Origin of the sequence: Terrabacter sp. Soil811, from assembly GCF_001429655.1 — a bacterium.
Classification (GTDB): domain Bacteria; phylum Actinomycetota; class Actinomycetes; order Actinomycetales; family Dermatophilaceae; genus Terrabacter.
Genome location: NZ_LMSX01000008.1, coordinates 976,041 through 1,032,886, shown reverse-complemented (window position 1 = coordinate 1,032,886; position 56,846 = coordinate 976,041). Strand labels below are relative to the sequence as shown.

53 protein-coding genes and 2 tRNA genes (1 of these 55 only partly in view) are annotated in these 56,846 nt (G+C 71.5%); 39 read left to right on the top strand and 16 right to left on the bottom strand.

Annotated elements, in window-relative coordinates; all coding sequences use genetic code 11:
• Positions 1 to 10: 10 nt before the first annotated feature.
• Positions 11 to 1,399 (top strand): threonine/serine ThrE exporter family protein, encoded by a 1,389-nt coding sequence (locus ASH01_RS15195; protein WP_235509621.1) that lies wholly within the window; start codon positions 11 to 13, stop codon positions 1,397 to 1,399.
• 25 nt (positions 1,400 to 1,424) lie between these two features.
• Here ASH01_RS15195 and ASH01_RS15190 read toward each other — a convergent pair whose 3' ends face one another.
• The 8 genes from ASH01_RS15190 to ASH01_RS15155 form a co-directional block, all read right to left on the bottom strand.
• Entirely contained in the window at positions 1,425 to 2,720 is a 1,296-nt protein-coding gene (locus ASH01_RS15190; RefSeq protein WP_056777335.1) for a cation:proton antiporter, read from the bottom strand.
• 17 nt (positions 2,721 to 2,737) lie between these two features.
• Complete coding sequence (locus ASH01_RS15185) at positions 2,738 to 4,099, bottom strand: M20/M25/M40 family metallo-hydrolase (RefSeq protein ID WP_056777333.1); 1,362 nt, start codon at positions 4,097 to 4,099, stop codon at positions 2,738 to 2,740.
• A gap of 42 nt (positions 4,100 to 4,141) precedes the next feature.
• Complete coding sequence (locus ASH01_RS15180) at positions 4,142 to 5,497, bottom strand: anaerobic C4-dicarboxylate transporter family protein (RefSeq protein WP_056777330.1); 1,356 nt, start codon at positions 5,495 to 5,497, stop codon at positions 4,142 to 4,144.
• Positions 5,498 to 5,529: 32 nt separating this feature from the next.
• A complete protein-coding gene (locus ASH01_RS15175) occupies positions 5,530 to 5,952 on the bottom strand; it encodes a hypothetical protein (protein ID WP_156415584.1) in 423 nt (140 codons plus the stop codon).
• Between the two features lie 5 nt (positions 5,953 to 5,957).
• Complete coding sequence (locus tag ASH01_RS15170) at positions 5,958 to 7,094, bottom strand: M20/M25/M40 family metallo-hydrolase (RefSeq protein ID WP_056777325.1); 1,137 nt, start codon at positions 7,092 to 7,094, stop codon at positions 5,958 to 5,960.
• A complete protein-coding gene (locus ASH01_RS15165) occupies positions 7,091 to 7,549 on the bottom strand; it encodes an SHOCT domain-containing protein (RefSeq protein ID WP_327191921.1) in 459 nt (152 codons plus the stop codon). Before ASH01_RS15165 ends, ASH01_RS15170 begins: the two co-directional genes overlap by 4 nt.
• Before the next feature lie 47 nt (positions 7,550 to 7,596).
• Positions 7,597 to 7,824, bottom strand: a complete 228-nt coding sequence (locus ASH01_RS15160; RefSeq protein WP_056825321.1) for a hypothetical protein — start codon at positions 7,822 to 7,824, stop codon at positions 7,597 to 7,599.
• A 140-nt stretch (positions 7,825 to 7,964) separates the two neighbouring features.
• Positions 7,965 to 10,562 carry a helix-turn-helix transcriptional regulator gene (locus ASH01_RS15155; RefSeq protein WP_156415583.1) on the bottom strand — a complete coding sequence of 866 codons (2,598 nt, stop codon included), beginning with the start codon at positions 10,560 to 10,562 and terminating at the stop codon, positions 7,965 to 7,967.
• 151 nt (positions 10,563 to 10,713) lie between these two features.
• On the opposite strand from ASH01_RS15155, the gene ASH01_RS15150 reads away from it, so the two are divergent.
• The 3 genes from ASH01_RS15150 (at position 10,714) to ASH01_RS15140 (ending at position 11,876) form a co-directional block, all read left to right on the top strand.
• Positions 10,714 to 10,941: a hypothetical protein gene (locus ASH01_RS15150; RefSeq protein WP_056777314.1), complete on the top strand. Its 228-nt coding sequence runs from the start codon at positions 10,714 to 10,716 to the stop codon at positions 10,939 to 10,941.
• A 109-nt stretch (positions 10,942 to 11,050) separates the two neighbouring features.
• A complete protein-coding gene (locus tag ASH01_RS15145; RefSeq protein ID WP_056777311.1) occupies positions 11,051 to 11,503 on the top strand; it encodes a DUF6325 family protein in 453 nt (150 codons plus the stop codon).
• An 88-nt stretch (positions 11,504 to 11,591) separates the two neighbouring features.
• Complete coding sequence (locus ASH01_RS15140) at positions 11,592 to 11,876, top strand: SHOCT domain-containing protein (RefSeq protein ID WP_056777308.1); 285 nt, start codon at positions 11,592 to 11,594, stop codon at positions 11,874 to 11,876.
• A gap of 68 nt (positions 11,877 to 11,944) precedes the next feature.
• Here the strand turns inward: ASH01_RS15140 and ASH01_RS15135 are convergent, their stop codons facing one another.
• Complete coding sequence (locus tag ASH01_RS15135; RefSeq protein ID WP_056777305.1) at positions 11,945 to 12,775, bottom strand: class II glutamine amidotransferase; 831 nt, start codon at positions 12,773 to 12,775, stop codon at positions 11,945 to 11,947.
• Between the two features lie 188 nt (positions 12,776 to 12,963).
• Here ASH01_RS15135 and ASH01_RS15130 point away from each other — a divergent pair, with 188 nt between their 5' ends.
• From ASH01_RS15130 to ASH01_RS15080, 11 genes are all read left to right on the top strand, one after another.
• Entirely contained in the window at positions 12,964 to 13,290 is a 327-nt protein-coding gene (locus ASH01_RS15130; RefSeq protein ID WP_056777302.1) for a putative quinol monooxygenase, read from the top strand.
• 108 nt (positions 13,291 to 13,398) lie between these two features.
• Positions 13,399 to 13,471: transfer RNA gene (locus tag ASH01_RS15125), tRNA-Gly, on the top strand.
• A gap of 110 nt (positions 13,472 to 13,581) precedes the next feature.
• A complete protein-coding gene (gene ligD / locus ASH01_RS15120) occupies positions 13,582 to 14,559 on the top strand; it encodes a non-homologous end-joining DNA ligase (protein ID WP_056777299.1) in 978 nt (325 codons plus the stop codon).
• Between the two features lie 153 nt (positions 14,560 to 14,712).
• Positions 14,713 to 15,195, top strand: coding sequence for a glutathione peroxidase (locus ASH01_RS15115; protein WP_056777297.1), 483 nt, complete (start codon positions 14,713 to 14,715; stop codon positions 15,193 to 15,195).
• 16 nt (positions 15,196 to 15,211) lie between these two features.
• A complete protein-coding gene (locus ASH01_RS15110; protein ID WP_082619863.1) occupies positions 15,212 to 16,264 on the top strand; it encodes a chorismate-binding protein in 1,053 nt (350 codons plus the stop codon).
• Positions 16,265 to 16,316: 52 nt separating this feature from the next.
• Entirely contained in the window at positions 16,317 to 17,162 is an 846-nt protein-coding gene (locus tag ASH01_RS15105) for an aminotransferase class IV (protein ID WP_056777290.1), read from the top strand.
• Positions 17,159 to 17,638: a TIGR02611 family protein gene (locus tag ASH01_RS15100; protein WP_056777288.1), complete on the top strand. Its 480-nt coding sequence runs from the start codon at positions 17,159 to 17,161 to the stop codon at positions 17,636 to 17,638. The genes ASH01_RS15105 and ASH01_RS15100 overlap by 4 nt, the downstream gene beginning before the upstream one ends.
• A 105-nt stretch (positions 17,639 to 17,743) precedes the next feature.
• Positions 17,744 to 17,817: transfer RNA gene (locus ASH01_RS15095), tRNA-Val, on the top strand.
• A gap of 184 nt (positions 17,818 to 18,001) precedes the next feature.
• Positions 18,002 to 19,753 carry a SulP family inorganic anion transporter gene (locus tag ASH01_RS15090; RefSeq protein WP_056777284.1) on the top strand — a complete coding sequence of 584 codons (1,752 nt, stop codon included), beginning with the start codon at positions 18,002 to 18,004 and terminating at the stop codon, positions 19,751 to 19,753.
• Complete coding sequence (locus ASH01_RS15085; protein WP_056777279.1) at positions 19,750 to 21,105, top strand: diacylglycerol/lipid kinase family protein; 1,356 nt, start codon at positions 19,750 to 19,752, stop codon at positions 21,103 to 21,105. The genes ASH01_RS15090 and ASH01_RS15085 overlap by 4 nt, the downstream gene beginning before the upstream one ends.
• Entirely contained in the window at positions 21,102 to 21,734 is a 633-nt protein-coding gene (locus ASH01_RS15080; protein WP_056777278.1) for a phosphatase PAP2 family protein, read from the top strand. Before ASH01_RS15085 ends, ASH01_RS15080 begins: the two co-directional genes overlap by 4 nt.
• Before the next feature lie 76 nt (positions 21,735 to 21,810).
• Here ASH01_RS15080 and ASH01_RS15075 read toward each other — a convergent pair whose 3' ends face one another.
• On the bottom strand, positions 21,811 to 22,551 hold the full coding sequence (locus tag ASH01_RS15075; protein WP_056777274.1) for a phosphatase PAP2 family protein: 741 nt from the start codon (positions 22,549 to 22,551) through the stop codon (positions 21,811 to 21,813).
• Between the two features lie 85 nt (positions 22,552 to 22,636).
• A complete protein-coding gene (gene ppk2 / locus ASH01_RS15070; RefSeq protein ID WP_082619861.1) occupies positions 22,637 to 23,497 on the bottom strand; it encodes a polyphosphate kinase 2 in 861 nt (286 codons plus the stop codon).
• Between the two features lie 227 nt (positions 23,498 to 23,724).
• Here ppk2 and ASH01_RS15065 point away from each other — a divergent pair, with 227 nt between their 5' ends.
• Genes ASH01_RS15065 through ASH01_RS15055 form a run of 3 tightly spaced genes read left to right on the top strand, consistent with a single transcriptional unit; the run spans position 23,725 to position 26,384 of the window.
• Positions 23,725 to 25,452 (top strand): SulP family inorganic anion transporter, encoded by a 1,728-nt coding sequence (locus tag ASH01_RS15065; protein ID WP_162263885.1) that lies wholly within the window; start codon positions 23,725 to 23,727, stop codon positions 25,450 to 25,452.
• 10 nt (positions 25,453 to 25,462) lie between these two features.
• Positions 25,463 to 25,813 (top strand): MOSC domain-containing protein, encoded by a 351-nt coding sequence (locus ASH01_RS15060; RefSeq protein ID WP_056777270.1) that lies wholly within the window; start codon positions 25,463 to 25,465, stop codon positions 25,811 to 25,813.
• Positions 25,814 to 25,862: 49 nt separating this feature from the next.
• The gene (locus ASH01_RS15055) at positions 25,863 to 26,384 is read left to right on the top strand and encodes a flavin reductase family protein (protein ID WP_056777267.1); all 522 of its coding nucleotides are present in this window, start codon (positions 25,863 to 25,865) and stop codon (positions 26,382 to 26,384) included.
• A gap of 108 nt (positions 26,385 to 26,492) precedes the next feature.
• On the opposite strand, the gene ASH01_RS15050 is transcribed toward ASH01_RS15055, so the two are convergent.
• Both ASH01_RS15050 and ASH01_RS15045 read right to left on the bottom strand, forming a co-directional pair.
• Positions 26,493 to 28,532: an acyl-CoA dehydrogenase family protein gene (locus ASH01_RS15050; RefSeq protein ID WP_200961799.1), complete on the bottom strand. Its 2,040-nt coding sequence runs from the start codon at positions 28,530 to 28,532 to the stop codon at positions 26,493 to 26,495.
• 23 nt (positions 28,533 to 28,555) lie between these two features.
• Entirely contained in the window at positions 28,556 to 29,275 is a 720-nt protein-coding gene (locus tag ASH01_RS15045) for a TetR/AcrR family transcriptional regulator (protein WP_056777261.1), read from the bottom strand.
• A gap of 98 nt (positions 29,276 to 29,373) precedes the next feature.
• Here ASH01_RS15045 and ASH01_RS15040 point away from each other — a divergent pair, with 98 nt between their 5' ends.
• From ASH01_RS15040 to ASH01_RS15030, 3 genes are read left to right on the top strand one after another with little or no spacing between them, the layout of a single operon-like run.
• Positions 29,374 to 30,669, top strand: coding sequence for an acetyl-CoA C-acetyltransferase (locus ASH01_RS15040; protein ID WP_056777258.1), 1,296 nt, complete (start codon positions 29,374 to 29,376; stop codon positions 30,667 to 30,669).
• A 2-nt stretch (positions 30,670 to 30,671) separates the two neighbouring features.
• The gene (locus ASH01_RS15035) at positions 30,672 to 31,991 is read left to right on the top strand and encodes a 3-oxoacyl-ACP reductase (RefSeq protein WP_056777254.1); all 1,320 of its coding nucleotides are present in this window, start codon (positions 30,672 to 30,674) and stop codon (positions 31,989 to 31,991) included.
• Between the two features lie 7 nt (positions 31,992 to 31,998).
• On the top strand, positions 31,999 to 32,856 hold the full coding sequence (locus ASH01_RS15030; RefSeq protein ID WP_056777251.1) for a MaoC family dehydratase: 858 nt from the start codon (positions 31,999 to 32,001) through the stop codon (positions 32,854 to 32,856).
• Between the two features lie 28 nt (positions 32,857 to 32,884).
• On the opposite strand, the gene ASH01_RS15025 is transcribed toward ASH01_RS15030, so the two are convergent.
• Positions 32,885 to 33,706, bottom strand: coding sequence for a hypothetical protein (locus tag ASH01_RS15025; RefSeq protein WP_056777248.1), 822 nt, complete (start codon positions 33,704 to 33,706; stop codon positions 32,885 to 32,887).
• A 99-nt stretch (positions 33,707 to 33,805) separates the two neighbouring features.
• Entirely contained in the window at positions 33,806 to 34,735 is a 930-nt protein-coding gene (locus tag ASH01_RS15020; RefSeq protein WP_056777246.1) for a GCN5 family acetyltransferase, read from the bottom strand.
• Between the two features lie 229 nt (positions 34,736 to 34,964).
• On the opposite strand from ASH01_RS15020, the gene thrS reads away from it, so the two are divergent.
• The 9 genes from thrS to ASH01_RS14975 all read left to right on the top strand — a co-directional run bounded on the left by thrS (position 34,965) and on the right by ASH01_RS14975 (position 47,223).
• The gene (gene thrS / locus ASH01_RS15015; protein WP_056777244.1) at positions 34,965 to 36,950 is read left to right on the top strand and encodes a threonine--tRNA ligase; all 1,986 of its coding nucleotides are present in this window, start codon (positions 34,965 to 34,967) and stop codon (positions 36,948 to 36,950) included.
• 196 nt (positions 36,951 to 37,146) lie between these two features.
• The gene (locus tag ASH01_RS15010; protein ID WP_056777812.1) at positions 37,147 to 40,431 is read left to right on the top strand and encodes a GH92 family glycosyl hydrolase; all 3,285 of its coding nucleotides are present in this window, start codon (positions 37,147 to 37,149) and stop codon (positions 40,429 to 40,431) included.
• A 466-nt stretch (positions 40,432 to 40,897) separates the two neighbouring features.
• On the top strand, positions 40,898 to 41,491 hold the full coding sequence (locus ASH01_RS15005) for an HIT family protein (protein ID WP_056777241.1): 594 nt from the start codon (positions 40,898 to 40,900) through the stop codon (positions 41,489 to 41,491).
• Positions 41,492 to 41,584: 93 nt separating this feature from the next.
• Positions 41,585 to 42,208, top strand: coding sequence for a phosphatidylinositol phosphate synthase (pgsA, locus tag ASH01_RS15000; RefSeq protein ID WP_020144318.1), 624 nt, complete (start codon positions 41,585 to 41,587; stop codon positions 42,206 to 42,208).
• Positions 42,205 to 43,224 carry a phosphatidylinositol mannoside acyltransferase gene (locus ASH01_RS14995; RefSeq protein ID WP_056777238.1) on the top strand — a complete coding sequence of 340 codons (1,020 nt, stop codon included), beginning with the start codon at positions 42,205 to 42,207 and terminating at the stop codon, positions 43,222 to 43,224. The genes pgsA and ASH01_RS14995 overlap by 4 nt, the downstream gene beginning before the upstream one ends.
• On the top strand, positions 43,221 to 44,393 hold the full coding sequence (locus ASH01_RS14990; RefSeq protein WP_056777233.1) for a glycosyltransferase family 4 protein: 1,173 nt from the start codon (positions 43,221 to 43,223) through the stop codon (positions 44,391 to 44,393). Before ASH01_RS14995 ends, ASH01_RS14990 begins: the two co-directional genes overlap by 4 nt.
• Entirely contained in the window at positions 44,390 to 44,941 is a 552-nt protein-coding gene (locus tag ASH01_RS14985; RefSeq protein ID WP_056777231.1) for a hypothetical protein, read from the top strand. The genes ASH01_RS14990 and ASH01_RS14985 overlap by 4 nt, the downstream gene beginning before the upstream one ends.
• 101 nt (positions 44,942 to 45,042) lie before the next feature.
• Positions 45,043 to 45,981 carry a pyridoxal 5'-phosphate synthase lyase subunit PdxS gene (gene pdxS, locus ASH01_RS14980; protein WP_056777228.1) on the top strand — a complete coding sequence of 313 codons (939 nt, stop codon included), beginning with the start codon at positions 45,043 to 45,045 and terminating at the stop codon, positions 45,979 to 45,981.
• A 222-nt stretch (positions 45,982 to 46,203) separates the two neighbouring features.
• Positions 46,204 to 47,223 carry a DUF4037 domain-containing protein gene (locus ASH01_RS14975; protein ID WP_056777226.1) on the top strand — a complete coding sequence of 340 codons (1,020 nt, stop codon included), beginning with the start codon at positions 46,204 to 46,206 and terminating at the stop codon, positions 47,221 to 47,223.
• Positions 47,224 to 47,253: 30 nt separating this feature from the next.
• Here the strand turns inward: ASH01_RS14975 and kynU are convergent, their stop codons facing one another.
• A complete protein-coding gene (gene kynU, locus ASH01_RS14970; RefSeq protein ID WP_056777222.1) occupies positions 47,254 to 48,507 on the bottom strand; it encodes a kynureninase in 1,254 nt (417 codons plus the stop codon).
• Between the two features lie 184 nt (positions 48,508 to 48,691).
• Here kynU and pdxT point away from each other — a divergent pair, with 184 nt between their 5' ends.
• From pdxT to ASH01_RS14925, 9 genes are all read left to right on the top strand, one after another.
• Complete coding sequence (gene pdxT / locus ASH01_RS14965; protein WP_156415611.1) at positions 48,692 to 49,387, top strand: pyridoxal 5'-phosphate synthase glutaminase subunit PdxT; 696 nt, start codon at positions 48,692 to 48,694, stop codon at positions 49,385 to 49,387.
• Entirely contained in the window at positions 49,384 to 50,145 is a 762-nt protein-coding gene (locus ASH01_RS14960; RefSeq protein WP_056756635.1) for a YebC/PmpR family DNA-binding transcriptional regulator, read from the top strand. Before pdxT ends, ASH01_RS14960 begins: the two co-directional genes overlap by 4 nt.
• A gap of 146 nt (positions 50,146 to 50,291) precedes the next feature.
• Positions 50,292 to 50,948 (top strand): crossover junction endodeoxyribonuclease RuvC, encoded by a 657-nt coding sequence (ruvC, locus tag ASH01_RS14955; protein WP_056777220.1) that lies wholly within the window; start codon positions 50,292 to 50,294, stop codon positions 50,946 to 50,948.
• Positions 50,945 to 51,547: a Holliday junction branch migration protein RuvA gene (gene ruvA / locus ASH01_RS14950; protein ID WP_056777218.1), complete on the top strand. Its 603-nt coding sequence runs from the start codon at positions 50,945 to 50,947 to the stop codon at positions 51,545 to 51,547. Before ruvC ends, ruvA begins: the two co-directional genes overlap by 4 nt.
• A complete protein-coding gene (ruvB, locus tag ASH01_RS14945) occupies positions 51,544 to 52,680 on the top strand; it encodes a Holliday junction branch migration DNA helicase RuvB (RefSeq protein ID WP_056777215.1) in 1,137 nt (378 codons plus the stop codon). Before ruvA ends, ruvB begins: the two co-directional genes overlap by 4 nt.
• A gap of 245 nt (positions 52,681 to 52,925) precedes the next feature.
• Entirely contained in the window at positions 52,926 to 53,288 is a 363-nt protein-coding gene (yajC, locus tag ASH01_RS14940) for a preprotein translocase subunit YajC (protein WP_056777213.1), read from the top strand.
• Positions 53,289 to 53,295: 7 nt separating this feature from the next.
• Positions 53,296 to 55,206 (top strand): protein translocase subunit SecD, encoded by a 1,911-nt coding sequence (gene secD / locus ASH01_RS14935; protein WP_056777210.1) that lies wholly within the window; start codon positions 53,296 to 53,298, stop codon positions 55,204 to 55,206.
• Positions 55,203 to 56,357: a protein translocase subunit SecF gene (gene secF / locus ASH01_RS14930; protein WP_056777207.1), complete on the top strand. Its 1,155-nt coding sequence runs from the start codon at positions 55,203 to 55,205 to the stop codon at positions 56,355 to 56,357. The genes secD and secF overlap by 4 nt, the downstream gene beginning before the upstream one ends.
• Before the next feature lie 75 nt (positions 56,358 to 56,432).
• A protein-coding gene (locus ASH01_RS14925) for an adenine phosphoribosyltransferase (RefSeq protein WP_082619858.1) crosses the window boundary here: on the top strand, positions 56,433 to 56,846 show its 5' portion. 111 nt of this gene lie beyond the right edge of the window; only the first 414 of its 525 coding nucleotides appear in the window; it begins with the start codon at positions 56,433 to 56,435; its stop codon lies off the right edge, out of view.

Genomic DNA, 56,846 nt, shown 5'->3' with positions numbered 1-56,846 from the left:
CGCTGGTGTCGTGTCCAGCGCATCGGACCCGGTACCCGGGGGGCTCGTCACACCGGGTGCACGCGTGCGGTCGGTGAGCCGTCGCTGGTGGTCGCGCGTCGCGGAGGTCGCCCAGTCCCACCTCGCGCCTCTCGGCCCTGCGGCGGACCCCGAGCCCGAGGACTTCGACGCACCGCCCCCCGAGGCCGTCCTCGACCTGCTCCGCCATCTCGGCGTCGTCATGTCCCGTGCCGGCGACGCGACGGAGCGCGTGACCCAGATCCTCGAACAGGTCGCGGACGTCTATGCGGCCACCGGCGTGACGTTCTTCGTCGTGCCCACCGGGGTGTTCGTGCGCATCAACACGGGTGACTCCAGCCGAATGGACTTCGAGGCCGGCAGCAGCGTGCCTCTGCGGCTCGACCAGGTCGACGCGCTGTACCGGCTCATCGACGACATCCGCCACGGCTCGGTGGAGGCCGGCGTCGCGCGCGAGCGCCTCGATGCGCTGGTGGCCTCACGGCCACGCTTCGGCGGGGGCGTGTCCGTCCTCGCCAGCGGAGTCCTCACCGTCGGGCTGGGACTCATGCTCGACCCCACGGCCAGCGCCCTGCCGGCGTTCCTGCTCATCGGCTTCCTCGTCGGCGGCCTCCGGTGGTGGGCCGACCGCGAGCCCATGCTCTCGCTCGTGCTCCCCGTCGTGACCGCGACGGTGGTCACGGCCATCGTGTTCCAGTGGGTGGCCCCGGCGCTCGACTCGCCGCCGCTGGAGATCGTCATCCCCGCCCTCGTCACCTTCCTGCCGGGTGCGGCCCTCACGATGGCGACCGTGGAGCTGTCGACGGGAGACATGCTGGCGGGCTCCGCGCGCCTGGTCTACGGGCTCGAACGCCTGCTCGTGCTGACCTTCGGCATTGCTATGGGGGCCGAGCTGGCCGGCCTGCCGCCGGCCGTGGGACAGGCGCCCGTGACCCTCGGAGCGTGGGCGCCCTGGGTGGGCGTGCTCGTCTTCGGGGTCGGGCAGTTCGTCGCCTCGTCCGCGCCGCGCCGGACCCTCGGATGGCTCCTCGTGGTGCTCTACGTCGCCTACGGTGTCCAGGCGCTGTCAGGACGCGTCCTCGGCACCCTCGGCGCGAGCTTTCTCGCCGCGGCCGTCGTCCTGCCCGTGTGCTACGCGATCCAGAGCCGTCGAAGCGGACCTCCTGTGCCGGTGACCTTCCTGCCCACGTTCTGGATGCTCGTGCCCGGCGCGCTCGGACTCCAGGGCGTGGCGCGCATCGTCGGTGTCGACCAGGCCGCCGGCCTCGGCGACTTCGTCAACGCCCTGCTGAGCATCGTGGCCATCGCCGTCGGGGTGGTCGTCGGCTCCGGGCTCTCCGAGCGCATCGGCCGCGCGACGTCGACCTGGCGCGGGATCTAGAGGGCGTGCCCTGCCGGACGGAGTGTCACCGGGGCGGCGTCCCTGCTTCGTCACGCGGCCCGTACGTGGTGTGCCCGCCCACCGACCGGCGCACGGCCAGCGGCTCTGCCGCGGGCTGGGTCTCGATCGCGGGACCGGTGCGCTGTGCCCACTCCCCGTACCGCTGCGCCCAGGGCCCCGCGGAGAGGCCGTGCAGAACAACACTGAGGAGCACGGTCGTGGCGACGGCGCCGATGACGGTCTGGACAGCGGGGTCGGCTGCGCCGAGGGTCTCGTAGGTGATGAGCGCGAAGACGACGGAGGCGAGCCCGCGCGGCCCGAACCAGCCCACGAAGAGGACGGTGCGGCGTTGCAGTCCCGTGCCCAGCAGACACAGCGCGACGGGAAGCATCCGCAGGGCGGTGAGGGAGAGCGCCGCGTAGAGCAGGCTCTGCCACCGCACCATCCAGTCGAGATGGTGGGCGACCGTGATCCCGAAGAGCAGCCACACGCCGAACCCGAGGAGTGCAGAGAGCCGATCAGTCATCTCCAGGCCAGCGTGCGTGTGCCTCGAGTCCGTCTGAGCAGCTGCGTATGCCGTCCCGGCCACGAAGGCTGAGACGAACCCGTTGCCGCCGACCTCGACGGCGCCGTAGTACGCGAGCACCGGCACCGAGAGCGTTGCGATGGGCAGCAGCCCCGACTCCGCCCAACCGGCTCTGCGCGACCGCTCGATCAGCCGGCCGGACGCGTACCCCGCCGCGATGCCGACGAGCGCTCCGATCGCGAGCTCGCGCAGGGCGTCGACGAGGGCGTCCTCGGGCGCGACCCCAGCGGCCGCTGCGATGGCGAACAGCACCACCGGAGTGGCCATCCCGTCGTTGAGACCGCTCTCGACGTTGAGGATGCGCCGCACCCGGACCGGCACGACCGGGTTGAGCACGGTGGCCGCGCCGAGTCCGGCGTCGGTGGGAGCCAGGGTCGCCGCGAGGAGCAGGGCCAGCCACGCGCTGGAGCCGGGGAAGATGCCGCGCGCCAGCAGGTACCCGGCCCCGATCGTGAGGGGGAGACCGATGAGGAGGAGTCGTCCGGTGAAGACCGAGTCACCACGCACCTCGCGGGGCTGCAGCTGTGCCGCGTCGTGGAAGAGCGTCAGGGCCAGCGTCACCTCGGCGATGGTGCGGCTCGTCCTCGTGTCGGCCCCGCCCGACACGAGGACGCCGAGCACGATGCCGGCCACGACGAAGACGATGGGACCAGTCAGGTGCGCCCGGCCGACGCGGGCCGACTGGGTCACGAAGACGATGACCAGCAGCGCGAAGACTGCGACGACCCACGTCATGCGCCGGCCGCCGCGGCCTACCCGGACCCGGACCCGGCGCTGTCGGCGAGGCGCTGGAGGAGGAGGGCCTGGGCCACGATCATCTTCTCGATCTCGCTCGGGTCGACGCTCTCGTCGGACGCGTGGATCCGAGCGGCCGCGACGTCCTCCGGCCCCCACAGCACGAACTCCGCGCCGGGAGCAGCCGTCTCGAGCGTGCGGAGCAACGGGATGGAGCCGCCGCAGCCCGCCTCGCCGGCCGGTCGGCCGTAGGCCTCGGCCAAGGCGTCGCGCGCCGCGGCATACCCCGGGCCGTCCGTCTTGCAGAGGAACGGGGGAGCGGCCTTGGTGCGCTGCACCTCGACCTTCGCCCCCCACGGTGCATGCGTCTCGAGGTGCGTCACGAGGGCGTCGAGCTCCGCCTCCGGCTCGGACCCCGGGACGATGCGCATCGAGATCTTGGCCCTGGCCTCGGGGATGAGCACGTTCGATGAGGTCGCGATGTTCGTCATGTCGATGCCGATCGCGTTGACGGACGGCCGGGCCCACAGCAGGTCACCGATGCGACCGGTGCCGGTGAGCTGGACTCCGTCGAGCACGTCGGCGCTCGACCGGAGGTCGTCCTCCGTGAGGTCGGCGCCGTCCCACACGCTGGTGGAGGCACCGGCGATCGACACGTTGCCCTCGTCGTCGTGCAGGGTCGAGAGCAGTCGCGCGAGGGCCATCATGGCGTCCGGCGCCGGGCCGCCGAAGACACCCGAGTGCAGGGGGTGCTCGAGGGTGCGGACCGTCACGACACAGGCGACGTCTCCGCGCAGGGCCGTCGTCAGCGCCGGCTCGCCGACGCGGAGGTTGCCCATGTCGCAGATGACGAAGAGGTCGCAGGCGAAGAGCTCGGGGTGCGCCTCGACGAAGGCCTCGAGGTTGCTCTCCGTCTCCTCCATCCCCTCGAGGATCAGCTTGACCGTGCAGGGCGGCTTGCCGTCGAAGACCCGCAGCGTGCCGAGGTGGCTGACGAGCCCGCTGATGTCGTCGGCCGCACCCCGGCCGTAGATGCGGCCGTCGTCCTTGTGGGTCGGCGTCCACGGGTCGCTCGTCCACCCCTGCTCGGGCGGAGCGGGCTGGACGTCGTAGTGGGCGTAGAGCACCACGACCGGCGAGCCCGCCGGCCCCTCGATCTCGGCATAGATCGGCGGGTACCCCGAGGGCACCTCCATGAGCTCGGCGTTGGTGAAGCCGACGTCACGGAACATCTGCAACGTCGTGGCCCCCATCTGCTCCATCGGCTCCGAGGGATACCCGGGGAAGGCGATCGACGGGATCGCCACCAGCTTCTCGAGGTCCTCGATGACCCCGGGCATCAGTGCCCGAGCCTTGTCGGCAATCTCCTTGGCCTGCATGGTCTCTCCTCCGTGGTTGTCTGATGGCGCGGTCAGGCGGGGTCAGAAGAAGACCCCGCCGATCAGCGCGCCGACGGCGATGGTGACCACGGACATCACGAGCATGGGGACGAAGAAGCTGTGGTCGAGCAGCTTCGTGCCGAGCTTGGTCGTGCCCGTCAGGTCGAAGTTGGCCGCGGCGATCTGCGTGCCGTTCGCCGGCAGGGTGTAGACGCCGCTCAGGGCACCGGCCCACATGCCCGTGACGACTCCCACCGGGAGTCCCGCGGCGAGGCCGATGGGGACGATGGTCCGCGTCGCCGTCGACTGGCTCGTCGTCAGTGCGGCGACGAGGAAGACCGCGAGGGCGAAGATGAACTGCCAGCTCGTGACCCATCCGCCGATGGTGCTGACGATGTAGTCCTCGTGGGCCGAGATGAACGTGGCGGTGAGCCAGGCGATCCCGAAGAGGGCGATCGCCGAGATCATGCCGGCCTTGAACACGGACTGGTCGGGGACGGTCTTCACGTCCGGGCGACCGAGGAAGAGGATCGCGACGCCGACGACGAACATCACCAGGACGATGGTCGTCGTCATGTCGATGGGCACGGCGGCCTCGCCCTCGGCGGCGAACGCCGGCCGCAGCTGGGGGAAGAGTCCGAAGACGACGATGAGGATGACGCCGGCCAGGAACGCGAGCGCGGAGTTGCGCCCCTCCTTGGTGTAGGTCAGCCTCGAGGAGGCCGACTCGCCCTCGATCGCGTGCTGGGGTGCGGCGAGCTCGCCCGAGGCGATCTTGGCCTGCACCTCGGGGTCGTCGTCGAGGTTCTTCCACATCCGGTTGACCACGAGCGAGGTGACGACGATGCCGATGACGCACGACGGGATGGTGATCGCGAGGATCTGCGTCAGTCCGAGGTTGTAGGGCGCGACCTCCGTGAGCGTCAGCATCGCCGCCATGGCCGCCGAGACGGGCGAGGCGGCCAGCGCCATGCCTGACTGGACGACGGTCACCGTCAGGGGCCGCGCGGGGCGGATGTGGTTCTTGTACGACACGTCGTAGATGACCGGGAGCAGCGGGTAGATGATGTTGCTCGTCCCCGCGCCGATCGAGAAGAGGAACGCCGTGAGGGGTGCGATGAGCGTGATCTGCTTGGGACGCTTCTCGATGACACCTGCTGCGACGTAGACCATCCAGTCGATCCCGCCGGCAGCCTGCATCATGGCGGCCGAGGTGACGACGGCGAGGATGATCGCGAGGGCCGCTGCGGGCGGCTCGCCGGGCGGCTCGCGGAAGACGAAGACGAGCACGAAGGTGCCGAGGCCGCCCCACAGGCCGACCCCGACGCCGCCTGCGCGGGTTCCCATGACGATCGCCCCGAGCACCACGAGTGCCTCGAGCACGAAGCTGACGCTCATGTCGTTTCCTTCCTAGCGAGATGCCCGGCCGGTCAACCGGTCGGGCACTGGGTGGCGAGGGACTCGTTGAGTGCCGCGTACGCCGAGCTGACGTCCTTGAGAGACGACGTGAGCTGCGGTGCGGCGGCGGTGAAGGCCTCGTTGCTGGCGGCTGCCAGGGTCTGCCGGAAGGCGTCGAGGTTCGCGCGCAGCGTGGAGACGGCGGAGTCGAACCGTCCTTCGGTCACGGCCTGGAACGTGTCGAGCTTGGCGAGGGCGGCATCGACCTTGGCGGTGAGGGCATCGACCTTCGTACCGTCCGGTTTGAGGGCGCGCATCTCCTCGACCGCGGTCGTGAGGTTCTTGGCGTTGCTGCACAGGTCCTGCGTCGCCGGGGCGGTGGCGCAGCCTCCGAGGACGAGCGATGCCGATACGGCCACGGTGGCGGCTGTCCGACTCAGGGTCCGGTGTCTCATGGCGCTCACTCCTGAGCTGGTTGGGTGACGATCGCGACGAGGGTCTGGCAGGCCAGCACCATGTCGTCGATGGCGATGTGCTCACTGGTTGCGTGCTCGTCGACCATGCCGGTCGGCAAGGCCACGCACGGGATTCCCTTGGCGTTGAAGTAGTTTCCGTCCGTGCCGCCACCCGACTTGCGTGGAGAGACCTCGAGGCCGAGGGACCGGATCGCCGTGGCTGCCTCTCGGTAGGGGAGGGCGTCCTCGGCGATCTTGTACGTCTTGTAGATCTCCTCCGCCGCGAAGTCCACCGTCGCCCCGGCCTCGTCGGCCGCGCGCTGGCACGCGCTCCGCATCGCCGCCAGCTGGTGGTCGAGCTTGTCCTGGTCGTGGCTGCGCGCCATCCCTTCGAGCTCGACCGTGTCGGGGATGATGTTGCGGGCCTCGCCGCCCCGGATGGTGCCGATGTTGGCGACCGTCTCCTCGTCGATGCGCCCCAGGGGCATCGAGGCGATGGCCTGTGCGGCCACCCGCACGGCGCTGATGCCCTTCTCGGGCTCGACGCCGGCGTGGGCCTTGCGGCCGCGGACGGTGATGGTGAGGTAGACCGAGGTCGGTGACCAGTAGGTGATCGACCCCATGACGCCCGCGGTGTCGAGGACGAAGCCGTGCGTCGCGTCGAGCCGGCTCACGTCGAGATGACGTGAGCCGACCAGACCTCGCTCCTCGCCGACGGTCGACACGAACTCGATCGTCGGGAAGGTCCATCCGCGGTTGGACTGGAGCAGCCGGAGCAGCTCCAGGCAACCGGCGAGCCCGGACTTGTCGTCGGCCCCGAGGATCGTCGAGCCGTCGGTCCGGATGACCCCGTCGTCCCCGATGATGGGGACGATCCCGCGGTCGGTGCCGGCCGTGTCCATGTGCATCGACACGAGGATCGTTCCCGGCCGCGTGCCCGGGTAGACCGCGACGATGTTGCCGATGTCGTCCATGGTGGTCGAGCAGCCCAGCTCGCGGTAGCGAGCCTCGAGGACCGTGCCGATCGAGCCTTCGTGGCCCGTCGGGCTGTCCACGGCCACGAGCCCGAGAAACGTGGCCAGCAGGCGGTCACGGTCGACGGCCCCGGCCGGCCGAAGCGCACCCGGGGCGGTCGGGGTCATGCCAGGGCCCGGGACTTGATCTGTGCGAACTCCTCGGGCGAGATGGCGCCGGCGTCGAGCAGCGCCTTGGCCTGCGTCAGCTCCTCGATGGACGACGACTTGGGCGCGGCGACGGTGCGGATGTAGTCCTCCTGTGCCGCCATCTGCTCCGAGGTGCGCTTCATCGTGCGCTCGGCCATGCCGCGGCCGCGGACGATGACGTAGACCAGCGCCGAGATCAGCGGGAAGAAGATGAGCACGATGACCCAGATGGCCTTCGCGACGCCGCCCAGCGACTCGTCACGGAAGAGGTCACCGAAGATCTGGAAGAGCATCATCAGGTAGGCGACGAAGAAGAAGGACCAGACGAGCAGCCAGAAGAAGCTCCAGAAGTCCATGGTGAAGACCGACCTTTCAGTGCCGCCGCGTGCTGCGACGGTCGAGTGGATTGACCTGTTGTCGAGCCCTACATTCATCCCGCCGAGGGGAGTGCGGCATCGCTCTCCCAGAGCGAGATCGGGTGTCAGCGACGGGGGTCGGAGGGAGCGGGGCCACCCGGCTCGTCGACGAGCCGGGTCGAGATGACCTCGAGCCCCAGCGCGGTCAGCGCGGCGAGCACGCCGACGAGCTCCTGGCTGTCGTGCACGGTCACGGTCAACGTCGTGCTCGTGCCGTCGCCGTCGGACCACACGGCATACGGCCACACGTCGCGCTCGTCGACGTCACCGGCCACGACCACGATCGCTCGCATGCTGGCCCCTCTCGTGACGGGGGTGTCCACGTCTCTGTCGCAGGATGTCGCGAGGTCCTGGCACCGTGCGTCATCCGCCGAGGGGGAGATGGAGGCCGAACGCGCGGGAACGGCCGGTCGAGCGAGGTGCGGGGTCGGGCCTAGTAGAGCTCGAGGTCGGCGGCCCGACGGATCGCTGCCCGGCGGCTGCCCACCCCGAGCTTCTGGTAGATGTGCGCGATGTGCGTCTTCGTCGTGTGGAGCGAGATGAACTCGGCCTCGGCGATCTCGGCGTTGGTGAGGTTGGTCGCCAGGTACTGGAGGATCACCCGCTCACGGTCGGTGAGGCGCTCACCCCACCCGGGCACGTGGTGCTCGTGCTGCCTCGAGAGGCGCGCGAGCACCTGCGTCAGCGCAGCGGGGTGGCTGGTCCCGTGACGCAGGTGCGCCTTGAGCAGCTGGGCCATCGTCTTGCCGCCGGCGAGGAACGGCCCGTAGAGCTGGTCGGGCTCGGCCGCCGCGAGGGCGAGCTCCAGGGAGGCATGGGCGTCGGCTCGCCCGAGCTTGGACCTGGCCTCTGCCTCGATGCACCGGCCGAGGCAGGTGAGGTGGACGAACCCCCCGCCCATCGGCACGCGGGAGATCTCTGCCAGCGCAGCCTCGGGGTCACCTGCCAGCAGCAGGACCCTGGCACGGTGAGCCGGCGCGAGGCGGTAGTCGGTCTCCAGCGGGGCCGAGGATGCGAGGGCGACGGCTTCGGGCTTCCGACCCTCGGCCATGAGGGCCAACCCCTCCAGGCCGTCGAGCATGGAGGGCCACCACGGGATCTGGGGATGGGAGCTGATCATGGCGCCGATCTCGGACATGCTGGCCCTGGCGGCCTTGGTGTCACCGAGCGCCAGGCACGTCTTCGCGTGGAAGTTCAGCGTGAGCCCCCGCAGCTCCAGGTCGAAGGGGAGCACCATCGACAGGCTGCGTTCGAGCTGGTCCCTCGCCTGGGTCAGGTTGCCCCGCCAGTAGTCCAGCCAGCCGAGGTAGGCGACGGCAGGGGCGAGCGTCACGAGACCGACCCAGCCGCGGTCCGCGGCCCGGGCCAACACGTCGACGGCGAGGTCGTGCACCTCGGTCAGCCGGCCCTCGGCGATCGCGGGGATGCAGGACTCGGCCAGGGCGGTGAGCTCGAGCGCGAGCAGGCCGCTGTCGTGAGCGGTGGCCGCCGAGGCCCGCAGCATCTCGAGGGGCAGCTCGTCGTGGGTCTGGAGGCGCGCCTCGCCCATCCCGACGAAGACCTGCAGGGACGCCTGGACCGCCGGGTCCGGGGCGCGGCCGCCCCGGGCGAGCCGCTCCAGCATCGCCTCCCCGGACTCCACCGCGGCGCCCAGCCCCTGGTCGTAGCCGGTGAGGAAGAGCTCGACGATCGCCGTGCGCTCCTCGATCCCGTCCTGGTCCTGCTGCGGCAGCCGCTCCACGGCGCGTCGAGCAGAGGCGATCTCGGCGCGGGCGGCGTCGAGCCGGCCCCGGCGCACGAGGACGAGCGCTTGGGCCAGGTGCACGTCGGCACTGTCCGCGACGGCGTGCGGGAGGTGCTGCACGGCGTCCGTGACGGCGTCGACCCGACCCTCGAGGAACAGCTCCAGCCAGTGCTCGGAGAAGATGCGCGACGCCATGTCACCGTCGCCCGCGGCCACGGCGTGCCTGATCGCCGTCGGCGCGTCGACGCGGACCCACCAGGCTGCCGCTGCGGAGTGCAGCTGGACGGCCCGCTCGGGCCGATCCGTCGCCAGACGGCGCTGGATGTGGCTGGCGAAGAGCGGGTGCCACTGGTACCAGGGCTCGTCCGTGGGAGCCGCTCCCCGCGACAGGAAGATCCCGTCGGACAGGCACTGCTCGAGGAGCGCCTCGGCGGTGGTCGTGCCACGGATGCCGTCGATGAGGGATGGGCACACCAGCTCGTCGAGGCAGCTGTCGAGGACGAAGTCGCGCATCTCGTCACTCAGGGCCGCGAGCACCTCCGTCGCGAGGTAGTCGGCCAGCGCCCGGTCGCGGCGCAGCTCGACCGGCACGTTGCGGGGTCGGTCGTCGTGGCGGGCCGCGAGGATGGCCATGCGGACCCCGGCGGGCCACCCGCCCGTGGCCTCGTGGATGGAGGCCACGGTGTCGCCGTCCAGCTCGAGACCGGACGCCTTGACCGCCTCGGCCGTCTCGTCGGCGCTGAAGGCGAGCTCGCTGTGGGCGAGGTAGGTGAGGTGGTCGTCGAGCCGCAGTCTCTGCAGCCGCAGCGGCGGCACCACCCGCGCGCCGATCACGACGCGCATGTTGGCAGGGGCCCATCTGAGCAGGTGGTTGACCAGCTCTGCCGAGGCCTTGGCCCCTGCGAGGTGCTGTGCGTCGTCGAGGGCCAGGACGAGGGGCTCAGCGGTGTCGTAGAGCGCCTCGAGCAGCGCGTCGACGAGGGCCACGGGCTCGGCACGCAGCGACGAGGCACGAAGCGGAGCCAGGGCCGCGGTGAGCTGCTCGATGCCGGCGAGGCTGGCCGCGGCCAGCAGATCCGACACCAGACGCACCGGGTCCCGGTCCGAGTCGTCGACGGTCAGCCAGAATCCCGCTCCGCGGACCTGCTGGCGTCGCACCGTCTCGGACAGCAGCGTCGACTTGCCGAACCCCGCCATGCCGGAGAGCACCGTCACCGGACGCCGCTCGAGCAGTGGGGTCAGCCGCAACCGGTCGATGGCGCCGGCCGATGGGAGGGGCACAGACATCCGGGCGTGGCGTGGACCGACCATGGGTGCCCCTGCTTCCCAAGAGGTCACCCCCGCTGAGGGATGCGGGGATGTCTGGATCCCCTCCAGAGTAACCACGTGGGCGAATGCCGCGGAAGGGCATCGCCGAGATCGGGATGTGGGGCGCAGCATGCAGGTGTACGAGGTCGTCGTCGACGGGCAGCTGTCAGCGGACCTCGCCGACGCCCTCGGCACGATCCCGCGACGTGACGTCGGCGGCGCGACGGTCCTCAGTCTGCCGACGGCCGACCCCGAGGCCTTGCCGCGCGTCCTGGCCCTGCTGGAGACGCTCGGGATCGGCGTCACCGCGGTGCACCAGGTCGGCGACCCGACGCCGGGTCACGACCCCGTGAGCTGAGCAACGCGGTCGACAGGTCACGGTCAACTCATCCTCGTGGAGCGATGCACGGGGACCAGCCCCGGGACGAGTGTCGGGGTGTCAGTCGAGAGTCGCCAAGGAGGCAGACATGAGTGTCAACGTCGATGTCGGACCGATCGACTACCTTGCGCTGGAGTTTCCCGGCGCCCGGCTCACGGGCGAAGGTCTGGCCGAGCTGGTCAGGCTCGTCGACGCCGGCACCATCCGGGTGCTCGACATGCGAGGCCTCGTCCGGGACGCGGACGGGACGGTCACCGCGGTTGCCATCACCGACCTCGACGGGGACGGCACGCTCGACCTCGCCGTCTTCGAAGGCGTCGAGTCCGACCTGTTGGACGAGGAGGACCTCGCCGCGGCGGCGGACCTCGTGAAGCCCGGGGATGCGGTGGCCGTCCTCGTCTACGAGAACACGTGGGCCGGTCCGTTCGTCTCCGCCATGAGGCGGGCCGGAGCCGAGGTCGTCGCCAGCGTCCGACTCCCCGCCGACGCCGTCATCGCCCGGCTCGAGGCGCTCGAGGCCGCCGCCGGCGACGCCGAGTAGCGACGCCGACCAGCGACGTCCCGCACCGGGTCGGTGCCAGGGCTCGTGAACGTCAGGACGAACCGCAGTCGAGAAGGAGGAGAACACGATGGGACTACTACGTGGGGTGGCGCGGACGGCCGTCGTCGCCGGGACCGCGACAGCGGTGTCCAACCGGGTGTCACGGCGACAGGCCGGCCGGTGGGCGGCCCAGGAGGCACCACCGGAGCAGGCGCCGCAGGAGTATGCCGCGCCACCGCCGCCGCCTCCACCCGCGGCCCCCGACCCTGACGCCGACCTGGCCCGTCTGCAGCAGCTCGGCGAGCTGCGTGCCTCGGGGGTGCTCACCGAGCAGGAGTTCCAGACACAGAAGTCCCGGATCCTGGGTCTCTGACCAGAGCCCGGCTCCGGGGTCATCCGGCCCGTGCAGTCCTTCGGGGGTGCACGGGCCGACTGGCGCCCTCAGGCCACATGGGTGGGTCGGACCGGCTCGAAGGGCCGCAACTCGTCGTCGCCGGGCTGGATGATGCCGCAGGACGACTCCGGCACCTCACGCCAGGCGCCCGGCAGGTCCCGGAGCGGCTCGGACACGACGAACCGTGCTTCGTCACCGAGGGTGCGGAGCATCTCCACCTCCGGGTGGAGCTCGCGCAGCTGACCCACGTTGGTCGAGTGGAAGAGGGTGCGGCTCTCGTGCTGCGACGAGTAGCGGAAGGCCCAGACGCGTTCGCCGTCGCTCGTGGCCATCGTGGCCTGGACGGGGTTGCTCACGCCGCGTCGTTCGGCGAGGTCCTCGACGAAACCGACGGCTCGGGCGACACCGCCGACTGGGTCGTCCTGCAGGCCGAAGGTCAGGGCGAGGAAGAAGAGCGCCTCGGAGTCGGTCGATCCCTCGACGTCGGGGTAGAGCGAGGGGTCGATCGCGAACATGAGGTCGCGCTTGAGCTCGTGGAAGCCGTAGACGGCGCCGTTGTGCATCCAGAGCCACGTGTCGTGCCGGAACGGGTGGCAGTTGCTCCGTTGCACCGGGGTCCCGGTCGAGGCCCGCACGTGGGCGAACATCAGGCGCGTGCGCACCTGCGTCGTGAGCTCGCGGAGGTTCTCGTCGTTCCACGCGGGGTCGACGCTCTTGAAGACCGCGGGTCGGGGCTCGTCTCCGTACCAGCCGATCCCGAACCCGTCGCCGTTCGTCGTCGTGGCGCCCATCCGGGAGTGGAGGCTCTGTTCGATGAGCGAGTGCTCCGGTTTGAAGAGCAGGTCCTCGGCGAGGATCGGGTCACCCGAGTACACCATCCAGCGGCACATACCTCCATGGAACGCGCCGGCTCCGCACCCGACATCACTCCCCGGGGATGAAGCGGCAGGACGCTGCACGATGGGTGGCGTCCACTGTTGGGTATCCAACCCGAGGACCGTGTCGCGAGCGCCGCCGCTCCCGGCACACACGAGACCGACTCATCCAGACCCAGGAGTGACCTGCCTTGATCTTCATCACCGCGAAGTTCCCCGTGAAGCCCGAGCACGCCGACGACTGGCCCGAGATCTCCCGGGCCTTCACCGAGGCCACCCGCGCCGAGGACGGCTGCCTCTGGTTCGACTGGTCGCGCAGCCTCGACGACCCGACCGAGTACGTCCTCGTCGAGGCCTTCCGTGACGACGCCGCCGGAGGCGCCCACGTGCAGAGCGACCACTTCCGCCAGGCCACCTCCGACCTGCCTGCCTACCTCTCGGCCACCCCGAGGATCGTCAACACGACGGTCGCCGGGACGCAGTGGTCCGAGCTCGGCGAGATGGCCGTCGACAAGTAGCCGAACGGCCACTCCGAGAGCGGGTTTCGGCGCATTTCGCCAACCGGGTGACCGTCCGCTATGGTCTACCTCGCACCCACGGAGCCCCCGGCTCCGAGGGCCTGGCAGGCGGACGTAGCTCAGTTGGTAGAGCGCAACCTTGCCAAGGTTGAGGTCGCCGGTTCGAGCCCGGTCGTCCGCTCCGTCGGAAGGGCCCGTCGACTCACGTCGGCGGGCCCTTCCGCACGTTGGGGGCGTATGCCGCCGGCCGGTTCACGCGCCGGAGATGGTCCGGTCCGTAGGCTGTCGGCCATGGCTGCGTCGAGCAAGGCCCCCGCCGTCGAGATCGAGGTCGGCGACCACACCGTGCGGCTGTCGAGCCCCGACCGCGTCTACTTCTCCCAGCGCGGCGAGACCAAGCGCGACCTCGTCGACTACTACCTGTCCGTCGGCCCCGGGATCGTCAACGCCCTGCGCGAGCGGCCGTGCATGCTGCACCGCTTCCCCAAGGGCGTCGACGGGCCCAAGGTGCACCAGAAGCGGCTTCCCGCCGGGGCCCCGCCGTGGGTCGAGACCGTGCGTCTGCACTTCCCGCGCTACGGCCTCCACGCCGACGAGCTCTGCGTGACCCGTCTCGCCGACGTCATCTGGGCGGTGCAGATGTCGACGGTCGAGTTCCACCCGTGGAACAGCCGTCGCGCCGACACCGAGAGCCCCGACGAGTGGCGCATCGACCTCGACCCGATGCCCGAGTGCGGCTTCGAGAAGGTGCGGCGGGCCGCGGCCACGACCCACGAGATCCTCGACGACCTCGGCGCCGTCGGCTGGCCCAAGACCTCGGGCGGCTCCGGCCTGCACGTCTACGTCCGGATCGCCCCCGACTGGGGGTTCAAGGACGTGCGCCGCGGCGCGCTGGCGTTCGCCCGCGAGGTCGAGCGGCGGCTGCCCGACGACGTGACGACGACGTGGTGGCGCAAGGACCGGTCGCCGAAGGACCTCTTCGTCGACTACAACCAGAACGCGCGTGACCACACCATCGCCGCGGCCTACAGCGTCCGGGGCAACCCGCGCGGCACCGTCTCGGCCCCGCTGGCGTGGGACGAGATCGCCGACGCCGAACCGCAGGACTTCACCATCGCCACCATGCCCGAGCGCTTCGCCCGCCTCGGTGACCTGCATGCCGGCATCGACGACGCCGTCTTCGACTTCAGCACGCTGCTCGAGTGGGCCGACCGCGACGAGCGCGACGGCAACGACGTGCCCCCCGAGCCCGACGACGCGGGGGCCTGACCCATCCGCGTGGTCCACGGCGGCGAACCACCGTCACGACGCACCGCGACGACGCTGCACCCTGCCGCCGCACGCCCGCTCGACCACCGATTCGCAGTTCGGGGGCCCCGCGGGTGAGGATCGGGGTGACGCATGACCACCAGAGGAGACACCGTGACCGTCCTGCACGACTTCAAGGCCACCTCCATCGACGGCGGGGAGGTGTCGCTGGGCGAGTACGCCGGTGACGTCGTCCTCGTCGTCAACACCGCCAGCGAGTGCGGTTACACCCCGCAGCTCGGCGGCCTCGAGCAGCTCTACGAGACCTACCGCGCCCAGGGCCTGACGGTCCTCGGCTTCCCGTGCAACCAGTTCGGCGGTCAGGACCCGGGCAGCGACGAGGAGATCGGCGCCTTCTGCCAGAAGAACTACGGCGTCACCTTCCCGATGTTCTCGAAGGTCGACGTCAACGGCGCGGACGAGCACCCCGTCTACACGTGGCTCAAGTCCGAGAAGGGCGGCCTGCTCGGCAAGAAGATCAAGTGGAACTTCACGAAGTTCCTCGTCGCCCGCGACGGCACGGTCATCGGCCGCTACTCACCGACGACCGACCCCGCCGACCTCGCCGGCGACATCGAGAAGGCCCTCTCCGCCTAGGCCCTACGATCTGCGGGTGGACCACGCCCGCTTCGCCGACCGGGACGCCCGCGGTGTCGTCGACGTCCGCCACGGCCACGAAGCCCTCGACGCGATGACGCGAGAGGGCTTCTGGGCCGTCGTGGCCACCTTCGAGGGTGCCGTGACCGCTGTGCGGTTCGCCGAGGTCACCCCGAGGGCGTATGCCGCCGGGCCGGCCGCCGCGGCCACCCGGGCGTCCGCTGTGGCGTGGCAGCCCCTCGACCGCCACTGGCACTCGTCGCTCGACCGGACGGCATACGTCGGCGTCGTGCGCGAGGTGCGTGAGCGCATCGCGTCCGGGACCGTCTACCAGGTCAACGTCTGCCGCGTGCTCAGCCACGAGCTGCCCGACGACGCCGACCTCGACGGGCTCGATGCCCTTCTGCGACAGGGCAACCCGGCGCCGCATGCCGCGCGGGTCCGGTGCGATGAGGCAGGCCTCGACGTCGCCAGCGCGTCGCCGGAGCTCTTCCTCGGGCGACGCGGCGCGTCCCTCGTGACCCGCCCCATCAAGGGCACCGCCGCGACCGCCGAGCAGATGCTGCCCAAGGACTACGCCGAGAACGTCATGATCGTCGACCTCATGCGCAACGACCTGTCGGGTGTCTGCGAGCCCGGGACCGTCTCCGTCGACGAGCTCTGCACGATCGAGGCCCACCCGGGCCTCGTGCACCTCGCCTCGACGGTCAGCGGGCACCTGCGTGAGGAGGTGGGATGGGCCGACGTCTTCGCGGCCGCCTACCCGCCGGGGTCGGTCTCCGGGGCGCCGAAGTCCAGCGCGCTCACAGCGATCCGGGACCTCGAGACGGTGCCCCGCGGCCCGTACTGCGGCGCGGTCGGCTGGGTCGACGCCGACGCCCGGGAGGCAGACCTCGCCGTCGGCATCCGGACCTTCTGGGCCGAGCGCGACGAGGTGGGTCGGCGGTGGCTGCGGTTCGGCACGGGTGCCGGCATCACGTGGCACTCCGACCCCGAGGGGGAGTGGGCCGAGACCGAGCTCAAGGCGGCCCGCCTCATCGGGCTCGCCGCCGGCACTGTGACACCATGAGAGCTCCCGTCGGGCGCCTTCCGGGCGGCCGCCGAGCCACCAGGAAGGGACCATGAGCACGACCACGCGCGTCTGGGTCAACGGCGACCTCGTCGACCCGACCGGCCCCTCCGTCTCCGCGCTCGACCACTCGGTCACGGTCGGTGACGGCGTCTTCGAGACCGCCAAGATCGCCTCCGGCGTCCCCTTCGCGCTGACGCGACACCACCGACGCCTCGAGCGGTCGGCCACCGGGCTCGGCCTGCCGCCCCTCGACCTCGCCGTCGTCGACAAGGGTGTGGCCGCGGTCCTCGACGGGCCCGCCATCGACTTCGGGCGGCTGCGCTACAGCGTCACGGGCGGCGTCGGGCCGCTCGGGTCCGACCGCGACGACACGGCGCTGACCTACATCGTCCTCGCGGCGCCGCAGCCACTCCCGCCGTCGAGCGGGAAGCTCACCGTCGTCCCGTGGACCCGCAACGAACGCTCTGCCGTCGTCGGGCTCAAGACGACGTCGTACGCGGAGAACGTCGTCGCCTTCGCCAGTGCCAAGCAGGTGGGCGCCGTCGAGGCCGTCTTCGGCAACACCCGAGGCGAGCTGTGCGAGTGCACCGGGAGCAACGTCTTCGTCGTCGTCGACGGCGTCGTGCTGACACCGCCGGCCGAGTCCGGCCTGCTGCTCGGCATCACCCGCGAGCTCACCATCGAGTGGGGCCGCGCCGCCGGCCTCGAGATCCGCGAGGAGACCCTGCCGCTCGACGTGCTCCGCAACGCCGACGAGGTCTTCATCACCAGCTCGACCAAGGACGTCCTGCCCGTCCACGCCGTCGACGACCGGGACCTGTCCGCCGACCGCCCCGTCACGACCGAGCTGCAGCGGGTCTTCCGCAGCAACGCCGAGCGGGACAGCGACCCGTGACCGGGGAGGACCGCACCCGCGACGAGACCCGACCGCCCGTCGACTACTCCGACCCCAACGTCACGCTCGACGCGAGCGAGGATCGCTGGGCCTGGCGGGCGCGCCTGCGCCGCAACCGCGTCACCCACGTCATCTGGCGCACGGCCGTCGGCGTCGTCGGCGGCGTCGTGACGATCGGTGGCCTCATCATGGTCCCGGCGCCCGGGCCCGGCTGGCTCGTCGTCTTCTTCGGCCTGCTCATCCTCGCGAGCGAGTTCGAGTTCGCCCAACGCTGGCTCGACTTCGCCAAGCGCCACGTCAGCCGCTGGAACGACTGGATCATGGACCAGGCGATCTGGGTGCGCGGTCTCGTCGCCCTCGGCACCCTGCTCATCGTGTGGGGCGTCATCTGGGGCTACCTCGCGTGGGCGGGCATCCCGCAGTTCGTGCCCCAGTGGGCCGAGCAGCTGCTGACTCACGTGCCCGGCGTCGACTGACCCGCGCCTCGCGAGGGGCGATTACCGTGACCGTGCCACCACCGGCTATTGTTTCCCTCCGTCACCCCGACGCCAGCCGGACAGCACGTCGGCACAGGGGTGCCCGGACGTGTAGCTCAGCTGGTTAGAGCGCTCGCTTCACACGCGAGAGGTCAGGGGTTCGAGTCCCTTCACGTCCACCGACCGACGAACATTGGGGCGAGCCGTCCACGGAACGACGGCTCCGACGAACCGGATGAAGCACGGGGACGGGCACTCGCCCCGCCTGTAGGCTCCACCTGTGAACGCTCTTCACGCGGGACGAGACCGCTCGGGCGCAGGCCGAGCCGGCCGCGGCATGCGCACCCAGAACCTCGGCTGACCGTGGCCGCGCCCACCGACCGACCTGATGTCGGAGAGCGCACGTGGAAGGAGCACGTCCCCGGTCTGCGACTGGTGCGCTCCTACGAGCGGTCCTGGCTGCCGAAGGACGTCGTCGCCGGTCTGGTCCTGTCCGCGTTGTTGGTGCCGCAGGGAATGGCCTATGCACAGCTCGCCGGGCTGCCGCCCGTCACGGGGTTGTACACCTCCATCCTGTGCCTGATCGGCTATGCGGTCTTCGGGCCCTCGCGGGTCCTCGTGCTGGGACCGGACTCGTCGCTGGGACCCATGATCGCGGCGACGATCCTTCCCCTCCTGCTCGCCGGTGGAGACCCTGCCCGAGCCGTCGCGCTCGCGTCGATGCTGGCGATCATCGTCGGCGTCGTCATGGTCGTCGCGGGACTGGCCCGGTTCGGCTTCGTCGCTGACCTGCTGTCGAAGCCGACCCAGATCGGCTACATGAACGGGCTGGCGCTGACGATCATCGTCGGCCAGCTACCCAAGCTCTTCGGCTTCTCCACCGACGCGAGCGGTCTCGTGGCCGAGGCGAACGCCTTCCTGTCCGGGCTGTTCACGGGCTCGGCCAACCGTACGGCGGCCGTCATCGGGGTCAGTGCCCTGGCCGGCATCCTGCTCCTGAACAGGTTCATCCCCAAGGTCCCGAGCGTGCTGGTGATCGTGGTGCTGACCGCTCTCCTGGTCAAGGGGTTCGAGCTCCAGGCCCACGGGGTCGACACGGTCGGAGTCCTCCCACAGGGCCTGCCGACGTTCACCATCCCGCAGGTGGGCTGGGGCGACGTCCCGCCCCTCTTCCTCGGGGCGCTGGCCATCGCGGTCGTCGCTCTCGCCGACACGATGTCCACCGCCTCGGCCTTCGCGGCCCGCCAGGGCGAACGCGTCCAGGGGAACCAGGAGATGATCGGCATCGGAGCAGCCAACATCGCCGCCGGCGCGTTCCAGGGCTTCCCGGTCAGCACCAGCGGTTCGCGGACCGCGGTGGCGGAACAGGCCGGCTCGCGGTCCCAGGTCACGGGGGTGGTCGGCGCCGCCGTGATCGCCGCCGTCCTGCTCTTCGCCAACGCCCTCATGCAGTACGTGCCCCAACCCACGCTCGGGGCCATCGTCATCGCGGCGGCCGTGTCGCTGACCGACGTCGCCGGCACTCGTCGGCTCTGGTTGCAGCGCCGGACGGAGTTCCTCCTGTCCCTCATAGCCCTGCTCGGTGTGGCCCTCCTCGGGGTGCTGCCCGGCATCCTCATCGCGGTGGGTCTGTCCATCCTCAATGTCTTCCGCCGCACCTGGTGGCCGCACCAGGCCGAGCTCGGGCGCGTCGAGGGGGTTGCGGGACTCCACGACACCGAGAGCTACCCGGACGCGGAGCGGTTGCCCGGGCTGGTCGTCTATCGGTTCGACGCGCCGCTCATCTTCGCCAATGCCCGGGGCTTCGGCGAGAACGTGCGCGCGATGGTCGACGACGACCCTGCGCTGCGCTGGATCGTCGTCGCCGCCGAGCCGATCACGGACGTCGACACGACGGCCTCGGACATGCTGGAGGACCTCGACACGTGGCTGAACGAGCGTGGGGTGTCTCTCGTCTTTGCGGAGATGAAGGATCCGGTGCGTGCGAAGATCGAGCGGTACGAGCTGACCCGCACCATCTCCCCGGAGCACTTCCTCCCGACGGTCGACGAGGCCGTCGCCGAGTTCCGGCGCCAGACCGGTGCCAGCTGGCGCTCTCCGAAGGAGCCGGCATGACGACGTCCGACAGTGGCGGCAGACGCAGCGCCGCTCGCAGAGCCTCGGCAGCACTCGCGCTGACAGCGTTCGCGGCCGCCTTGCTGTTCCTCGCGGTCGTCTCCATCCGCCGCTGGGACGTCCTGCTGGCAAGTGTTGTCTCGCTCGGGGTAGCGGTGGTGGCCGCGTGGTACGTCGTGTCCCGCAGGGGCGCCGTCCGAGCAGCTGCCGCTGCGCTCGGGGCCATCGCCCTGGTCGGCTTCGTCGCGGTGATCCTCGCGAGCCAGAGCGGTCGTGTGCTGGCGGTCGGGCTCGCACTCGCCGCGGTCTCCACCGCAGCGGCCGGCTACGCACTGGCCCCGACAGCCCACGCCGACGACGCCGAGGCCGCACCCAGGGCGAGGCAGGCGGTCCTCATCATGAACCCGCGGTCCGGCGGGGGCAAGGTCGAGCGTTTCGGCCTCGTCGACCTCTGCCGGCAGCGTGGTGTCGAGCCGTATGTCCTGACCCCCGGCGACGACCTGCGAGCAGTGGCCGAGGACGCGGTCGCCCGCGGCGCGGATCTGCTGGGGATGGCCGGAGGGGACGGCTCACTTGCGCTCGTCGCCTCGATCGCGAGTCGGCACGGTCTTCCCTTCGTCGTCGTGCCCGCAGGGACGCGCAACCACTTCGCGCTCGATTTGGGCATCGACCGCGAAGACGTGCCCGGGGCGCTGGATGCCTTCGACGACGGAGTCGACACGAGGGTCGACCTCGCTGAGATCAACGGGCGCGTCTTCGTCAACAACGCGTCGATGGGCGTCTACGCCAAGGTCGTCCAGTCGGCGGACTACCGGGACGCGAAGGTGCAGACCGCCTCGGCCCTGCTGCCCGACATGCTCGGACCCGGGGCCAACGCTCTCGACCTGCACTACACGCTGCCCTCCGGTGAGGAGGCGGTTCCGGGTCAGCTGCTGCTGGTGTCCAACAACCCCTACGATCTCGCTCACCTCCGCGGCGGGGGCACGCGAGAGCGGCTCGACAGCGGCGTGCTCGGGGTCGTCTCGCTGCGAGTCGGCTCGGCGGCGGACGCCGAGAAGCTCGCAGCCCTGGAGATGACCGGTCAGGTCCAGCGTTTCTCCGGGTGGGATGAGTGGACGGCGTCCGAGTTCGACGTGCGCTCTGCGGGGCGCGTGGAGGTCGGCGTCGATGGCGAGGCCCTGGTCCTCGACTCCCCGTTGCGCTTCACCATCCGCCCCGGCGCGGTCACGGTCCGACTTCCGCGCGCGGCTCTTCGACGATCGCGTGCTGCGCGCCCCGCACGCATCACTGCCAGGCCGACACTCGCTGCGCTCTGGCAGGTTGCGACCGGGCGGGAAGCGGGGGCCGGATGAGCGGTCCGACCCCGCCCGAGCCTGTCGAAGCGCTGCTCGCCAAGGGCCTCGAGGGTCGCGGATCGCCTCGCCTGGCCGGGGTCGTGCGGCTGCTGCGGAGATTGGACGCGGCCGACCGCAGCGCCTATCGCGTCGTGGCAGAGCTGAACACACCGTGGCTCGACGAACCGCTACGCCGGGCGTCAGACTTCGCCAACTTCTCCAAACCCTGGCTCCTCGTGGCGGGGGGCCTGGCCGCATTCGGTGGGGCGAGGGGGCGCCGTGCCGCCCTCACGGGGGTAGCCGCGATCGGGGTGACCTCCCTCCTGGTCAACCAGCCGATGAAGCTGGCAGCCCGTCGTCGCCCGCGGCGCATCGAGCTGGGCGTGCCCGAGTCCCGATGGGTGGGGATGCCGTCATCGGCCTCCTTCCCTTCGGGGCACTCCGCGTCCGCGGCGGCATTCTGCGTCGCGACCAGCGCGGTGGTGCCAGGGCTGCGATGGCCCCTACGAGTGTCTGCTGCAGTCGTGGCGTTCTCGCGCGTGTACACCGGGGTGCACTACCCCGGCGACGTGCTGGTCGGTGCTTCCGTCGGTGCCGGACTCGGACGCGCGTCCTCGACCTTGGCCTCGCGGCTGGGCCACCGATGACCGCAGCTCCCGGCGCTGCGGGACCATTCGTCACCGGGTCAGGTCCTCGAGCCACGCTTCACGCGCGAAGCGCCCTTCAGCGTGATCCCGGACGGCGGGACCCTGCCACCTGCTCCGTACGGACCCGCGCCGCCGGGGCGACGACGTACGCGGCGATCAGGCCCACTCCGACTCCGAGGGCGTAGCCGGCAACCACCTCCGTGGGCGTGTGCACCCCGAGCATGAGCCGATCGAGGCCGACGACGAGCGAGACCAGCACACCGACCACCAGGAGGAGTCGGCGACGCGCGCGCTGGCGGAGGAACAGAGCCGACAGCACACACGCGGTCGTGACGGCCGCGGCGATGTTCGACGCGTGGCCGCTCGGCATCGCGCTCGACGTGTATTCGATGATCGGGTGCGCCACGACGGGCCTTCCCAGGTCGACGTAGTGCTTGAGCACACTGGTCACGAGCGAGGTGCCGGCGATGACCACCACGACGTACGCGGCCGCCCGACCCTGCCTCCTGATCACCAGCACACCGGCTACGAGGGCCGTCGCGGCCGCGCTGGCCACGGTGCCGAAGGCGTAGGAGATCCCCACCAGCGGGCCTTCGAGCCAGGGTGAACCGGCACGCCACGCGTCGGGACCGAGCTGCAGGACGTGGTCCCAGCGGTCGAGGATCTCCGGATGGGCCACGGCCAGGGCGCAGAGGGCCAGGCAGACCGCGGTGCTCGCCGTGCCCCAGGCCAGGAACAGCCGGCGGGTGCGCGTCGTGAACGCGCCGCGGCCCGGTCTCTCGTCCGGTGTCGTCCGGTCTGTGTCGTCGACGGTCATCGGGGTGACCTCCTGCGCGTCGGCTCGATCGGCCGGCCGCGGACCCGGGCACCCCACAGCAGCTTCGGGCTGGACAAGGGGTCACTCAGAACGGAGTCGGGATGAAGCGCGGCGGCAGGGCCGGGGCCCTGTAGTCGCCCGGCGCCTGACGCTCCGGGAGCTCGACGTCCTTCGACTCGAGCGGCTCGTAGGGCACCTGGCTCAGCAGGTGGCTGATGACGTTCAGCCGGCCACGCCTCTTGCTGTCCGTGTAGGCGACGTTCCACGGGGCCCACGGGGTGTCGGAAGCAGCGAACATCGCGTCGCGAGCCCGGGAGTAGTCGTACCAGCGGCTGTAGGACTCCAGGTCCATGTCGGAGAGCTTCCACACCTTGCGCGGGTCATGGATCCTGTTCTCGATCCGGCGGGTCTGCTCGTCGGAACCGACCTCGAGCCAGTACTTGAGCAGGATGATGCCCGAGTCGACGATGGCCTTCTCGACGGCAGGGACCTGCTCCAGAAAGCGGTCGGTCTGGGCGGGCGTGCAGAAGCCCATCACCCGCTCGACCCCCGCTCGGTTGTACCAGCTGCGGTCGAAGATCACGACCTCACCGGCCGCCGGGAAGTGCTTGATGTACCGCTGGATGTACATCTGTGACCGCTCCCGGTCAGTCGGCGACGGCAACGCGACCACGCGGAAGACCCGCGGGCTCACGCGCTCGACGATGCGCTTGATCGTGCCGCCCTTGCCGGCCGTGTCCCGCCCCTCGAACACGACACACACCTTGGCACCGGACGCCTTCACCCACTCCTGCATGGCCACGAGCTCCGCCTGCAGCACCGCCAGCTCCGCCTCGTAGGCCTTCCGACCCAGTTTCGCCCCAGCCGAGGACGCGTCGCGCTCACCTGCGGTCCGGGCGCGCAACACCTCGCGGGGGTTCGACTTCCTGGCCTTCTTCTTGCTCATCGCTGGCCTCCGGCGCTGCGTCGTCGCGTCTGGGCGTCGTCCGGTCCAGGGTCTCGCCTCGCCGCCTTCGTAGGCTACCTCCGACGCGGTCGCAGCGGTCGAGCCTTCCTCAAACCTCGGCGAACCGCCGAGTGACCGTTCGCGTCCTTGGTTGGTCACCGACCGGCCGACGCACGTGGTCCTCTTCGGGCGATGCGGGTCGTCGCGCAGACGGCTTGGCTGGAGCCGTGCAGCCGTTCGACAGGGCCTACAAGGGTCGCGGTGCGTTCGCGTCCGCGACTCGACCGCCGATCACGACGCGGTACGTTCCCTTCGCGCGGTCCCTCGCGGCGTACACGCGGCCGCGGCTGCGCACGGACCTCGTCGCCGGTGTCACGGTGGCGGCGTTGGCCCTGCCGTCGGCGATGGCCTACGCCGAGCTGGCCGGCGTCCCGGTCAGCGCCGGCCTCTACGCCCTGCTCCTCCCGGTGCTGGCCTACGCGGTCCTCGGGTCGGCGCCCCGGGTGGTGGTCGGCCCGGAGGGCACCGTGTCGCTGTTGATCGCGACCGTGGTCGCGCCGCTGGCCGCCGGCGGCAGCGCCCAGTACGCCGCGCTGGCCTCGTTGCTCGCGATCATGGTGGGGGTCGTCTTCCTGGCGGCCCGGCTGGCCCGCCTCGGCTGGATCGCCGACTACTTCTCGCAGGCGGTCCTCGTCGGCTACATCACCGGCGTCGCCGTCGTGCTGATCCTCGGCCAGCTCGGCAAGCTGCTCGGCGTCTCGAGCGACGCGGAGGGGGCCATCCCCGAGACGGTCGACATCGTCGGCCACCTCGGTAGCGCCAACGGCGCCACGGTCCTCGTGGGTCTCGTCTCGTTGGCCCTGCTGGTCGTCGCCGGCCGGATCAGCAAGCGTCTGCCGGGTGCCCTCGCAGTCGTGATCCTCGGCATCGCCGCGTCCTGGGCCCTGGACCTCGTCGCCCACGGGGTCTCGGTCACCGGGCCCGTGCCGCGGGGACTGCCGTCGCTCGAGCTGCCGGACGTGTCACGCGCAGACCTCGGGACGCTCGTGGTCGCGGCCCTCGCGGTGTTCCTCGTCGCCTTCTCGGACTCCATCCTCACGGCACGCTCCTTCGCCGCCCGCCACCACGAGGTCGTCGACGCCAACCAGGAGCTCCTCGCCTTCGGGGTGGCCCAGATCTCGGCCGGCGTCACGCAGAGCATCCCGGTCGGGACGAGCGGGTCGCGCACCGCGGTCAACGACGACATGGGGGCCACAAGCCAGGTCAGCGGGCTGGCGGCCGCAGGGACGATCGCCGTCATCCTGCTCTTCCTCACTGCGCCGATCGAGTACCTCCCCTCGGCGGTCCTCGGTGCGGTCATCGTGTACGCGGCGGCCAAGCTGATCGACCCGGTGCAGTGGCGCGAGCTGGCCCGCAGCAGCAGGGTCGAGGTCGTCATCGCCGCCATCACGGTCGTGTGCGTCGTGGCGGTCGGGGTCCTGCAGGCGATCATCGTGGCGGTCCTGCTGTCCGTCGCCGACATCGTGCGTCGGGCGGCACGACCCGCCGACGCCGTGCTGGGGTGGTCCGCCCGTGACGACCGCTACGTGGACGTCGCGGACCAACCCGACGCGGGCGTCAGCGCGGGTGTCGTCGTCTACCGCATCCAGGACCGGCTGTTCTTCGCCAACGCCCACTACTTCAAGCGCCGGCTGTGGGCCGCCGTGGACGGTGCGCCCAAGCCCGTGCGGCACGTCGTGCTCGACGGCTCGTTCATCAGCGACCTCGACGCCAGCGCTGAGGTCGCGCTGCGCGAGGTGCTCGACGGGCTCCGCGAGCGCAACATCGAGCTCCACGTGGCACGGGCGGCGCAGGAGCTGAGGGACCGCCTGGACTCGGTCGGGCTGGTCGAGGCCATCGGCGCCGACCACTTCCACGGCACGGTGACCGCGGCGGTGCAGGCCTGCACGCACTAGCGTTGCGACCATGATCGCCACGGTCTCGAGCCTGTTCATCTATCCCGACTCCGACGCCCCCGGCCAGGAGCTCGCCTCCGTCGAGGTCACTGAGACCGGCCCTGAGGGCAACCGCTCGAAGAAGCATGCCGTACACCTCGTCGCGGTCGACGACTTCGTCGCGACCCACCCCAAGGCCAACATCGTCCTCGACATGGAGTCGTCCGTGCTCGAGAAGCTCGTGGGCCGCATCGTCCGTCTCGGCGAGTGCACGCTCGAGGTGACCCAGACACCCTCGCAGTGCGCCGGCGTCTACGCCCGCGTCGTCGAGCCGGGCGAGGTGTCGGTCGACGACGCGCTGCTCGTCGCCGAGGCCGAGTGAGCACCGGCCCGGCTCACCGGCCCGCACCGCTCCCCGGCTGGGACGCGACATGACGATCCACACGGAGCACCCGTTCGACACTCCGGACGAGGACCGCGACCCGGTCCGGCGACTGCGGGGGCGCATCGGTGGCACGGTGTCGCTCTGGACGGCAGGCGCAGGCATCGAGCGGGTCGGCCTGACGGTCTCGTCCTACCTCGTCGCCACCGGGGACCCGGGCCGGGTCGTCGGGCTCCTCCATCCCGACTCCGACGTGCTCGACGCCCTCGAGGAGACCGGCACGGCCGTCGTCACGCTCCTCGGTGCGCGTGACGAGCGCCTCGCCGACGTCTTCGCCGGCGTCATGCCCGCGCCCGGCGGGGCCTTCCGGCTCATCGAGTGGGAGCAGACCGAGTGGGGTCCGCGCCCTCGCCACGCCACGACCTGGATGGGCGTGCGCCTCGACCCGGGCAGCCGTCGCGACGTCGGGTGGTCGGTGCTCGTCGAGGCGACGATCGAGCACGCCGAGGTCGGGGTCGAGGACGCCCCGCTCGTGCACCGGCGCGGTCGCTACCAGCGCGCGACCGAGTGACGTACGACTGACGGTGCGGGACGGCATACGACCTCGGGCGGCAGATCGCGCGCGAGATCGCGCAGCGCGTGCGCTCGGGCGATCCGAGCCGCGCGATCTCACGCCGGATCAGGCGGTCCCTGACATCTCCGTCGTCAGCAGGCCCTCGGGGATGCCGAAGGCGTCGACGAGCGTCGTGGCGTGCGGGCGCAGCTCCGCGCAGACCTCGTTGACGAGGGCGGTGAGCGCCTTGGCGCGCGCAGGGCTCAGCCGGTCGTGCTCGAGGTACCACGCCTTGTGGCGCTCGATCGTCGACAGGGCGTAGAGGTCGCAGACCCGGGCGAGCACGGCGCGGGCCTCGTCGGCGGAGCAGGACTCGACCGAGGCGGCGAAGGTCTCGGCGACGGTGCGCTCGACGTGGGCCGTCGCGGCCTCGACGAGGTGGTCCTGCGTCGCGTTGAAGATCGCGAACGCGTCGGCGCCCGGAGCGGTGGCCCGCCGGAGCCGTCGGGCCAGGCCCTCGATGAGGTGCTCCTCGCGTTCGCGCAGCAGGCGCAGCTGGGTGCCGCGGATGCCGAAGGTGACGTCCTCGTCGCGGCCCGGCGCAGCGTCGACGAGCCGCTGGATGATGCCCCGCGCCGACGACCGCTCGATGACGGTGCCGCCGACGAGCCGCGCGCCGAAGCGCACGATGCCGGCCGTGTCGAGGTCGCCGAACGTCGCCTGGTACTCGCCGAGGAGCGACTTGGCGACGAGCTGGAGCAGGACGGTGTTGTCGCCCTCGAAGGTCGTGAAGATGTCGGTGTCGGCCTTGAGCGCGGCGAGGCGGTTGGCCCAGAGGTAGCCGGCACCGCCGCACAGCTCGCGGCACTCCTGGATGGTGTCGGTCGCGTGCCGGGTCGTCAGCACCTTGATCCCGGCGGCCCGGGTCTCGAGCCGGCGCTGGTCCTCCTCGGACGTCGCGCGCCCGGCGAGCACGTCGTCCATGGCGGAGACGAGCTCGTGCTGCGCGAGCTGGAGGGCGTATGCCGTCGCGATCCTCGGCAGCAGGCGCCGCTGGTAGGTCCGGTAGTCGAGGACGGTCGTCTCCTCCTCGGTGCCGGGGGCGGCGAACTGGCGGCGCCCGGCGGCATACGTCGTCGTGACGGCGAGGGCCGAGCGGGCGGCAGCGCCCGCTCCGCCGGCCACCGAGATACGACCGCGGACGAGCGTGCCGAGCATCGTGAAGAAGCGGCGGCCGGGGTTGTCGATGGGGCTCGTGTAGGTGCCGTCGTCGCCGATGTCGCCGTAGCGGCCGAGCAGGTTGGTGCGCGGCACCCGGACGTGGTCGAAGAGCAGCCGTCCGTTGTCGACGCCGGCGAGTCCGAGCTTCGGACCGCAGTCCTCGATGGTGACACCCCTTGCGGGAGTGCCGGACTCGTCGCGGATCGGGACGAGGACGCAGTGCACGCCGCGGGACTCGCCGTCGACGACGAGCTGCGCGAAGACCGCCGCGAGGCGACCGTCGCGGGCCGCGTTGCCGATGTAGTCCTTGCGTGCCGCGGGCACGGGCGAGTGGACGACGATCTCGTCGGTCGCCGGGTCGAAGGTCGCGGTCGTCAGCAGGCTCTGCACGTCGCTGCCGTGGCCGGTCTCGGTCATCGCGAAGCAGCCCTGCAGCTCGCCGGCCGTGATGCGGGGCAGGAGGTGGTCGTGGCGGCTCGTACCGAGGAGGGAGACGGCGCCGCCGAAGAGGCCCCACTGGACGCCGGCCTTGACGAAGAGCGAGAGGTCGGTGTGACCGAGCATCTCGAAGGCGGCGACGGCCTCGCCGTAGCGAGCGGTGCCGCCCTGGTGCTCGGGGAAGCCGCGAGCGGCGTACGGCTCCGCGGCCAGGGCTGCGAGCTGGGCGGTGACACGGGAGCGGTGCTCGTCCATCGGCAGCGGGGCCGACGGCGGTCCGAACGTCGCGGCGTCGAGCGCTCGGCAGTGGTCCCGCACCTCGCCGAACGGGCCGTCGAGGTGGGTTCGGAGCGCCGCGGTCAGCGCGGGGCCGGCCTGGGTCACGGGGCGCTGGCCCGGGTCGCGGTGCTCGGGCGCCGGGGAGCGATGAGGTGCCGGTGAGCCGACGGGGGAGCTGCTGCGTGAGTGGGCGGGGAAATCCGTGGGGGAGTCTGTGGCCGTGGACATCTCGGTGCCTTCCGGTCTGGACCTCAGGAGGTCGCGGTGGTCGGGGAGGTGGACGTGTGGGTGTGGGAGTGGGCGGTGAGGACGGGGGCGAGCCCGTGCCAGGCGAGGTCGGTCAGGGAGTCGACCACGGCGGCGCGCGGGGCGCGGTCGGCCTCGGGGGTGGCGAGCCAGTCGTCGGCGACCGCACGCACGGAGCCGACGAGCGCGATCGCCCACGTGCGGGCCCGCGACGGATCGGTCGCCGGTGACTGCAGTGCCTCGAGGAGCAGTCCGGTCAGCTGGTCGGTCACCTGGTCGACCGTGCCTCCGACGGGGTCGTCGGCGAGCGGGAGGTCGACGAGCGGCCGGTTGACGACGAAGCGGTAGACCTCGGTGTCGGACTCGACGAGGGCAAGGTAGGCCTCGACCGTGGACGCGACGAGCTCGCGGGTGTCCGCCGGCGGTGTGCTCGACCGGCCGAGCGCCGCCCCGACGTTGCCGACGACGCGTCCGTCGATGCGGGCGGCCACGGCGCGGTAGAGACCGGCCTTGTCGTCGAAGTGGCGGTAGATGACGGTCTTGGACGTGCCGGCCTCGGCCGCGATGTCGTCCATCCCGACGCCGGCGCCGTGGGTGCGGATCGCGCGGATCGTCGCGTCGACGAGGGCGGCGCGGCGCTCCTCGCGGTGGCGCTCCCAGCGCGAGTCCCGCCCGTCCCGAGGGGCGGCGGGAGCCTGTCCCGGACGATCCAGGTCGTTGTCCACCTCACGAAAGTAACAGGTACTGGCTGTATCGACTACTGCCGGTTTCGGTTATCTTGGTCGAGAACGACAGGTCAGACATCCGACAGCAGGAGAGACCCATGGCTTCCCAGTCCAGCCCACGCGCGCCGCGTCGAGTCGCGGTCCTCGGGGGCAACCGCATCCCCTTCGCCCGGTCCAACGGCCCCTACGCCAAGGCGTCCAACCAGGACATGCTGACCGCGACCGTCGACGGACTCGTGGCCCGCTTCGGGCTCGCGGGGGAGCGGCTCGGCGAGGTCGTGGCCGGCGCGGTCCTCAAGCACAGCCGCGACTTCAACCTCACCCGTGAGACCGTGCTCGGCACCCGCCTCGACCCCGCCACCCCGGCCTACGACGTCCAGCAGGCCTGCGGCACCGGGCTCGAGGCGGCCGTCCTCGTCGCCAACAAGATCGCGCTCGGACAGGTCGACGCCGGCATCGCCGGTGGCGTCGACAGCGCCAGCGACGCCCCCATCGCCGTGAGCGAGGGCCTGCGGCAGACGCTCCTCGCCGTCAACCGCGGGCGGTCCGCCGGGGAGCGCGCGAAGGCGCTCACGGGCCTGCGTCCGGGTCACCTCGTGCCGGCCATCCCCGAGAACGTCGAGCCGCGCACCGGGCTCTCGATGGGTGAGCACATGGCGCTGACCGCCGCGCAGTGGGGCATCACCCGTGAGGCCCAGGACGAGCTCGCGGCCGCCAGCCACCGGCACCTCGCCGCCGCCTACGAGCGGGGCTTCTTCGACGACCTCGTCACGCCCTACCTCGGCGTCTCGCGCGACACGAACCTCCGGGCCGACTCCACGGTCGAGAAGCTGTCGACCCTCAAGCCGGTCTTCGGCAAGGGCGACGGCGCGACGATGACCGCCGGCAACTCGACCCCCCTGACCGACGGCGCCTCTGCAGTGCTGCTCGCGAGCGAGGAGTGGGCCGCCGAGCACCGGCTGACCCCACTCGCCTGGTTCGTCGACGCCGAGACGGCGGCCGTCGACTACGTCCACGGCGACGAGGGCCTGCTCATGGCCCCGGCGTACGCCGTCCCTCGCCTGCTCGCCCGCAACGGCCTGTCCCTGCAGGACTTCGACTTCTACGAGATCCACGAGGCGTTCGCCGCGACGGTGCTCACGACGCTCAAGGCCTGGGAGGACCCCGACTTCTGTCGGGAGCGCCTCGGCCTCGACGCGCCGCTCGGCTCCATCGACCGCGGCAGGCTCAACGTCAACGGGTCCTCGCTCGCCGCGGGCCACCCCTTCGCCGCGACGGGCGGTCGCATCGTGGCCTCGCTCGCGAAACAGCTCAAGGAGGCCGGCGGAGGCCGAGGTCTCATCTCCATCTGCGCTGCCGGTGGGCAGGGCGTCGTCGCGATCCTGGAGGCATGAGCATGACCGACCTCTTCACGACCATCGTCAGCTCGCCCGTGGCCCGAAGGGTCGGCGTGCCACAGCCGACCCGGCTGCGCCGCTACGAGCCCGGTATGCCGCTCTGTGAGGGGCCGGTGCTCGTCGCGGGCGGCGGGCGCTTCGCCGACGGCATCGCCGCCTGGCTCGGGGGTGAGGGGGTGGCCGCGGTGTCCACGCTGCCCGACTCGGGCGACAAGGTCGGGGCCGTGGTGCTCGACCTCAGCGCCGCCACCGACCCGGCCGAGCTCGACCAGCTGCGCCTGCTCGGCGCCCCCGCGGTCAAGGCGCTCAGGCGCAACGGTCGCGTCGTGGTCATCGGCACGGACCCGGCGACGCTGACGGACGTCGCCGAGGTGACGACCCAACGTGCCCTCGAGGGCGCCGTGCGCTCCATCGGCAAGGAGCTGCGTTCGGGAGCGACGGCGAACCTCGTTCTCGCGCAGGGGGATGCACGCGACGGCGTGAGATCCGCCGTCGAGTTCTTCCTGTCCGGACGCTCGGCCTACGTCGACGGCCAGGTGGTCCGGGTCGACGAGTCCACGAGCGGCGACGTCGACGCGCTGCGACCGCTCGACGGCAAGGTGGCCGTCGTGACCGGCGCCGCACGAGGCATCGGTGCCGAGATCGCCCGCGTGCTGGCCCGTGACGGCGCGACGGTCGTCGCCGTCGACGTCCCGTCGGCCGGGGACGCGCTGGCCAAGGTGGCCAACGAAGTCAGGGGCACGGCGCTCCAGCTCGACGTCACGGCGGACGATGCGGGCTCCCGCATCGTCGAGCACGCCACGACGCGGCACGGCGGCCTCGACGTCGTCGTGCACAACGCCGGCATCACGCGCGACAAGCTCTTCGTCAACATGGACGACGACCGCTGGCGCAGCGTCATGGAGGTCAACCTCCGCTCGGTCCTGCGGATGAACGACGCGATCCTGGGCGAGGGCGGACTCGCCGACGGCGGCCGCATCGTCTGCGTCGCCTCGATCGCGGGCATCGCCGGCAACCGCGGCCAGACGAACTACGGCGCGAGCAAGGCCGGTGTCATCGGCCTCGTCACCGCGCTCTCGCGCCAGGTCGCGGGCCGCGGGATCACGGTCAACGCCGTCGCGCCCGGCTTCATCGAGACGGAGATGACGGCGCGGATCCCCTTCGCCACGAGGGAGATCGGGCGCCGGATGAACTCCCTCCAGCAGGGCGGGCACCCGAAGGACGTCGCCGAGACCATCGCCTGGTTCGCCCAGCCCGGGTCCGCCGCCGTCACGGGGCAGGTGGTCCGCGTCTGCGGCCAGAGCCTGCTCGGGGCGTGAGCGCCCCATGACCAAGGAGATCACCCTCGACGCGGCGCCCGACCTGCGCCGCATCTACGCCACGGCCGCGCTCCGCAGGGGCAACGCGAGCGACACGCTGCCCGACGTCCGCTGGTCACGGGCCGGCATACGCGTCGACGTCGACGACCTCGTCGCCTACGCCCACGTGTGCCGTTTCCCGGTGTCCGGCACGTTGCCGCCCACCTACCCGCACCTCGTCGCGTTCCCGCTCCACATGGCGGTCATGAGCGGCGACCGCTTCCCCCTCCCGCTGCTCGGTGCCGTCCACGTCGAGAACCGCATCGAGGCGCTGCGCCCCGTCCAGCTCGACGAGCCGCTGGACGTCTCGGTCTGGGCGCAGGACCTCCGACCTCACCGACGCGGCCGGCAGGTCGACCTCGTGTCCGAGGTCGGGGTGCGGGGCGAGGTCGTGTGGCGCGGTGTGAGCACCTACCTCTCACGCGGGGCCGAGCACCCCGACGCCGAGCCGTCCGAACCACCGTCGACCGACCCGCTCGCTGCCGTCACGACGGGGCCGCTGTGGCGCTTGGGCGAGGGCACGGGACGTGCGTATGCCGCCGTGTCGGGTGACTGGAACCCCATCCACGTGCACGCGCTGACGGCCAAGCCGCTCGGTTTCCCGAGCGCCATCGCCCACGGGATGTACTCCTACGCCAGGGTGCTCGCCGCACTCGGACCGCGACTGCCGGAGGCCGGGCTCACGAGCCACGTGTGGTTCCGCAAGCCGGTGCGGCTGCCGTCGTCGGTGCGACTGCGCACGGCGTTCGAGGCGTCGCGCACGCTCGCGGTCCTCGAGCACGCCAAGGGCGAGATCGAGCACGCCGTCGTCGAGAACACCTGGTGACCGGCGACGGCGCTGCTCACGGCGCCGCTCAGCGTGAGGCGTCGGCGGCGAGGTCCTGGACGAGCCGGTACACCCCGCTCTGCACGACGTAGCCCAGCTCGGCGTTGATCCGGCGGATCCCGGCGTTGTGCTCCTCGTTGTTCGTCCGGGCCTTCGTCGCGCCTGCCCCGGTCGCGGCCACGTGCGCCTGCTGCTTGACGAGGCGCATGAGGCCGCGGCCCCGGAACGTGGGGTCGATGCCGCTGTAGGCGATGAAGAGCTCGCCTGCGCTGACCGTCCCGTAGGAGATCCCGGCGGGGGTACCGTCGACGCGCGCGACGACGCAGATCGGGATGTCGCCGTTCGTCGTCATCGTGCGGAACTTCTCGAGCGTCATGACGAAGCCGACCGCCGCCTCGGGGTTGGTCTGGCTCGCCCGGAGCATGGCCTCGACCGCGCCCTCGTCGTCGAACTCGAGGTCAGGGACCTCCTCGAGGTCGACCCCTGCCGGCACGACGGGGGCCTCGGGCGGGTGCTCGACGAGGTCGAGGGCCGAGTCGATGGCGTGCTCCTCGACGCCGAAACCCCAGTGGCGGACGATCTCGAGCGACCTCGGCTCGTCGTCGTAGACCCCTCCGCCGAGCCGTCGGGTCGTGTCCGGGACGTGGGGGAGCAGGAACCGGCGCAGGGCGCTTCCCACACCGTGGCCCTCGTGGTCACGGGGGACGACGACCCGGAGCATCGACCTGTCCGGCGGTGCGAACGTGGGCCGGAGCGACAGGCCCACACCGAGCAGGTGCTCGTCGTCGTCCCTCGCGACGGCCACGACGAGATGGGTGAACACCTCGGGCGACTCGAACGGCCAGGCCACCTCGGCCCTCGTCAGGTGCTGCAGCCGAGCGCCGACGAGCTCGATGACGTCCTAGTGGGCAGCGGGCGACGCCAGCGTCACGGTGATGGACGTGGTCATCTAGGCCCCCGGCCGCCAGACCCAGTTGCGGCGGTCGTAGACCTCGACGAAGCCAGAGCGCAGCATGTTGTGGAGCGACGGGTTGTGGGCTCCCTCGAGCTCCTGCCACGTCTCCGCGCTCATCCACGTGCAGCCGGCCGCGCGAGCCGCCTCGACCCGCAGCTTCATGAAGGCCGACTGGGCACCACGGCCGCGCGCCTCGGGAAGCGTCGCCGCCCCGCAGAAGGCAGCCGCGGGTCCCGCGACGTGCAGGTTCGCGGCGGCCACGAGCTCAGCCCCGTCCCAGGCGCCGTAGGCGGTGAACCCCGGTCCGCCGCCCCCGGCGGCGGCGAACATCGAGAGCAGGTGCGGCTCGGGCGGCATCCCGAAGCCGCCGGCGAAGACGCGGGCGTACGTCTCGGCGTCCTCGGGGCCGATCGTGCCCACCCGGAGGTCGGTCGTCGACGGGGTCGTCGGCGCGGCCGCCGGGCGGAGCAGCTTGGCCCAGACGGACCCACCCACGATGCCGTGGCGCACGCAGATGTCGTCCCAGTCGGCCGGGAGAGCGGCAGGCGCGACCTGGAGGCAGAGGGCCGGGGCGCCGGCGGACGCGTAGAGGTCGACGAGGTGCGCCACGAGCGAGTCCGTGACCGGCTCGGTGACGCCGAAGCCGAGGGCCTTGTTCCAGTAGCCGCCCGTGGGGTCGTTGGCCGTGACGACGGCCACGCCACCGGCGAGGCGTTCGGACCGCATGCCCAGCGCGGCCTTCGCCTCGGCGGGTGCGCCGTCGTGCAGCGCGATCATGAACTCCGCCTCGGCCGTCTCGGCGAGGGCGAGCGCCGCCGCCCGGTCGAGCCCGAGCGACTCCCACCCGGGCACCGGCGGCACGGGTGGCTCGGCCGGCTCGGCCGCCTCGGCCGGTGGTGACGGGCTGTCGGTCGTCTGCTCCACGGGCGTCCCCTCCTGTGCCGGGGCGCGCTCCGAGACGGCCGCCCGGCTCACCAGTATCCGCTCGGGAGCCGTCCCGCGAGGCCAGTTCGGGCCAGCCGAGTGGTCCCACGACCAAACCGTGTCGCCCGGTCCCGCGACGCCTCGATACGCTTGCACGAGCCGCCTGCAGCGGCAGCCCCCACGACCCGCCGCCCGCCGGCGGGTCCCGTTCGAACGAGGAGCACCAACCGTGTCTGCACAGATCACCGTCACCGTCGCCGGAAGCGAGCGAGCGGTAGCGGAGCAGACGACGGCGGGTGAGCTCTTCGAGGGTGACCGCGCCGTCGTCGTCGCGCGCGTCAACGGTCAGCTGCGCGACCTCTTCCACGCCCTCGCCGACGGCGACGTCGTCGAGCCCGTCACGGTCGACAGCGAGGACGGCCTGGCCGTCCTGCGCCACTCGACGGCCCACGTGCTCGCCCAGGCCGTCCAGTCGCTCCACGCCGACGCCAAGCTCGGCATCGGCCCGCCCATCCGTGACGGCTTCTACTACGACTTCGACGTCGAGACCCCGTTCCACCCCGATGACCTCAAGGCCCTCGAGAAGGCCATGCAGAAGATCATCAACGAGGGGCAGACCTTCGAGCGCCGCGTCGTCACCGACGCCGACGCGCTCGAGGAGCTCAAGGACGAGCCCTACAAGTGCGAGCTCGTCGGACTCAAGGGCGGCAACGCCGACGAGGCGGCCGAGGGCGCCGGGGTCGAGGTCGGAGCAGGCGAGCTGACGATCTACGACAACGTCCGACGTGACGGCACCCGCGCGTGGGGTGACCTGTGCCGCGGCCCGCACATCCCGAGCACCAAGCTCATCGGCAACGCCTTCAAGCTGATGCGCTCGGCGGCTGCCTACTGGCGCGGCTCGGAGAAGAACCCGCAGCTCCAGCGCGTCTACGGCACCGCGTGGCCGACCAAGGACGAGCTCAAGGACTACCTCGACCGCCTCGCCGAGGCCGAGCGCCGCGACCACCGTCGCATCGGCGCCGAGATGGATCTCTTCAGCTTCCCCGACGAGCTCGGCTCGGGCCTCGTGGTCTTCCACCCCAAGGGCGGCGTCATCAAGCGTGAGATGGAGGACTACGTCCGGCGCCGGCACATCGAGGAGGGCTTCTCCTACGTCGGCACGCCGCACATCAGCAAGGAGGCGCTCTTCCACACCTCCGGGCACCTGCCGTACTACGCCGACACGATGTTCCCGCCGATGGAGCTCGAGGGCGCGAAGTACCAGCTCAAGGCGATGAGCTGCCCCATGCACAACCTCATCTACCAGTCGCGGGGCCGTTCCTACCGCGAGCTGCCGCTGCGCCTCTTCGAGTTCGGCGGCGTCTACCGCTACGAGAAGTCCGGCGTCGTGCACGGCCTGACCCGGGTGCGTGGCATGACGCAGGACGACTCGCACAGCTACGTCACCGCCGAGCAGGCGCCGGCCGAGATCAAGCACCTGCTCGACTTCGTGCTCGGCCTGCTGGGAGACTTCGGCCTCGACGACTTCTACCTCGAGCTGTCGACCCGCGACACCGAGGGCGAGAAGTCCTCGAAGTTCATCGGCTCCGACGAGCAGTGGGAGGCGGCGACCAAGGTTCTCGAGGAGGTCGCCACCGCCTCCGGTCTCGAGCTCGTGCCCGACCCGGGCGGCGCGGCCTTCTACGGTCCGAAGATCTCGGTGCAGGCGCGCGACGCCATCGGCCGCACCTGGCAGATGTCGACGATCCAGTACGACTTCAACCAGCCCGAGCGCTTCGGCCTCGAGTACCAGGCCGCCGACGGGTCGCGCCAGCAGCCGGTCATGATCCACTCGGCGAAGTTCGGCTCGATCGAGCGCTTCCTCGGGGTCCTCGTCGAGCACTACGCCGGCGCCTTCCCGGTCTGGCTCGCACCGGTCCAGGCCCTCGGCGTGCCGGTCGCCGAGGACTACGCCGACTACCTCGGCGAGGTCCTCGACCGCCTGAAGCGCAAGGGAGTCCGCGTCGAGCTCGACGCGAGCGACGACCGCTTCCCGAAGAAGATCCGCAACGCGAGCAAGTCGAAGGTGCCCTTCACGCTCATCGCGGGCGAGGACGACCGCGCCGCCGGCGCCGTCTCGTTCCGCTACCGCGACGGCTCGCAGAAGAACGGCGTGCCGGTCGACGACGCCATCAGCGAGATCCTCGCCGCGATCGAGAGCCGCGCGCAGGTCTGAGCGCCGTCCCCGACCGGAGCCACGGACGTATGCCGTCGGGCCGGGTGCCCCTCACCGGGCCCCGGCCCGGCGGCATACGTCCGCTTCTGTCCGATGTCGCACGTCCATCGGACAGGACACCGGCCACCGGTTGACCGTCGCGCCGGTCGTCACGAGTCTCGGGCAGGACATCGTCGTCGCCCGTGAAGGAACCTCCATGCACACCGTGCTCCGCTCGCTCGGCACCGCCGTCCTCGCCGCCGCCGTCCTCGGCCCCGTCCTGCCCTCCGGGGCGCCACCGGCGGCGGCCGCTCCGGCCGAGCGGCTCGTCGACGCTGTCAACCCGTTCATCGGCACCCAGGACAACGGCAACACTTTCCCTGGGGCCAGCGCCCCGTTCGGGATGGTGCAGGTGAGTCCCGACACCGGGGGAGAGGGGGGCTACGACCACTCCCAGGGCTCGATCTACGGCTTCAGCCAGACCCACCTGTCGGGCGTCGGATGCCCGGTGGTCGGCGAGCTGCCGGTGATGCCGACGACTGGCTCCGTGACGAGCGTGGACCCGGACCGCTACCGGTCCACCTACAGCCACGCCGACGAGGAGGCCGAGCCCGGCTACTACCGCGTCGGTCTGGCGACCCACGGAGTCCAGGCCGAGCTGACCGCCACCGACCGCACCGGCTGGCAGCGCTACACGTTCCCGGCCGACAAGCAGCCGAACGTCCTGCTCAACACCGGCAAGGCCAACATGCGAGTCTTCGACTCCGAGGTGCACGTCGTCGGTGACCGGGTCGTCGAGGGCCGGATCCACGACGGCAACTTCTGCGCGGGCAAGGACGAGCACACCGTGTGGTTCCGTGCCGAGTTCGACCGCCCGTTCAGCTCGTTCGGCACGTGGAGCGGGTCGACGCTGACGTCGGGCGCCCGGGACGCCTCGACGAAGGACGGCGGCAACGGCGCCGCGGTCACCTTCCCGACCGGCACGACGTCGGTGACGATGAAGGTCGCCCTCAGCTACACCGGCCCCGAGGGCGCGCGGACCAACCTGACCAGCGAGACCGGTGACTCGTTCGACTTCGACGCCACCCGAGCCGCGCTCGGGCAGCGGTGGGAGTCCGAGCTCGACAAGGCGCGCGTGACCGGCGGCACGAGCGAGCGCCGCACCGCCTACTACACAGCGCTCTACCACTCGCTCATGCACCCGAACCTCGCGTCCGACGTCGACGGTCGCTACCACGGCTGGGACGGGAAGAACCACGTGGCGCAGGGCTACACGCCGCGTCAGAACTTCTCGCTGTGGGACACCTACCGCCCGCAGAACCAGCTGCTCGAGGTCCTGGCGCCCGACGTGGCCCGCGACTCGTACCTGTCCGTGCTCGCCATCGGTCGCGAGGGCGGGTGGCTGCCCCGTTGGGCGCTCGTCAACAGCGAGACCAACATCATGACCGGCGACCCCGTCACCCCGTTCCTCGTCGAGGGCTGGAGCAAGGGCTTCCTCGCCGGCCACGAGGCGGAGGCGTACGCGCTGCTCAAGCAGAACGCGACCGAGCGCCCGCCGGCGGACAGCCAGTACAACGGCCGCGCCGGGCAGCACTGGTACGAGAAGCTCGGCTACATCCCGTTCGGTCTGGACGTGGGCACCGACTGCGTGTCGCACGGCGGGGACAACGACTGCGCCCACCCAGCCTCGGCGACGATGGAGTACTCCGCCGCCGACGCGTCACTCGCGCTGATGGCCAAGGGACTGGGCCACACCGCCGACGCGGCGATGCTCACCGAGCGCAGCGGCTGGTACCGCAACCTCTGGGACGCCGGGACGCAGACGTTCCGCCCACGCCTGGCCGACGGGACGTGGCTCGACCCGTACGACCCCGTCGAGGCGTCCCACGCCTTCCACGAGGGCGGCTCGTACCAGTACCAGTGGCTCGTCCCGCAGGACCCGGCCGGCCTGACCCGCCTCATGGGTGGTCGGGCGGCGACCGAGAAGCGCCTCGACGACTTCTTCGCCTACCCGAAGCTGCTCACCGACCCGGCCGGCACCGCACGCACCGACTGGATCGAGGCGACCTACGCCTACTACAGCAAGCCCACCTACAACCCGAACAACGAGCCCGACCTGCTCGCGCCGTACGTCTACGCCTGGGTCCAGCAGCCCGCCAAGATCGCGACGGTGGCGCGGGCGGCCTTCACCCTCTTCACCGACGGCCCCGACGGCATGACCGGCAACGACGACCTCGGCACGATGTCGGCGTGGTACGTCTTCTCGTCCTGGGGGCTCTACCCGACGATGAGCGGTTCGAACGTCTTCGTCGTCAGCTCGCCCCAGTTCGAGCGCGTCGACGTCGCCGTCGCCTCACCGCCGTCGGTGCGCACCGGACAGGGCGGTCACCTGACGATCACCGCACCCGGTGTCTCCGACGACCGGCGCTACGTCCAGAGCCTCACGGTCGGCGGGACGAAGAGCACGAAGAGCTGGGTCGGCTGGGACGCCATCCGACACGGTGGGTCCATCGCGCACACGGTGGGCACGACCCCGAGCCGGTGGGGCACGACGCCGGCCGACGTGCCGCCGTCGGCCGTGCAGGCCGGACGCGACCCGCGCCTGTCGCTCTCGATGGCCGCTCGTCCGAACCCCGTGGTCGTGCCGACCGGGGCGCGTGAGGCCCGCCTCACCGTCGACCTCGTGGGCCAGGCCCCCAAGAGCCTGCCCGTCGACGTGTCCGTGACGGCCCCCGCAGGCTGGACGGCCGACGTGGGTTCCGGCGACGAGGGCGCCGCCGTGCTGCACAGCGACGGCGTCCCCGCGAGCGCGACGGTGCCGGTGACCCTGCGCCTCCCCGCCGGCCTGGGGGTGGGGGACCACGAGGTGGTCGTCACCGCCACGGCACCCGGTGTCGATCCCGTGACGCGCACCGTGCCCGTTCAGGTCCGCGAGGCCCTCGACTGCGTCGGCGGCGCACCGGGATGCGCCGTGGACCTGGCGCCGGCCCGCAACCACGACGGCACGGCGACCGTCGCCGCACCGAGCGAGGGCAACTTCGACGGCAGCGGCTGGAGCTACGACGCCGCCCTGCTGCCAACCCCGGGCCCGTGGGTGCACGACGGGACCACGTATGCCGCTCCGGTCACCTCCGGTACGACGCCGAACTTCGTCGAGGGACGCGGTCAGACGCTGCTCGTGCAGGCCGGCAGCCGCTCCACGATCCATCTCGTCGGGTCGACGCACAACGGCGACGTGGGGACGGCCCTGCGCCTGACCTACACGGACGGCAGCGTCCAGTCCGTCCCGGTCGCCCTGACCGACTGGGCCGCGGGCAGCGGGCACAACGGCAACACGGTGGCGGTCGCCATGGACCATCGGATCAAGGGCGGTGCGGGTGTCGACGGACCTCCGGTCCAGATCTTCGGCACGGCGGTCGCCGTCGACCCCGCCCGGCAGCTCCAGGCCGTCACCCTGCCCGCCGACGACCGCTTCGAGGTGTACGCCCTGACGCTCCGCTGACGGGTCTGAAGGCCCTCCCGCGGGCGAGGGGGCGGCGTGTCAGGGCGACACGCCGCCCCCTCCGGGTCGCGGTGAAGAAACTGCCGACAAGGGCTTGCGCGCCGACGTCCGCGGGGTTACAAATGAGGAACCGAACCGCTTCGGCGGATCGGTTTCCGAATCGCTTCGGCGAGGACGAACAGAAGGCCCGGGAACTCATACTTCCCGGGCCTTCACCTTCCGTCGCACCGGTCGACCGACGAGTCCGTCGAGACCTGCGCGTCCGAGGATCCCGGCCCTGCGGCTCTCACACCCGCAGGGCTGTTCCCTGTCCGGGTCCTGTCGAGGTCCCGGGTACGACGAAGGCCCTGCGGTCTCACACACCGCAGGGCCGACTCCATTGAACCGAAGCTCGGGCCGATGGGGAAATCGACACGCGGCAGGCGGGTCGTCGCGCGTCGCGGGCGTCGTCCTAGGATCAGTCACCATGACGACGCAGGGGAGTGGCCCGACGCCCACGGGTGGGAGCCCCGCCCCCGAGCCCACTCTCGAGCCGGCGACCGCCTTCGCCCACGTCGAGGACGGCTTCGAGCGGCTCTGGACCCCGCACCGGATGGCGTACATCCTCGGGGACCGACCCACCGCGGAGGCCGGGCACGGCTGCCCGTTCTGCGCCGCTCCGGGCAAGACGGACGCGGAGGGCCTCATCGTCCACCGCGGCGAGCACTGCTACGTGGTGATGAACCTCTTCCCCTACAACCCGGGCCACGTCCTCGTCTGCCCCTACCGTCACGTCTCCCTCTACGTCGACCTGACCGACGACGAGACGGCCGAGTTCACGGCGCTGACCAAGCAGGCCGTGCGTGCCCTGCAGGCAGCCTCCGAGCCGCACGGCTACAACCTCGGCATGAACCAGGGAGCCGTGGCCGGCGCCGGGGTCGCGGCCCACCTGCACCAGCACGTCGTGCCGCGCTGGAGCGGCGACTCGAACTTCCTGCCCATCGTCGGCCAGACCAAGGCGCTGCCCGTCCTGCTCGAGGACACCCGCGCGCGCCTCGTCGATGCCTGGCCGACCGACTGAGGACCACCGGGCGCGGGCCCGCAGGTCACGGACGCGCCACGGTGCGTGCGCCGGGCCCGAGCACGCCCGACCGGTCAGTACGCTGTCACCACCATGCTCAACAGACTCCTGCGCGCGTCGCTGACCAAGATCCTCGGTCCGATCGCCCACCTGTTCCTCCGCCTCGGGATCAGTCCCGACGTCGTGACGGTCGTCGGCACCCTCGGGGTCTGCGCCGGGGCACTGGCGTTCTTCCCCCGCGGTGAGATCTGGGTCGGCGTGCTCGTCATCACCGCGTTCGTCTTCTCCGACAACGTCGACGGCATCATGGCCCGCGAGTCCGGCCGCTCGAGCAAGTGGGGCGCCTACCTCGACTCCACGCTCGACCGCATCGGCGACGCCGCGATCTTCGGCGGCCTCGTGCTCTTCTACGCCGGCAAGGGCAACAACCAGCTCATGGCCGGCCTCGCGCTCAGCTGCCTCATCCTCGGCAGCGTCGTGTCCTACGCCAAGGCGCGGGCAGAGGGCCTCGGCTACACGGCCAACGTCGGGATCGCCGAACGCGCCGACCGGCTCGTCGCCGTTCTCGTCGCGGCCTTCTTCGCCGACCTCTTCAACTCGACGATCCTGCTCGGCGTCGTCCTGGGCCTGCTCGCCGTCGCCAGCCTCGTCACCGTCCTCCAGCGGATGCTGACGGTGCGTCGCCAGGCCCTCGCCTCCGGCGAGGTGGGCGCGTGAGCGACCTCGCACGCCGCGCCACCGACACCGTCAGCGTGCTCGGCTTCAAGCTCGGGTGGTCCGTCGTCCGCGCCCTCCCGGAGCGCGCGGCATACGCCCTCTTCGACCGGGTGGCCGCCATCTCCGTCCGGCGCGGTGGGAAGGGCATCGACCGGCTGCGGTCGAACTACCGTCGGGTGCGGCCCGAGCTGTCCGACGCCGACCTCGACTCCCTGGTGCGTCAGGGGATGCGCTCCTACATGCGCTACTACTGCGAGGCGTTCCGGCTCCCGTCCCTGACCCGGGCCCAGATCGACGGGGCGGTCGTCGTCCGTGGCGACGCCGAGATCCGCGAGCTGTGCGCGCGCGGCGACGCCGGGGTCGTCTTCGTCGGCCACCTCGGCAACTTCGACCTCGCCGCGGCCTGGTCCGCCGGCAGCCTCATGCCGGTGACGACCGTCGCCGAGCGGCTCAGGCCCGAAGAGGTCTTTCAGGAGTTCGTCGCGTTCCGGCGCAGCATCGACATGGACATCATCCCGCTCACCGGCGGGGACGACCCCTTTCACGGGCTCCTCGACGCGACACGGAGCGGCGGGAGGCTCATCGCCCTGGCTGCCGACCGCGACCTCACCAACGGCGGTGTCGAGGTCGACCTCCTCGGCCACCGCGCGCGGATGGCCAAGGGGCCGGCCGTCCTGTCGCTCATGACCGGTGCACCGCTCTTCGCGGCCCGGATCTGGTACGAACCCGCTCCCGCTGGCTCCGGCCTCGGCGGCCACCGCACGGTCATCGAGTTCAGCAACCGCCTCGTGCCCCGTGTCGAGGGCACGACGGCGGTCAAGGCGGCCGACCTCATCCAGCAGTGCGCCGACCACGTCGCCGTCGCGATCCGCGAGCACACGTCGAGCTGGCACATGCTCCAGCGGGTCTTCGTCGACGACCTCGACGCCCCTGCGGCGTCCTCGGACGCCGCCGCGCAGACCTCCGCGATGACCTCCGCGCAGCCGGCGCAGCCGACGACGGGACGCACGACGTGAGGATCGGGATCGTCTGCCCGTACTCGTTCGACGTCCCGGGCGGGGTGCAGTTCCACGTGCGCGACCTCGCCGAGCACCTCATCGGCCAGGGGCACGACGTGTCGGTGCTCGCGCCGGCCGACAGCGAGACCGAGCTGCCCGACTACGTCACGTCGGCCGGCCGGGCCACCGCCGTGCGCTACAACGGCTCCGTCGCCCGTCTCAACTTCGGCCCCGTCACGGCGTCCAAGGTCGGCAAGTGGCTCGACGCCGGCCAGTTCGACGTGCTCCACCTCCACGAGCCGGTCACCCCCAGTGTCAGCGTGCTCGCACTCATGGCGGCCGAGGGACCCATCGTCGCGACCTTCCACACCTCGATGCTGCGGTCGCGGACGATGCAGACGGCCTACCCGATCATCCGACCGAGCCTCGAGAAGATCGCCGGCCGCATCGCCGTGAGCGAGGACGCCCGCCGGACGGTCACGACCCACGTCGGCGGCGATGCGGTCGTCATCCCCAACGGCGTCTACGTCGACCGGTTCGCGAGCGCCCCGCGGCGCTCGGCGTGGATGGGCACGCCCGCATCGCCGACGATCGCCTTCCTCGGCCGAATGGGGGAGCCGCGCAAGGGACTCCCGGTGCTCGCGGCTGCCCTGCCCGAGATCCTCCGCTCGGTCCCGGGACTCCGCGTCCTCGTCGCCGGGCCCGGTGACCCCGAGGAGGTCACCGAGGGCTGGCCCCCCGAGGTCGTCGCCGCGTGCGAGTTCCTCGGCTCCGTCTCCGACGACGACAAGGCGTCGCTGCTCGCGTCGGTCGACGTCTACGTCGCGCCCAACACCGGGGGAGAGAGCTTCGGCATCATCCTCATCGAGGCGATGAGTGCCGGCGCCTGCGTCCTCGCCAGCGACCTCTCGGCGTTCTCCCGCGTGCTCGACGGCGGCACGGCCGGCGCGATGTTCGCCAACGAGCAGCCCGACGACCTCGCGCGCACGCTCGTCGACCTGCTCCGACGACCCGAGCGTCGTGCCGAGCTCGCCGCCGCCGGCCAGCACCGGGCCCGGCTCTTCGACTGGTCGGTCGTCGCCGACGAGATCCTCGCCGTCTACGAGACCGTCATCGAGGGCGTCGCGGCCGCGCACCTCGAGCCGCAGGGACGCTGGAACCGCTTCCTGCGCGGGGGTGCGCGGTGAGCGAGGTCCTCTCGTGGGTCTTCGCGATCCTCTTCGTCCTCGTCGTCATCGCCTGGTACCTCTCCTACACGGCGGCCCGCCTCGACCGGCTCCACGTCCGCCTCAGCGGCACCCTCGCCGCCCTCGACGCCCGGCTGGTCCGCCGGGCCGAGGCGGCCGTCGAGCTGGCCAACAGCGGGCTCCTCGACGGTGCGACCGCGCTCATCCTGGCCAACGCCGCGGCGGAGTCCCTCGAGGCACCGTCGGAGCACGGCGACGCCCGCGAGCTCGCCGAGAACGACCTCACCGAGGCCCTCGAGCTCGCCCTCACCCCGCAGGCCGTCAGCACGCTGCGTTCGACGGCCCTGGGGCAGGACGTGCTCGCCCGGCTCTCCTCGGCCTGCACGCGCGTGCAGCTGGCGCGGCGCTTCCACAACGACGCCGTCACCGACGTCCGCCGGGTGCGGCGCAAGTGGACCATCCGCATGTTCCACCTCGCGGGCTACACCCCGATGCCGCACACCATCGAGTTCAACGACGACTCGCCGGAGCACCTCGCCCTCGTGTGACCGGCCCCACGCGCAGGACCGCGGACCGCGTCGTCCGCACCTCTCGCGGGGGCCTACGCTTTGAGGCACACCGAACCCAGATCACGGGAAAGCAGGACATCGTGAGCACCACCCCGACCTCGGGCAGCACGCCCGCGGCTGACCAGCAGAGCGGCACGAGCCACACCGGCACGACGCGCGTGAAGCGCGGCATGGCCGAGATGCTCAAGGGCGGCGTCATCATGGACGTCGTCACGGCCGAGCAGGCCAAGATCGCCGAGGACGCCGGCGCCGTCGCCGTCATGGCCCTCGAGCGGGTCCCCGCCGACATCCGCGCCCAGGGCGGCGTGTCGCGCATGAGCGACCCCGACATGATCGACGGCATCATCGAGGCCGTCTCGATCCCCGTCATGGCCAAGGCCCGCATCGGCCACTTCGTCGAGGCGCAGGTGCTCCAGAGCCTCGGCGTCGACTACATCGACGAGTCCGAGGTGCTGACCCCGGCCGACTACGCCAACCACATCGACAAGTGGCAGTTCACCGTGCCCTTCGTCTGTGGTGCGACCAACCTCGGCGAGGCGCTGCGCCGCATCACCGAGGGCGCGGCGATGATCCGCTCCAAGGGTGAGGCCGGCACCGGTGACGTCTCCAACGCGACGACGCACATGCGCACCCTGCGCGCCGAGCTCAACCGCCTGCACTCGATGAGCCCCGACGAGCTCTACGTCGCGGCGAAGGAGCTCCAGGCTCCCTACGAGCTCGTCAAGGAGGTCGCCGAGGCCGGCAAGCTCCCCGTCGTGCTCTTCACGGCCGGTGGCATCGCGACGCCTGCCGACGCCGCGATGATGATGCAGCTCGGCGCCGAGGGTGTCTTCGTCGGCTCGGGCATCTTCAAGTCCGGCAACCCGGCCCAGCGCGCCGAGGCCATCGTCAAGGCGACGACCTTCCACGACGACCCCGACGTCATCGCCAAGGTCTCGCGTGGCCTCGGCGAGGCCATGGTCGGCATCAACGTCGACGAGATCCCCCAGCCGCACCGTCTCTCCGAGCGCGGTTGGTGACCTCCGCACTCCCAGCTCCACGCTGACGTATGCCGCCGTGCCCCACCGGGCGCGGCGGCATACGCCGTCCTGGGCCCGGTCGGTCCGGCACCGCGGGCCACCCTGACCCGCGTCGCGCAGACCCGAACACACCGAGAAGGTCACAACCCACCGGCGTCGGATCCCGTTGGGTTGTGACCTGCACGGTGTGTTGCGGGGCTCGGGGCTGGCACGATCGGGTGCGTGAGCGCCACCGGAGCGGACCTGTCGCGGACCTACTTCGAGCGGGTCGTCGAGCCCCTCGTGCGTGACCACTGGCCCGGGATGCCTTGTGCCGCAGCGCGTCTCGGGAGCGGGTCCGACGTCCTCGGGCTCGACGACGCGATGTCGCGCGACCACGACTGGGGCCTGAGGCTCAACCTCCTCGTCCCGGACGACGTCGTCATGGCCGTCGACGACCACCTCGCCGAGCAGCTGCCTGCGTCGTTCGCCGGCCACCCCACCCGGTTCGCGACGACGTGGGACCCGGCTGTGCGCCATCGGGTGCAGGTCGAGACGGCCCGCGACCTCGCCGTCTCGCGCCTCGGCGTCGACCCCACCCGCGACCTGACGGTGGCCGACTGGCTCTCCCTGACGGGCCAGGCCGTCCTCGAGGTCACCGGCGGAGCGGTCTTCGTCGACGACGTGGGCGAGCTGGCCGGCATACGCCAGCGCCTCGCGTGGTGTCCCGACGACGTCTGGCGCCACGTCGTCGCGACCGACTGGGTCCGGCTCGGGCAGGAGCTGCCCTTCGTCGGCCGGACGGGGGAGCGCGGCGACGACCTCGGCTCGCGTGTCGTCGCGGCGCGGCTGGCCGGGATCGCGATGCACCTGGGCCACCTGCTCGAGCGGCGCTGGCCGCCCTACGCCAAGTGGCTCGGCACGAGCTTCGCCCGGCTGCCCCGGTCCGCGGTCGCCCTCGAGCCGCTCGAACGGGCGGTGGCATCGCCCGACTGGCGGCAGCGGGAGGACGGTCTCATCGAGGCGCTGCGGGTGCTGGCCGTGGCCCAGGGCGAGGTCGGGCTGCCCACCGTCGCCGACCCCGTCGAGCCGTTCTGGGACCGGCCCTACCGCGGCGTGCGTGGCGCGGTGGTCGAGGTCCTCGAGGCCAGCGTCACCGACCCGGCCGTGCGGGCACTGCCCCGAGGAGTGGGCTCCGCCGAGCAGTGGAGCGACAACATCGACGTGCTGACGGACGCCCGTCGACGCCGGCCCACGCGATGACGGGCGCAGCACCATTGACCCGGCGGTGCGTCAGGTGACGGCGCCGCGCTCGGCGAACTCGGGACGCTCGAACTCGCGCCCGTCGAGGACCTCCTCGACGTGGACCGCGGCCTGCACCGCGTCCACGTGGGTGACGTAGAGCGGCGCGAAGCCGAGCCGGATGATGTCGGGCTCGCGGAAGTCCCCGATGACACCACGGGCGATGAGGGCCTGCACGACGGCGAACGCCTGGGGGTGGCGCAGGGACACCTGGGACCCGCGGCGCTCCGGCTCGCGCGGCGTCGCCAGCGGGAGGTCGATCCCGAGCGCGTCGAGGGCGTCGATGAAGGTGCCGGTCACGGAGAGCGACGCCGCGCGCACGTCGGCGGGAGAGAGGCCGTCGTAGGCCGTGAGCGCGGCCTCGAGGGCGAGCACCGAGAGCAGGGGCGGGGTCCCGACCCTGGCCCGGGTGATGCCGGGCGCGGGCTCGTAGTCCGGACGCATCTCGAAGGGGTGGGCGTGTCCCTGCCAGCCGGTGAGGGGCTGGTCGAAGTCGTCCTGGTGGCGGGTCGCGACGTAGAGGAAGGCGGGGGCGCCGGGGCCGCCGTTGAGGTACTTGTAGCCGCACCCGACCGCGAGGTCGGCGCCGCCCTCGTCGAGCTCGACCGCGATCACGCCGGCCGAGTGGCAGAGGTCCCAGCAGGCGAGGGCGCCGACGGCGTGGGCGGCCTCGGTCATCGCGCGCAGGTCCCAGAGCTCGCCCGTGCGGTAGTCGACGCTCGAGTAGGAGGCGAGCGCGAGGGCGTCACCGATCTCGGCGATGGCGGCCACGGCGTCGCGCGGGTGGACCCGGCGCACCTCGAGGCCGGCCAGCTCGGCCGCGGACTCGGTCATGTAGAGGTCGGTGGGGAAGGAGTCGGGGTCGGTGATGACGACGCGGCGGCCGGGCCGCAGCCGTCCGGCGCCGATGACCGCCTTGAAGAGGTTGACCGACGTCGAGTCGGTCACGACCACCTGCCCGGGAGCAGCACCGACGAGACGGCCGACGAGGTCGCCGACGCGGGTCTGCGCGCCCCACCAGTCGGCCTCGTTCCACGATCGGATCAAGCGCTCGCCCCACTGGCGGTGCATGACGTCGTCGATGACGGCCGGAACCGCGCTCGGCAGGGCGCCGAGCGAGTTGCCGTCGAGGTAGATGACGTCGTCGGGGAGGGTGAACAGGTCGCGGGTGCCCCGGAGCGGGGAGGCGGCATCGGCCTGCTCGGCGCGGGCGGTCAGGTCGTCGTGGGTGTGCACCGTCGTCATGGCCGCAACGTATCCGGTGGCATCGTGCCGATGTCAGGGCCGCCTCCGCGGACGTCTGGCATCCGAGACGGTTCTCGCAGCCCGACCCGTGGCGCGTCCGTCACGACGAGCGCTCTACGCTGACCCGGTGAGCACCATCAGCACGTTCCCCGGCACGACCGCCGACCCCGCCGCGGACCCCGCCGTGGACCCTGGCGCCGACCGTCGCGCCGAAGGCGTCGGCGTGCCGCGCATCGGCGTCCTCGCCGTCCAGGGCGACGTCCGCGAGCACCTCGCGGCCCTCACCGCGCTCGGCGCGCAGGGCGTCACGGTCCGGCGTCCCGCCGAGGTCGAGGCCATCGACGGCCTCGTCATCCCCGGCGGCGAGTCGACGGTCATGGACAAGCTCGTCCGCGCCTTCGACCTGCGGGAGCCCCTGCTGCGGCGCATCGCCGAGGGCATGCCCGCCTACGGCTCGTGCGCCGGGATGATCATGCTCGCCGACCGCATCGCCGACGCGCGTCCCGACCAGCAGACGCTCGGGGGTCTCGACATCACGGTGCGGCGCAACGCCTTCGGCCGTCAGGTCGACTCCTTCGAGCAGGACCTCGACTACGCCTGGGGCGACCCCTCGACGACCGGCACGGTGCACGCCGTCTTCATCCGCGCCCCATGGGTCGAGCAGGCCGGTCCGGGCGTCGAGGTCCTCGCCCGCGTCAGCGAGGGCCCGGCCGCCGGTAGGATCGTCGCGGTCCGGCAGGGCAACCTCATGGCCACGTCCTTCCACCCCGAGGTGGGGGCAGACCGCCGGATCCACGCCGAGTTCGTCTCGATCGTCAGAGAGCACCGACTCCAGCAGTCGGGTGCACGCCAGTCACCGGAACGCGAGGACACTGCATGAGCGGCCACTCCAAATGGGCCACCACGAAGCACCAGAAGGCGGCCAAGGACGCCAAGCGCGGCAAGCTCTTCGCCAAGCTCATCAAGAACATCGAGGTCGCGGCCCGTCAGGGTGGCGCCGACCCCACCGGCAACCCGACGCTCTACGACGCCATCCAGAAGGCCAAGAAGACGTCGGTGCCCAACGACAACATCGACCGCGCCGTCAAGCGCGCCTCGGGTGCCGAGGCGGGCGCGGCCGACTGGCAGACGATCATGTACGAGGGCTATGCCCCCAACGGTGTCGCCGTGCTCATCGAGTGCCTCACCGACAACCGCAACCGGGCTGCCGCCGAGGTGCGCACCGCGCTGACCCGCAACGGCGGCCAGCTCGCCGACCCGGGCTCGGTGTCCTACGTCTTCAACCGCAAGGGTGTCGTGACCGTCCTCAAGGACGCCGGCTCCGAGGACGACATCCTCGAAGTGGTGCTCGAGGCGGGTGCCGAGGAGGTCAACGACAACGGTGACACGTGGGAGATCATCTCCGAGGCCACCGACTTCGTCGCGGTCCGCAAGGCGATCCAGGATGCCGGCATCGACTACGAGTCGGCCGAGGCGTCGTTCGTCCCGAACCTCCAGGTCCCGCTCGACCTCGACGGCGCCAAGAAGATGATCCGCGTCATCGAGGCCCTCGAGGACAGCGACGACGTGCAGAACGTCTTCGCCAACGGCGACATCCCCGACGACGTCCTCGCGCAGCTCGACGACGACGAGGACTGACCGCGCCGAGGGCTCGTGCGCCCGAGGTTCGACGAGGAGGCACGCCGAGACCGGCGTGCCTCCCGTCCTTTCGGGGGAGGCCCGTTAGCGTTGTCCCGAACACCTGTTCGGATCGTCCAGAGCCCCACGCCCCAGGGAGGTATGCCGTGCGCGTCCTCGCGGTCGACCCCGGGCTCACCCGCTGCGGCGTCGGCGTGGTCGACGGAGTCCCGGGGCGCAAGCTGTCGCTCGTCGAGGTCGGGGTCATCCGCACCCCGTCCGGCGACCCGACCCCGAAGCGCCTCGTCGCCGTCGAGGACGAGATGCGGCAGTGGTTCGCGCGGCACCGTCCCGAGGCCGTGGCCATCGAGCGCGTCTTCGCCGACACCAACGTCTCCACCGTGATGGGCACCGCTCAGGTGACCGGGATCGTCATGATCATGGCCGAGCGGCTCGGCCTGCCCGTCACCCTCCACACACCCACCGAGGTCAAGGCCGCGGTCAGCGGCAGCGGACGCGCCGACAAGGCGCAGGTGACGACGATGGTGACCCGGCTCCTCGGGCTCGACACCCCGCCCAAGCCCGCCGACGCCGCCGACGCGCTCGCCCTCGCGATCTGCCACGTGTGGCGCGGAGGCACGCAGAGCCGGCTCGAGGAAGCGCGGCTCGAGGTGCTCGCGCGCACGGGCAACCGGGGGAGCGGCATACCCCGCCGGGTCCCACCGGGAGCCGCCCCACCGCTGCAGCGGCTGCGCGCCGCGACCACCCAGCCCACCCGCACCGGCCAGACCGCCCGACCCCACCCTGGAGCCCAGCCCCGATGATCGCCTCGCTCTCCGGCACCGTCCTCAAGGTCGGCCTCGACTCGGTCGTGGTCGGCGTCGGCGGTGTCGGCATGCTCGTCCACACCACTCCGGCCACGGCGACGTCCGTGCGCCTGGGCCAGCCCACCGAGCTCGCCACCAGTCTCGTCGTGCGCGAGGACTCGCTGACGCTCTACGGCTTCGCCACCGACGACGAGAAGCACGTCTTCGAGACCGTCCAGACCGTCTCGGGGGTCGGGCCCCGCCTCGCGCTGGCCGTGCTCGCGGTCCACTCGCCCGACGCCGTCCGGGTCGCGCTGGGCACGGGCGACCTCGTCGCGCTGACCAAGGTCCCGGGCATCGGCAAGAAGGGCGCTGAGCGGATGGTCCTCGAGCTCAAGGACAAGCTCGGCGCCCTGCCGGGCTCGGCCGGCCAGAGCGACCACGTCCACCTCGACGCCGGCGAGGCGTGGCGCGAGCAGGTCCGGGAGGCGCTCGTCGGACTCGGGTGGACCGTGCGCCAGGCCGACGACGCGCTCGACAAGATCGCTCCCCTCGCGGCCGACGGCGCCGGGGTGTCGGCACTGTTGCGGGCCGCCCTGCAGGAGCTCGGCCGATGAGCGTCGACCGCTCCTGGGAGCTCGACACCGGGGCCGAGCCGGACGTCTGGGACGACGGCTCCTTCGACGCGACGGCGCGCATCGTCGACGCGGCCGGCGACACCGACGAGCGACAGGTCGAGGCCGCGCTGCGTCCCAAGCGACTCGACGACTTCCCCGGACAGACCCGGGTCCGCGACCAGCTGGGGCTCGTCCTCAAGGCCGCCAAGCGTCGTGGCACGCCGCCCGACCACGTGCTGCTCTCCGGCCCGCCCGGCCTCGGCAAGACCACCCTGGCGATGATCGTCGCCGGCGAGCTCGAGCAGCCGATCCGCATCACGTCCGGGCCCGCGATCCAGCACGCCGGCGACCTCGCGTCGGTGCTCTCGTCGCTCGCCGAGGGGGAGGTGCTCTTCCTCGACGAGATCCACCGGATGTCGCGCTCGGCCGAGGAGATGCTCTACCTCGCGATGGAGGACTTCCGGGTCGACGTCATCATCGGCAAGGGTCCCGGCGCGACGGCCATCCCGCTCGAGCTGCCGCCCTTCACCGTCGTCGGTGCGACGACGCGTGCCGGGCTGCTGCCCGCGCCGCTGCGCGACCGCTTCGGCTTCACGGGTCACCTCGACTACTACGCCGCGGCCGACCTCGTGACGATCCTGCACCGTTCGGCACGCCTGCTCGGCCTCGACGCCGACGAGGACGGCATCCGCGAGATCGCCCTGCGGTCGCGTGGCACGCCGCGCATCGCCAACCGCCTGCTGCGCCGGGTCCGCGACTGGGCCCAGGTGCACGGCGAGGACCGCGTCACCCACTCCGCGTCGCGTCAGGCGCTCGAGCTGTTCGACGTCGACCAGCGCGGCCTGGACCGCCTCGACCGAGCCGTGCTGGAGGCGCTCTGCCGCCGCTTCAACGGCGGGCCCGTAGGCCTTTCGACCCTCGCCGTCGCCGTGGGCGAGGAGCCCGACACCGTCGAGACGGTCGCCGAGCCCTACCTCGTGCGCGAGGGCTTCATGGTCCGCACCCCCCGTGGCCGGGCCGCCTCGAGCCTCGCCTGGGAGCACCTGGGCCTGACCCCACCGCACGACTCGCAGGCCCTCTGGACCGCCACCCTGCCCATCGACGAGGCCGGCGGCGCGCGATTCGACGCCTGAGGCCGGGCCCGGCGTGGTCGCGCGTCCCGCACCGAGCGCGACCAAAACGTGACCCGCGCACGCTGCGGGACCGTTCCGTCTTGGTCTGACAAACGGCACCGGCGCACGTAGACTCCTGCGGGCACCATCGCCGCTGCCGCGGCACCATCCGGTGCTCCCGGTCGTTGACGCGACAGCCGACCCGATCAACGGGTCCTGGCGCGCCTGCGCGCTGACCGGACGAAGACACGAAGGACTGAGCTGACATGAACAACAACGGGGCCCTCTCGTTGCTGATTTTCGCCCTGCCCCTGCTGCTGCTGGGCTGGCTGTTCTTTTCCCAGAACAAGCGGATGAAGCAGATGCGCAACTTCAGCTCGTCGCTCGAGGTCGGAGACTCGGTCGTCACCTCGTCGGGCATCTACGGCACGATCAAGCACCTCGACGACAGCAGCGCGTGGCTCGAGATCGCCGAGGGCACGACCGTCCGGTTCGACCGGCGAGCCCTGGCGATGAAGCAGGCCGACGTGGCTGCCGCCGACGCGGCAGCCGCTGGTTCGCCCGCCCACGACGCCCCCGTCGACGACGCGCCGGGTGCGAACCCGGGTTCCCACCAGAACGGTCAGTGAGGGTTTCGTGGCACGCAGCTCCACCAAGAAGTCGGCGAGACGGAGCCTCCTGGCGCTCGTCGTCATCATCCTCGCCCTCGGCGGTCTCGCCGCCGGCCTGACGAAGTGGGCCGACGGGTCGATGAACCCTCGCCTCGGGCTCGACCTCGAGGGCGGCACGGAGCTCGTGCTCCAGCCCCAGCTCAACGGCACCGAGACCATCAGCGAGGGCCAGGTCAACCGCGCGGTCGACATCATCCGCCAGCGCATCGACGCCAACGGCGTCTCCGAGGCCGAGATCACGACGCAGGGCGGCCGCAGCATCGTCGTGGCGATCCCCGGCCAGCCGACGGCCGAGCAGCTCGACGCGCTGAAGAAGCCCTCTCAGCTGCGCTTCCGCGCCGTCTACGTGCAGGCGCTCGACCCCAACGCCAGCCAGGCCAACCCGAGCGGCACGCCGACCGGGACGTCCACCGGCACGGCGACGCCTTCCGGCACCGCGACCGGCACGGGCACGCCGAAGGCCACGGGCACTGCGACGCCCTCGACGTCCGCGACCGCCCAGAACGGCGTCGTCCCCGACGCGCTGCGCGCCGCCACGACCCCGGTGACCCCGACGCCGTCGGCCACGCCGTCGGGCACGGCGACGACGCCGGCACCTGCCGCCACCGAGGCCCCCGCGCCGACGGCCGCGCAGACCGAGGCCGCCATCAAGACGCAGGTGAGCACCGGCCTCGTCGGGCTCGGCTGGGACAAGGCCAAGGCCGACGCAGCTGCGACGAAGGTCGCCAAGGAGTACACCGCGCTCGACTGCTCGGCTCCCGGGGCGGTCGACAAGATCCAGGACGACCCGGCCCAGCCCATCGCCACGTGCGGCGAGGACCGTGTCACCAAGTACGTCCTCGGCCCGAGCGAGATCGACGGCAGCGAGATCGCCGACGCCACGAGCGGCTACCAGCCCGGCCCGAACGGCCAGCCGACCTCCATCGTCGAGGTCGCACTGTCCTTCAAGGACGCCGGCAAGGCCAAGTTCGCGGCCGTGACCAAGCGCCTCTACGGCCTGCAGTCCCAGCCGCCGCTCGACCAGTTCGCAGTCGTGCTCGACAAGGCCGTCATCACGGCACCGCAGGCCCGCGCCGTCATCACCGACGGTCGGGCCTCGATCACGGGCTCGTTCACCATCGACTCGGCCAAGCAGCTCGCCGAGCAGCTGAAGTTCGGTGCCCTCCCGATCTCCTTCGCCCTGCAGACGCAGGACAACATCACGCCCCAGCTCGGTGAGGAGCAGCTGCGCATCGGCCTGCTGGCCGGCTTCATCGGCCTGCTGCTCGTCGTCATCTACTCGCTGCTCCAGTACCGCGCGCTCGGCCTCGTCACGGTCGCGTCGCTCGTCGTGGCCTCCGTCATCACCTACCTCGCGGTGACGGTCCTCGGTACGACGCACGGCTTCCGCCTGACGATGGCCGGGGTGACGGGTCTCATCGTGGCCATCGGTGTCACGGCCGACAGCTTCATCGTCTACTTCGAGCGCATCCGCGACGAGGTGCGTGACGGTCGCCCGCTCGTGGCTGCCGTCGAGACCGGGTGGAAGCGCGCCCGGCGCACGATCATCGCGGCCGACGGCGTCAACTTCATCGCGGCCGGGGTGCTCTACTTCCTCGCCTCGAGCAACGTCCGAGGCTTCGCGTTCACGCTCGGACTGACGACGCTCATCGACCTGCTCGTCGTCATCCTCTTCACGCACCCCACGGTGCAGCTGCTGGCCCGCACGAAGTTCTTCGGCGGCGGCCACAAGTGGTCGGGTCTCGACCCGGAGCGCCTCGGCGCCAAGGAGGCGGTCCGCTACCGGGGCCGCGGCCAGTTCGGGGCACCCGGCGCTCAGCGCCCGCCCGCCACCGTGGGCTCGGCCCGCGTCGCCGATGGGAAGGCCCAGGCATGATCAACTTCGCCCAGGTCGGCAACGACCTCTACACCGGCAAGCGCTCGATCGAGTTCATCAAGCGCCAGAAGACGTGGTACGCCATCTCGGCGGTGCTCATCGTCCTCGCACTCGTCGGCATCTTCGTCAAGGGCCTGAACTTCGGCATCGAGTTCAGCGGTGGGTCGGAGTTCCGCGTCCAGGGCGTGTCCAACAGCCAGGGCTACGAGGAGAAGGCCCAGAGCGCCATCGCCAGCGCCGGCATCGAGGGCAACGTCGTCACGACGATCGTCGGCCAGGACACCGTCCGCGTGCAGTCCGAGGCTGCGGCCGACCGCACCGACGAGGCCAGCACCGCACTCGCCCAGCAGTTCGGCGTCGACAAGGGCGCGGTCAGCGCGTCGCTCATCGGTCCGAGCTGGGGGCAGTCGGTCAGCCAGCAGGCGATCCGGGGACTCATCGTCTTCCTCGTCATCGTGACGGCGGTCATGGCGCTCTACTTCCGCACGTGGAAGATGGCCGTGTCCGGTCTCGTGGCCCTGCTGCACGACCTCGTCATCACCGTCGGCATCTACGCGCTCTTCGGCTTCGAGATCACGCCCTCGTCGATGATCGGGTTCCTCACGATCCTCGGGTACTCGCTCTACGACACCGTCGTCGTCTTCGACAAGGTGCGCGAGAACACCGCGGACGCGTTCCGGACCAAGCGCATGACGTACTCCGCGGCGGCCAACCTCGCGGTCAACCAGACGCTCGTCCGCTCGATCAACACGACCGTCGTCGCGCTGCTGCCGATCGCGGCCGTGCTCTTCGTCGGCTTCACGCTGCTCGGCCCGGGCACGCTGCTCGACCTGTCGCTCGCCCTCTTCATCGGCATCGCGGTCGGCGCCTACTCGTCGATCTTCATCGCGACCCCGCTGCTCGTCGACCTGCGTCGCAACGAGCCCGCCGTCCGTGAGCTCGACAAGTACGTCGCGCGCCACGGTGCCAAGCAGGCTGCCTCCGCAGCACAGCTCGGCGGTGAGCCGGCCTACGTCGGCGCGGACGCCACCGGTGCTGCTGCCGACGACGGCGCCGACTCCGCGGTCGAGGGCGCACCGCGTCCCGTGCACAAGTACGCCCAGGCCGGACCGCGCAACCAGCCCAAGCGCGCGCCGAAGTCGCGACGCTGACGGCGGGGCCGCATCCGCGGCCCCGCCTCCGCACGCGGTTCGTGCACCGCCTGTTCGACCACCTCAGGAGACGGCGTGAGCCAGATCAGTGACCTCGTCGCGAGCAAGCTGCGTGACATCCCGGACTTCCCCAAGCCCGGGGTCCTCTTCAAGGACTTCACCCCGCTCATCGCCGACGGTGCCGCCCTCGGCGAGCTCGTCCGCGACATCGCGCAGCGGTATGCCGGTCAGGTCGACGTCGTCGTCGGCATCGAGGCCCGCGGCTTCATCCTCGGCGCGGCCGTGGCCTACGAGCTCGGCCTCGGCATGGTGCCCGTGCGCAAGGCCGGCAAGCTTCCGGGGGAGACCCTCAAGGAGTCCTACGCGCTCGAGTACGGCACGGCCGAGATCGAGGTGCACACCGACGCCTTCGAGCCCGGCCAGCGCGTGCTCGTCCTCGACGACGTGCTCGCCACGGGCGGCACCGCCGAGGCGTGCGCGCAGCTCGTC

Excerpts from the sequence above, each read along its gene's own strand:
- ASH01_RS15170 (WP_056777325.1), bottom strand. The coding sequence starts at position 7,094 with ATGACCCCGACCGCCCCGGGTGCGCTTCGGCCGGCCGGGGCCGTCGAC.
- ASH01_RS15040 (WP_056777258.1), top strand. The coding sequence starts at position 29,374 with ATGGCTTCCCAGTCCAGCCCACGCGCGCCGCGTCGAGTCGCGGTCCTC.
- ASH01_RS15050 (WP_200961799.1), bottom strand. The coding sequence starts at position 28,532 with ATGTCCACGGCCACAGACTCCCCCACGGATTTCCCCGCCCACTCACGC.
- ASH01_RS15055 (WP_056777267.1), top strand. The coding sequence starts at position 25,863 with ATGACGATCCACACGGAGCACCCGTTCGACACTCCGGACGAGGACCGC.
- ASH01_RS15140 (WP_056777308.1), top strand. The coding sequence starts at position 11,592 with ATGGGACTACTACGTGGGGTGGCGCGGACGGCCGTCGTCGCCGGGACC.
- yajC (WP_056777213.1), top strand. The coding sequence starts at position 52,926 with ATGAACAACAACGGGGCCCTCTCGTTGCTGATTTTCGCCCTGCCCCTG.
- ASH01_RS15075 (WP_056777274.1), bottom strand. The coding sequence starts at position 22,551 with ATGACCGTCGACGACACAGACCGGACGACACCGGACGAGAGACCGGGC.
- secF (WP_056777207.1), top strand. The coding sequence starts at position 55,203 with ATGATCAACTTCGCCCAGGTCGGCAACGACCTCTACACCGGCAAGCGC.
- ASH01_RS15190 (WP_056777335.1), bottom strand. The coding sequence starts at position 2,720 with ATGACGTGGGTCGTCGCAGTCTTCGCGCTGCTGGTCATCGTCTTCGTG.
- ppk2 (WP_082619861.1), bottom strand. The coding sequence starts at position 23,497 with ATGAGCAAGAAGAAGGCCAGGAAGTCGAACCCCCGCGAGGTGTTGCGC.
- ASH01_RS15085 (WP_056777279.1), top strand. The coding sequence starts at position 19,750 with ATGACGACGTCCGACAGTGGCGGCAGACGCAGCGCCGCTCGCAGAGCC.
- ASH01_RS15165 (WP_327191921.1), bottom strand. The coding sequence starts at position 7,549 with ATGAATGTAGGGCTCGACAACAGGTCAATCCACTCGACCGTCGCAGCA.
- ASH01_RS15080 (WP_056777278.1), top strand. The coding sequence starts at position 21,102 with ATGAGCGGTCCGACCCCGCCCGAGCCTGTCGAAGCGCTGCTCGCCAAG.
- kynU (WP_056777222.1), bottom strand. The coding sequence starts at position 48,507 with ATGACGACGGTGCACACCCACGACGACCTGACCGCCCGCGCCGAGCAG.
- ASH01_RS15035 (WP_056777254.1), top strand. The coding sequence starts at position 30,672 with ATGACCGACCTCTTCACGACCATCGTCAGCTCGCCCGTGGCCCGAAGG.
- ASH01_RS15155 (WP_156415583.1), bottom strand. The coding sequence starts at position 10,562 with ATGTCTGTGCCCCTCCCATCGGCCGGCGCCATCGACCGGTTGCGGCTG.
- ASH01_RS15145 (WP_056777311.1), top strand. The coding sequence starts at position 11,051 with ATGAGTGTCAACGTCGATGTCGGACCGATCGACTACCTTGCGCTGGAG.
- ruvA (WP_056777218.1), top strand. The coding sequence starts at position 50,945 with ATGATCGCCTCGCTCTCCGGCACCGTCCTCAAGGTCGGCCTCGACTCG.
- ligD (WP_056777299.1), top strand. The coding sequence starts at position 13,582 with ATGGCTGCGTCGAGCAAGGCCCCCGCCGTCGAGATCGAGGTCGGCGAC.
- ASH01_RS15160 (WP_056825321.1), bottom strand. The coding sequence starts at position 7,824 with ATGCGAGCGATCGTGGTCGTGGCCGGTGACGTCGACGAGCGCGACGTG.
- ASH01_RS15150 (WP_056777314.1), top strand. The coding sequence starts at position 10,714 with ATGCAGGTGTACGAGGTCGTCGTCGACGGGCAGCTGTCAGCGGACCTC.
- ASH01_RS15180 (WP_056777330.1), bottom strand. The coding sequence starts at position 5,497 with ATGAGCGTCAGCTTCGTGCTCGAGGCACTCGTGGTGCTCGGGGCGATC.
- ASH01_RS14960 (WP_056756635.1), top strand. The coding sequence starts at position 49,384 with ATGAGCGGCCACTCCAAATGGGCCACCACGAAGCACCAGAAGGCGGCC.
- ASH01_RS15060 (WP_056777270.1), top strand. The coding sequence starts at position 25,463 with ATGATCGCCACGGTCTCGAGCCTGTTCATCTATCCCGACTCCGACGCC.
- ASH01_RS15175 (WP_156415584.1), bottom strand. The coding sequence starts at position 5,952 with ATGAGACACCGGACCCTGAGTCGGACAGCCGCCACCGTGGCCGTATCG.
- ASH01_RS15185 (WP_056777333.1), bottom strand. The coding sequence starts at position 4,099 with ATGCAGGCCAAGGAGATTGCCGACAAGGCTCGGGCACTGATGCCCGGG.
- ASH01_RS15135 (WP_056777305.1), bottom strand. The coding sequence starts at position 12,775 with ATGGTGTACTCGGGTGACCCGATCCTCGCCGAGGACCTGCTCTTCAAA.
- ASH01_RS15010 (WP_056777812.1), top strand. The coding sequence starts at position 37,147 with ATGCACACCGTGCTCCGCTCGCTCGGCACCGCCGTCCTCGCCGCCGCC.
- ASH01_RS15005 (WP_056777241.1), top strand. The coding sequence starts at position 40,898 with ATGACGACGCAGGGGAGTGGCCCGACGCCCACGGGTGGGAGCCCCGCC.
- ASH01_RS15105 (WP_056777290.1), top strand. The coding sequence starts at position 16,317 with ATGAGCACGACCACGCGCGTCTGGGTCAACGGCGACCTCGTCGACCCG.
- ruvB (WP_056777215.1), top strand. The coding sequence starts at position 51,544 with ATGAGCGTCGACCGCTCCTGGGAGCTCGACACCGGGGCCGAGCCGGAC.
- pgsA (WP_020144318.1), top strand. The coding sequence starts at position 41,585 with ATGCTCAACAGACTCCTGCGCGCGTCGCTGACCAAGATCCTCGGTCCG.
- ASH01_RS15030 (WP_056777251.1), top strand. The coding sequence starts at position 31,999 with ATGACCAAGGAGATCACCCTCGACGCGGCGCCCGACCTGCGCCGCATC.